Below are 57,671 nucleotides of genomic sequence, written 5' to 3' on the forward strand. Positions count from 1 at the left end.
AGACGATCTGCAGCAGCTCCAGCAGCTGCGGCCGGTCGGCCAGCGAGAAGACGTCCGGTCCTTCGCCGCGCAGCAGGTCCGCCCGCTGGTTGGGCCGTACGCGCCCGTCCCAGTAGGTACGGGCGTAGTCGTAGATGAGGATCTCCGGGTCCCCGGTGGCGTCGAGGCGGTCGGCTATCGCCTTGAGCGCACCGTCGGACAGGGTGTCGTCACTGTCCAGGAACAGTACGTAGTCGCCCGTTGCCTTCTCGAGGCCGGCGTTGCGTGCGCGGCCCAGACCCACGTTCTCCGTGAGGTGCATCACGTGAACGCGTGCGTCGCGCTCCGCGTACTCGTCGAAGATCGCCCCCGAAGCGTCCGGCGAGCAGTCGTCGACCGCGATCACCTCGAAGTCGGTGAAGTCCTGCCCCAGCACCGAGTCCAGGCACTCGGCGAGGTAGCCCTGCACCTTGTAGGCCGGTATGACGAGAGAGAGTCGAGGCATCCTTAACAAACCTGTTCCAAGAGCTGATCGCGGGGGCGTGAGCTGGGAGCAGACCTGCGTCGTCCGCCAATGGACCCCAAGCACGCCGCCGCCTTAGCGTAAGGGATTCACTTGAAGTTTCCGCGAGACAGGTAGAGAGACGGTTACAGGACCGCGCCTCAACTCGGGTGTCCTCTACCCTGATGCGCAGCAGGGTCCGAAATGTCCGACTCGATTTTCCTCGGCTCATGGATGAGTCTGCTCTTCCGGAGTCTTCCGGAGTCTTCCGGAAGACGATGACCTTGGAGGCATGAGGATGAGCTGGCTGGTCACGGGCGGAGCCGGGTACATCGGGGCGCACGTGGTGCGCGCCATGACCGAGGGCGGCGAGCACGTGGTCGTGTACGACGACCTCTCCACGGGCAACGCCGAGAAGGTGCCCGCCGGTGTGCCCCTGGTCGTCGGCAGCGTGCTGGACGGGCCTCTGCTGGAGCAGACGCTTCGTGACCATGATGTGACCGGTGTGGTGCACATCGCAGCCAAGAAGCAGGTGGGGGAGTCGGTCGAGCAGCCGCTCCACTACTACCGGGAGAACGTCACCGGCCTGCAGACCCTCCTGGAGGCGATGGCGGCCACCGGCGTCACCGACCTCGTCTTCTCGTCCTCCGCCGCCGTCTACGGCATGCCCGATGTGGCTCTTGTCACGGAGGACACCCCCTGCGCGCCCATGAGCCCCTACGGCGAGACCAAGCTCATCGGGGAGTGGCTGATCAGCGCGGCTGCCCGCGCCCACGGCCTGCGTGCCGCGTCGCTGCGCTACTTCAACGTGGCCGGAGCCGCCGCCCCCGAGCTGGCCGACACGGGTGTCTTCAATCTCATCCCCATGGTGTTCGAGCGGCTGGAGGCGGGGGAGGCCCCGCGGGTCTTCGGTGACGACTACGCCACCCCGGACGGCACCTGCATCCGTGACTACATTCACGTCCAGGACATCGCCTCCGCGCACGTGGCCGCCGCGCAGCGCCTCCAGCAGGCCGGGGCGGGCACCTCGCTGACCCTCAACATCGGGCGCGGCCAGGGCAGTTCGGTCCAGGAGATGGTGGAGCGGATCCTCAAGGTCACGGGCAACGAGCACGTGACGCCCGAGGTGACCGCCCGGCGCCCCGGCGACCCGGCCCGCGTGGTCGCGTCGGCGGGCCGCATCCGCGAGGAACTGGGGTGGACGGCCCGTCACGACCTGGACGAGATGATCGAGTCCGCCTGGCAGGGCTGGCGCCACCAGCGCGCCTGAGGAGCCCGAGCTTCCGGGCCGGCCGCCCGTCGGCCCGGAACCTGCTGATCAGGCCTTCAGTTCCGCTCTGTCGCCCATCACCACGACCGGGTGCTGCGCCGGATCGAGCGTCCGCAGCAGGTACCGCATCGCCGCCTTGGACTGGCTCACGCACGCCGACGTGCCGCTGCCGTGGTCCATGTGCAGCCAGATGCTGCCGCCCTTGGACTGCCCCTGCGGCCGGGTCGGGTCACTGGGTGAGGTGCCCTTGACCCGGTTGTAGTCGATGGCGATGACGTAGTCGAAGTCGTGCCGGTACGGCTTCGTCCAGTAGCTCGGGGTCTGGAAGGCCGAGGACCGGGTGTACGGCAGCTTGGTGCCCGGGGCTTCGAGCACACCGCCCGCGTCGCTCAGCGTGAAGACCCCCACCGGGCTGCGCCGGTCCCCTTCGTGATGGTCCGTCGTCCAGCCCTTGCGCCCGTTGTGCGCCGTCCAGGACTGCTCCCGCTTCCAGAGGGAGCCCTGCTTGGTGAAGAGAACCACCCTGGAGTCGGGGGAGTTCCGGCCCGCGCCGTACACGGCGACCACCTGGCGGGAGTTCGCCGGTATGCGCTGCCACAGCCGGTCCCCGACGCCGGGTATGCGCTTCAGGGCCGCGTTCCGTGGCCGCGCGTCGTCCGCCCGGTCGTGTGCGGCGTGCCTCTTGTGGCCCGAACCACCGCACGCCGCAAGGGACATCACCAACAACGCGCCGCAGGCCGCAGCCAGGGCCGCCCGTGTCGAACCGCCTTTTCGCATGGGCTCCATGGTCGCAGACGGTGCCGCACGAGCGGCTGGTGCCCCGGCACCCTCAGAGCAGTACGTCCTTGTAGTAGATGCTGGCCAGCTTGCTCTTGTCCGTGCTGGAGACGTAGGAGGCCCAGCCGCTGCACAGGCGCACCGCCTGGGGGTTGGCCGGGTCGGGGATCTGGATCGCCATGCCCTCGGGTTCGCGGTAGAGCAGGCTCTGTCCGGCCTTGGTGAGCTTCTGCTCCACGAGGGCGCCGGTGTTCCAGTCCACGGTGGTGATGAAGGTGTTGCCGTCCGGCGACGTCGAGCCGTTCGAGCCGTACGCGGAGCCGGCCAGGAGGTAGAGGTAGCTGCCGTAGCTCGCGAAGCCCTGGAAGACGTCGGTGTAGCCGGGCTGGAGGTCGGCGGGCTGGGCCACGTCGGCGAGCGGGGTGCGGCCCCCCGACTTGAAGGCGGCGAGGTCGTACAGCCGGTACCGGAACGCGCCGCTGACTCGGCAGCGGACCGCGAGCCGGTTGTTGACCGGGTCGATGGTGCAGGTGGTGCGGTCGACACCGCTTTCGAGGGTGTACTGGGTGAGCGCCGGCGAGTCCGCGGTGAGGACGGTGCCGTTGGCGAACTTGAACCGGGCGAGCCGGTCTCCCCATCCGGTGTAGGTGATGCCGTCCGAGTTGAGGGTGCGGATGTTGTGCGTCTCGGTCCACAGATAGCTGCCGGAACTGGTGGTTTCGACGCCGATCTGCACACCGTGCCCGAATCCGCGCAGATACATGGTGCCGAGAGTGCGCCCCGAGGTGTCCAGACGGGTCAGGCACAGGTCGCCGTTGGCCTCGCGGTCGTCGCCGGAGTACGTCTGGGTCTCCCCGGGCAACTGCAGCCCGCCGTCGACGAGTTGCACGGTGAACAGGTGCCCGCGCGTGTTGTCGAACGCGAAGGACTGCAGCACGCGCGTGCCGGCCAGCTCGAACTCGCGCAGGAGTTCCTTGGAGCCGGCGGTCAGGTCGAACCGCTTGCTCGCCGCTATCGAGCCGGGAGTGGTGTCGTTCTGTGCGGCGCCACGGGAGCGGGCGATCGCTGCACTTGCGCCGACAGCGACCGCCGGAACCGCCGCCGCGCCGATGACTGCTCCCGCCATACGCAGCATGCGTCTGCGATCGAGCATGGTGATCGAAGCCCCCTTGAGACAAAGAAAAAAGCGCCAACGTCTGTGCCTTTGGCGCGCACATCGCACATGGGGACATGCGGGTGCCAAGGGGAGCTGGCTGAGCCGATGGCCGGTTATTAAAGCACCTGTCAAACGATCACGGTAGGGACGCCGGAACAAGGCATTCCGTTGGCCATGTACACGCAAAATATTCGCCAAGGCGTCAGTCGAATTTGAGCCATCGCAGCCCGATTTTCCGCAAATGGCGTGATCAAGAATGTGGTTAGTTTCCGCCCTGCGTGTTCGCCGCGTGTTGGCTTTGTGTTGCCTCGCGCGCCGCGAGCCCGCTCTTTTTGACCGTTTGTGGTCGATATTCGGCCAGAAGGGTGGGGGGTTCGTGATGCGTGCGTCGTTGAGACGCGGCTTCGTCGTGGCTGTCTCCAGCGCGTTGTTGTCCGGTCTGGTGTCCGCACCGGCGTTCGCCGCGGCTGTCGCCGTGGCCAAGCCGAAGGACACGACTGTCAACGTTCCGGCACGCAAGGGCGACAAGGTGCCCAGGCAACAGGCGGAGCCGACGATGACCAGAGCGCCACGGGTGACCTGGCCGAAGGGGGTGCGGGCCAGGGTCGACCTCTCGACCGCCGGGCCCGGACACGCCCTGGCCGTGTCCCCGTCGGGCACGGTCGTCGACGCCGGCGCCGGCAGCGCCGCGGCCAAGTCCGCCGTGGTGTCGGTCCGTACGCCGACAGCCGCGCAGATCCGGGCCGCGGGACTGCCCCCGCAGTCCGCGTTCGCGCTCGGCCAGAAGACCGCCAAGGATGCCATCACCGGAGGCAAGGACCTCGGTCTGGCCCCGTCCGCCGGTACTCCCGACGACGTCGACGTCCAGGTTCTCGACCGCTCGAAGATCAAGTCGATCGGCGGCGTCGGCATGGCGCTGCGCCTGACCCGCAAGGACGACAAGCCCGTCCCGGGACCGGTCGGCGTCACCATCGACTACAACGCCTTCAAGTACGCCTACGGCGGCGACTTCGCCTCCCGGCTGCGCCTCGTGCAGATGCCCGCTTGCGCGCTCACCACGCCGCACAAGCGCGGCTGCTCGCCGGACAGCCGCCGCTACCTGCCGGTCCACAACGACGTGAAGACGGGCAAGCTGACGGCCACGGTCTACGCCGACGCGGACCCCGCCACGGCGGCCCCGAAGCCGGGCGCCGCCATGATGTCCGCGGCCACCACCTCCACGGTGACGGCGGTGACCACCAGCTCCTCCTCGGCGGCCGGTGACTACCGCGCGTCGACGCTCAGCCCGACCGGCAAGTGGGACGTGTCGACCGGCTCCGGCGCGTTCACCTACAACCTGCCGATCACCCTGCCCAAGGCCCCCTTCGGCGCGACGCCGGACCTGTCGCTGTCCTACAACTCCCAGTCGGTCGACGGCCGTACCTCTGCCACGAACAACCAGGCCTCCTGGGCCGGCATGGGCTGGGACCTGAACGTCGGCTACATCGAGCGGAAGTACAAGAACTGCTCGACGGACGTCAACAACACGGTGGGCGACCTGTGCTGGCAGTCGCCGAACTACACCAACGAGAAGGACGGCGCCGAGTACACCATCAGCCTCAACGGCGTCGACTCGGCCCTCGTCCAGGACGGCAACGGCACCGGTTCGTACCACGTCCAGGACGACCCGGGCTGGCGCGTGCAGCACCTGTGGAACGGTCACGGCGCCGACGACGAGTACTGGGTGATCTCCACCCAGGACGGCATGCGCTACTACTTCGGCTGGGGCCGCAGCGAGCGCGACGGCTCGATCACCCACTCCGTCGAGACCGTCCCGGTGGCCGGTGACGACGTCGGCGAGCCGTGCCACGACCAGTTCCCGGAGCCCTGCACCCAGGCCTGGCGCTGGAACCTGGACCGTGTCGTGGACCCCAACGAGGTGGAGAACGCGTACTTCTACGAGAAGGACACGAACTACTACCGCTCGGTCATCAACGCCGACAAGGCGCGCCCGTACGACCGGGCCGCCTACCTGACGAAGATCGAGTACGGCTGGGCCGCCCAGATCCCCGGTGCGCTGCTGCCCGCCAAGGTCGAACTGCGGCATGTCGGCCGCTGCGTGGAGCGGATGAGTTACGCCGATCCGCTGCGCCAGGACAAGGACATCCCGGACTGCCCGGGCATCTCCTCCAACCCCAGTTCCTACCCCGACGTCCCGACCGACCTGCTGTGCGACGGCACCTCGGCGGACAGCTACTGCGCAGGCAAGACGTACTACCCCACGTTCTTCAGCACCGACATGCTGTGGGACATCAAGACCTACGTCAGCAACGACGGCGGTACGACGTGGGACAAGGGCATGCAGTACCAGATGAAGTACGGCCTGCCGGACCCCAGCGGCGGCGTCGGCAAGACGCTCTGGCTCGACTACGTGCAGCGCCAGGGCTACGGCGACGGCCCCGACCTGCGCCTGCCGGTCATCAACTTCAACGGTGACTGGCTGGACAACCAGGTCGGCTCGGCCCTCCTCAACTTCCGCCGGGTCACGAAGATCTACGGCGACCTCGGCGCGGTGACCAGCGTCAGCTACGGCCAGCCGGACGCCTGCGACATCAACAACCCGCCGACCGAGTCCAACAACACCAAGGACTGCTTCTGGCAGAAGTGGAAGCCCGAGGGCGACACCGCCGAGCACTCCGGCTGGTTCAAGAAGTACCTCGTCACCCAGGTCGACGAGGACCCGGGTGTGGGCAAGGGCGCCAACAGCGACGGCGACCCGGTCATGACGACGCGGTACGAGTACCACGGCGGCGCGGGCTGGCGGTTCACCAACGACCCGCTGGTCCCGGACTCCGACGAGACCTGGTCCGACTGGCGCGGCTACCAGCAGGTCGAGGTCTTCACCGGCACCAAGAGCAACGCGGCCTCCACCTACTACTGGCTCTACCGGGGTCTGGACGGCGACCGCACCTCCAAGACGGACTCCTCCCTCACCCGCACTGTCTCGGCCACCGACGGCTCCGGCGTCCCCTCGCCCGACTCTCCGTGGCTGGCCGGCCAGAACCTGGAGTACTCCAAGCGCGACGGCGACGGCAACTCGCACGAGCGCGTCTTCCAGGACTACTGGGTCTACGACACCGCCCACTACGACGGTCTGCCCGACGCCCGCTTCGTGCGCGAGAGCAAGACCACGACCGACGACCTGATCTCCGCGGGCGCCTGGCGCGAGCACGTGGTCGAGGACGAGTACGACAACGGCCAGGCCGCCAGCACCACCTACGGCCTGCCCATGCGCACCAACGACTGGGGCCAGGTCAAGACCGGCGACAACCGCTGCACCACGTACGGCCGCGCGTACAACACGTCGAACTTCCCGAACTCCGACGTCAAGCGCTGGATGGTCTTCCAGGACGAGGAGCGCCACTACGGCGCCGACTGCGCCACCAAGACCACTGCCGACCAGGACGCGTACACGCTGACCCTGTACGACGGGGCCACGACGCTCGCGGAGAACGACACCAAGCTGGTGGACGGCAACGCGACGGAGACGGACCAGTACACCGACGCCGACCCGGCGAACGCCCGCAAGACGTGGACCGACTACGACGGAGCGGGCCGCGTCGTCGCGACCTACGACGGCAAGCGGCAGAAGACCACCACCAACTACGACCCGGTCACGACCTGGCCTACGAACGGCGTCACGGTGACCACCCCCGACCCGGACGGCCCGGACAAGCCGGGTGCCGCGACGTCCACGACGACCTGGTCCTCGCGTCTGTGGGGCACGCCGTACCGGATCCTCGATGCCAACGGCCACACCACGCGGCTCGTGCACGACTCGGTGGGGCGCTACGTCCAGGTCTTCAAGCCGACGGAGATCCTCAACTACCCCAGTGGCCTTCCGTCGATCAGCTTCGGCTACGACGTGCCGGTCACGATCAACACCGACGGTGTGCCCGATGTGGTCAACGGCCCGGCGAAGACAACCACGTCCGTTCTGCAGTCGGGCAGCACGTACGTGAGCTCCTACCTGTACCTCGACGGCCTCGGCCGTACCCGGGAGACGCAGTCGACGGCACCGGACAGCACCGGACGTACCGTGGTCTCCACCCGTTACGACACGTCGGGCAACGTCACGGGCACCTCCGCGGCCTTCTACAACTCCGGCAAGGCCGGCGTCGACGGCATGGTGCTGCCGACGGTCGCGGATCTTCCCTCCTACACCGACCTGCTGATCGACTGGGCGGGCCGCACCGAGGGATCGCAAGTCCTCGCGAAGGGGACGCTGCAGCCGTACGGCAACACCCGCACCTACTACTACGGCGACTACACCACCACGGTCCCCGCCTCCGGTGAGCGCACCGACACCTACGCGGACGTCTTCGGGCAGACCACGAAGGTCGTCCAGTACGGCCCGAACGGACCGATCACCACGTCGTACGGGTACACGCGCAGCGGCAACCTGAAGACGATCACGGACACCAAGGGGAACCTCACCACCTACGGTTACAACTGGGTCGGTGACCGGACCTCCACGGTCGACCCCGACGCCGGATCGTCCACGACCAAGTACGACGAGAACGGCAAGGTGAGCGCCACCACGGACAACGGCACGACGCTGACGTACACGTACGACAACCTCCAGCGGCAGAAGACGGTCTCGCAGACGACCACGCAGGGCAGCACCCTCCTGTCGCAGTGGGACTACGACTCCGCCTCCGGCGGTGCGGGCCGGCTGGCCGCGTCGACGACGTACGTGAACGGCAAGGCGTACAAGGATGCGATCGACACCTACGACGACCGCGGTCGCGTGACGGGCAAGACGTACTCGATCCCGGACGACGGCTCCGGCCTCGCCGGCACCTACACGTACGGCTACGGCTACGACCTCGCCGATCACATGACGTCGATCAGCTACCCCAAGGTCGGTGATCTCGGGATCGGTCAGCTGCCCGCGGAGACGGTCTCCACCAGCTACACCGACCAGGGCCTGCCGTCCAAGGTCTCCTCGTCGCTGGCCACCTACCAGTCGAACATCGGCTTCGACCGCCTGGGCCGCCTCAACGCCCGCGCGTTCGGTACGAGCGGTGGTACGGACGCCACGGCGAACCGCGCCTACACCTACGACGACGGCAGTGGCGCGCTGTCCAACATCAAGACGACGGTGACCACGGGCACCACCACCAAGCCCGCGCAGGACGACACCTACACGCGCGATCTCGGCGGCCAGGTCACCGGCATCACGGACGCCGTGGCCAAGCAGAGCGAGTGCTTCACGTACGACGAGCTGAACCGGCTCACCCATGCGTGGACCACCGAGGCCACCGACGGCTGTTCGGGCGCGGCCACGCCGGACCTGATCAGCAGCCTCGACCCGTACGACCAGTCGTACACGTACGACGACCTCGGCAACCTGATGTCCGTCAAGGACACGACGGCCGGCGGGGCGACGACGAAGAAGTACACCTACCCCGGTTACAGCGCCGACGGCTCCACGTACACGGCGGGCCAGGCCCGCCCGCACGCGGCGACCCAGGCCGGATCCGACAGCTACACCTACAACGCGGCCGGTCAGATGGACACCCGCACGGTGAAGGGCGTCAAGTCGTCGATCGAGTGGAACCCCCAGAACCGGGTCAGCAAGATCACCCAGCAGAAGACCGGCGGCGACGCGGTGTCGAGCTACGTGTACGACACCGACGGCAACATCCTGCTGCGCACCTCGCCGACGGAGAGCGTGCTGTACCTCGACGGTCAGGAACTGCACAAGGGCATCGGCACCGGTGCGGGGGTCACGGCGACGCGTCTGTACAGCGCCGCCGGCACCACCGTCGCCATGCGCGAGGGTGACGACTCGACCAACGGCAAGCTGACCTGGCTCATGAACGACACGCAGGCGTCCACGGCACTGCTGGTCGGCATGGGCGGGGTGTTCACCCGCCGCCGCTACACCCCGTTCGGCAAGCAGCGCAACGTGGGTGGCGACCTGCTGCCGGCCGGCCTCGACCGGGGCTTCCTCGGCAAGCCGGAGGACGACAGCACGTCGCTGTCCATCGTCGGCGCCCGGATGTACGACCCGACGCTGGGCCGGTTCATCAGTACCGACGAAATGACGGATCCGACCGATCCGCAGAACCTGTCGGCCTACAGCTACGCCGACAACAACCCGGTCACCTACATGGACCCGTCGGGCCTGTACCTCGCCTGCGGCGGTTTGGACCCGGCCTGCCCGACACACAAGCCCGGCGGCAAGAAGAGCAAGAGCCATGGCTCGAAGGGCAGCCACAAAATCAAAAACCTCGGAACTGTCACCGCCAAGCAGTACAAGTGGATGACCTCAGATGACGGGTTGGGCTACAAGCGCTCGTACGGCAACTGGGACCACTTCCTGGCGCAGAAGATCGACCCGGACAAGCTCCAGCTGGCCCGGACGTTCCAGGGCTGCCTGCACAAGGGCGACTCGTCGGCCTCGTGCATACCCAAGGGCGACGACCACAACGCGGTCCTCAAGTACATCCATGACAACCGTGACTGGATCGAGACCGCCGGTGACGTCGGTCAAGCGGTGAACTACACCTCGACGCTGGCCGCGGCAGCCTGTGTGGCGGTCACCGAGGGAGCGTGTGCCGCAGGACCGGCGGAGGTACTGGAAGTGGTCGGCAAGGTCGGCGCGGGAGTGAGCGCGGCATCGTCGACGCTGCAGGCCGTCGACTCGTGCTCCTACGAGGGGCTCTCGTCGCATGCCTGCTTCCACGACTCATTCGGTGCCATCACTTCGGCCGCGGAGATCGTTCTGCCCTTCGTCCCGTCGAGGGGCCAATCGATGATCACCAAGATCCAGGACCGCTACCTAGGGGATGGCACGGACTTGCTCGCTCGTGCGACGAGGTGGATGTTCTAGCAGGCGGATGATCTAGCAGGTGTCTCCCCCCGCCCCGATTTCCGGGGCGGGGGGAGACTTTTCCGGGGGCGAGACTGTCCTGTTGGACAGAGCGAAAGGAATCGGCTCAGTGGTGCGGATCAGGAGAACCCCCAGGGTGGTGCTGGCCGTCATGGCGCAGGCAGCGGTGGTGGCATTGCAGGTGGTGCTCCAGGAGGACGCGGCCGGTACCGGCTCGTGGGTGACGCGACTGGTCGCCCTGGCTCCCGTGCCGTTCGTCCTGTACATGATCTGGCGGGTGTACCTCAACCCGTACGTAGCGTTCGGGCAGGACCGCCTCCGCGTGAACAACATGTACTCGCAGTACCTCGTCCCCTACCACCTGATCACGGGGCTGGAGGGGCGGACCGCCCTCACCCTTGTCGTTTCGGGGTACGGCCGCATGCCGGTGTCCGCATTCGGCGCCGCTCTGACGGGCAGGGCCCAGCGGGACGCGGTCGCGGAGGAACTGCTGCGCCGCCGGGACGGCGCTGTCCCGAGGGCCGGACACGGCTTCGAGAAGCGCAGCACGTTCGGACTCCCGGAGTGGCTGGGGCCCGGCCTTTCCCTCGTGCTGCTCCTCGTAGGCGGCCTCGCGTCGGCCTTCGGATAACGCGGTCCGCGTTCTGGACGAATGGACGGTATCCGCTCTTCTTCGCTTAGATTGCCGTCGAGAGAGCCGACTGGCGCAATGCGCGCGCTGCGCGCGTGAAGGAGACGGACCACACGTGGCAAGGGCAAGGCAGGCCGTGGGCGAGGCCCGCAGGATCGTCGTCAAGGTGGGCTCCTCGTCGCTGACCACCGCCGCGGGCGGCCTGGACGCCGACCGCGTCGACGCGCTGGTCGACGTCCTCGCCAAGAGCCGCAGCGGGGGAGAGAGGGAGATCGTCCTCGTCTCCTCCGGTGCCATCGCCGCCGGCCTCGCCCCGTTGGGCCTGCGCCGCCGCCCCAAGGACCTCGCCCGACAGCAGGCCGCCGCCAGCGTCGGCCAGGGCCTGCTCGTCGCCCGCTACACGGCCTCCTTCGCCCGCTACGGCGTCCGCGTCGGCCAGGTGCTGCTCACCAGCGACGACATGAGCCGCCGCGCCCACCACCGCAACGCCTCCACCACCCTCGACAAGCTGCTCGCCATGGGCGCCTTCCCGATCGTCAACGAGAACGACACCGTTGCCACCGACGAGATCCGCTTCGGCGACAACGACCGCCTTGCCGCCCTCGTCGCCCACCTCGTCCGCGCCGACCTGCTGGTGCTTCTCTCCGACATCGACGGTGTCTACGACGGCGACCCCGGCAAGCCGGGCACCTCGCGGATAGCGGAGGTGCGGGGCCCGGAGGATCTCGCGGACGTCGAGATCGGCAGCGCGGGCAAGGCCGGCGTCGGCACCGGCGGCATGGTCACCAAGGTCGAGGCGGCCCGCATCGCCGCCGCCGCGGGCATCCCGGTGGTGCTGACCAGCGCCGTCCACGCGGCCGAAGCGCTCGGTGGCGGCGACACCGGCACCTACTTCCACCCCACCGGCAAGCGCTCCGCCGACCGCCTGCTCTGGCTCCAGCACGCGTCCACCCCGCAGGGGGCGCTGATCCTGGACCAGGGGGCGGTCGACGCCGTGGTGAAGCGCCGCACCTCGCTGCTGCCCGCCGGAATCGCCGCCGTCGAGGGCGAGTTCAGCGCCGGCGACCCGGTCGAGCTGCGCGACCCCTCGGGGCGCGCGGTGGCCCGCGGGCTCGTCAACTTCGACGCCAAGGAGATTCCCAGGCTGATCGGGCGTTCGACCCGTGAACTGGCCCGCGAGCTGGGACCGGCGTACGAACGCGAGGTCGTACACAGGGACGACCTGGTGCTCCTGCACGCGTAAAACGGGGTGCCGTAAACGCCTCCGGTGGGGGACGTTCCGTAAAACCGCCCCGCAGAGCGATACGGCCTGCTCAACTTTGTGTCGGAGGCATGTTTCCGAGCGCTGGGTGAAGGAGGCCGTCGTGAGACGAGCGCGCCCTGGGGTGGCATCCCGCGGTGCTCTGACGAGCGTCGCGGCCGGGGGCACCTACGAGGAGCCCAAGGACCTGCCCCGGCTGTGGCATGTCACCCTCAGCGTCCGCGGGGAGAAGGTGCCCGTGCAGGACCTGCGGCGGGCCCTGGAACAGCTCGCCCACGACCACCCCTTCCTGCTGACCAGCAGATACGCCGGCGACCACGCGGAGATCCGGTACTGGGAGGAGGCCCGCGACCTGCACGACGCGGCGGCCGTCGCGCTGCGCCTGTGGGGCGAGCACCGGCAGAGCGCCGGGCTGCCACCCTGGGAGATCGTCGGCCTGGAGGTCATCGACCGCGAGACCTACCACCAGCGCATCGCCGAGGGGTACGGCCCGGCACCCGCCACGCCCGTCGGCGTACACCCGTTCTAGTGCGGGCGGGCTTCACCCCTTTTGGGCCGTCTCGGGGTGTGGAACGGCCGCTGAAGAGGCCCCTGCCGCGCACTACCCTTCCCTCATGACCACGCTCTCCCCGTACGACTCGATGTCCCCGGTCACCCAGGCCGCCTACCGGGCCAAGGCCGCCGCCGCCGACCTCGCGCCGCTCCCGCGCTCCGTGAAGGACGACGCGCTGCTCGCCATCGCCGACGCCCTGGAGGTCCGCACCGCCGAGATCGTCGAGGCCAACGCCAAGGACGTGGCCAAGGCCCGGGAGAACGGCACCAGCGAGGCCATCGTCGACCGGCTCACCCTCACCCCCGAGCGGATCCGCGCCATCGCCTCCGACGTCCGCGACGTGGCGAAGCTGCCCGACCCGGTCGGCGAGGTCGTCCGCGGCTCCACCCTCCCCAACGGCATCGACCTGCGCCAGGTCCGCGTCCCGCTCGGCGTCGTCGGCATCATCTACGAGGCCCGCCCGAACGTGACCGTGGACGCCGCCGCGCTCTGCCTGAAGTCCGGCAACGCCGTCCTGCTGCGCGGCTCCGCCTCCGCCTACGCCTCCAACAGCGCCCTCGTCCGGGTGATTCGGGACGCCGTCGGCGGCGCCGGGCTGCCCGCCGACGCCGTCCAGCTCGTGCCCGGCGAGAGCCGCGAGAGCGTGCGCGAGCTGATGCGCGCCCGTGGACTGGTCGACGTCCTCATCCCGCGTGGCGGCGCCTCCCTGATCCGGACCGTGGTCAACGAGTCCATCGTCCCCGTCATCGAGACCGGCACCGGCAACTGCCACGTCTACGTCGACGCCCAGGCCGACATCGACATGGCGATCGACATCCTGATCAACTCCAAGGCCCAGCGGGTCAGCGTCTGCAACGCCGCCGAGACCCTCCTCGTCCACCAGGACATCGCCCCCGAGTTCCTGCCGCGCGCCCTCGACGCCCTCGCCGAGGCCGGGGTCACCGTCCACGCCGACGAGCGGGTGCTGGCCTATGCCAAGGACTCCGAGGCCACCGTCGTCGAGGCGACGCCCGAGGACTGGGAGACCGAGTACCTCTCCTACGACATCGCCGCCGCCGTGGTCGACTCGCTGGACAAGGCCGTCGAGCACATCCGGCTGTGGACCTCCGGCCACACCGAGGCGATCGTCACCACCTCGCAGCAGGCCGCCCGCCGGTTCACCCAGCTGGTCGACTCCACCACCGTCGCCGTGAACGCCTCCACCCGTTTCACCGACGGCGGCCAGTTCGGCTTCGGCGCCGAGATCGGCATCTCCACCCAGAAGCTGCACGCCCGCGGCCCGATGGGCCTGCCGGAGCTGACCAGCACGAAGTACATCGTCACCGGCGACGGGCACGTCCGACGCTGAGGATCCCCCGTTCGGCGGCGGCCTGACGGGCGGCCGGACGGGCGGCCTGACGGAGGCCTGGCGACGGCCGAAAGCCGCCGCAGAGCCGTCTCAGCAGGCAGACGAATTTCCATACCGTCTGCCCAAATTGACCCCCCAGGTCTACTCTGGAGCCGTGCCGGAGGACGTGGGGGGCACGCCGTTCCCTGACGGCGGGGAGCCCGACGACGACCGCGACCATGGGGTGTCGGACGAAGAGTTCGCCTCCGTGGTCTTCGACGAGGCCTTCGTCAAGGCGGCCACGGTCCACGAGCCGACCGCTGTCGAACGCCTCCTGGCCGCCGCAGAGGCCAGAGCCGAGGCCTCCGAGGCAGAGGCCCGCCGCGCCCGCGCCAGAAGCGAGCGCTACGACGAGAAGTACAGCCCCGAGGGGACCGATCTCGGTCATGATCGGGACGAGGACGAGCTGGACGACACCTACGTCCTCTCCGATCACCACGGCCCCTTCGGCCCCTACGGCAACAAGGTCCGCTGGCACCGCCCCGTCGCCTGGCTGCTCGCCCTCGTCATGGGCATCGGCATGGTCGCGCTGGCCTTCGCCGCGGTCTACCGGAGCGCCTCCTCCGGCACCCGCGACCGGGTGCCGCCCCCCGCCTCCACCGGCCTGGAACAGGGCGCCACATCGGTTCCCCCCTCCGCCGACGACCACTCCCGGCCGGCCGTCTCGGCCATTCCGCGCTCGCCCTGAGCGCCCCGCGTGCGCCGGGGGTGAGCCTCTGTCACGCGCGGGGTGAGAATCTGTCAGGCACCTGGTGAGAACCTGTCAGAAGTTGTCGTGCAGACGGGCGTTTACCCGAGGCCCGCGAGACCTACTCTGAAAGTATGGGCGGGCCTGTAGACCCACCGGAGGGGACACCCGAGGGCGGCCCCGGTGGTGCGGAGGACGAGTACCGATCCGTCGTCTTCGACGAATCGTTCGTCCGTGCTGCCCGCCTCCAGGAGTACTCCGCCGAGGAGCGCATCGCCGACCACGCGCCCGCCGTGCGCCGGCGCCCGACCCTGCACCGCGGACTGGCCCGGCAGGCCGTGATCCTCCTCCTGCTGATCGCCGTCGCCTTAAGCACCGCGGTCTACATGGGCATCCGCCACCCCTACGACGACCCCCAGACCCGGCGGCCCGTCGAGCCCCTGCGGATGACCGTCATCCCGCTCGCCCCACAGGGCAAGGTGCCCGGCGCCGCCGACGCCGAGACGCTGTACGCGCACAGCCCCGCCGCCCAGTTCGAGGTCGGCGCCGAGGGGATACCGCTGCCCGCCTCGCGGGCCACCGGGCACTTCTCCGAGAGCCAGGTCGTGGCCGCCCTGACCACCACCAAGGACTACATCGTCCGTTCCTCGCTCGACCCCGAGGTGCTGACCGGCCGGAAGATCCGCCCGGCGCGCGCCCTCCTCGACCCCGAGCAACTCGCCCAGTTCGACCAGAGCTTCGACCACCCGACGGCGGACGGCCGTCACGCGCCCACCGGCTGGGTGGTCCGCCTCGACCCCTCCCGCGCGCAGCTGGCCGACGACAAGATCCGCGTCCAGGGCAGCCTCCAGGCCGCCGAGGCCGACTCGGACACGCTGGAGATCACCGCCGACCACACCTTCGTCTACGCGCTGCGCCCGACCGGGGCCGCCCAGGCACCGGTCTCCCTGTTCACCGTCCGCCGCGAGCTGACCTTCCGCTTCGACCGCGAGGACCTGCGCACCCACCAGGTCCAACTGGTCACGTCCTACGTCCAGGCCGGCCCCCTGGCCTGCGCCGAGGACTCCCTCTCCTACCTCCGCCCCCTCCTGGCCGGCCAGACGGCCAGAACAGGCGGCCCTGCGGGAACCAACCCCTACGAGACGGACAGCGCAACGGCCCTGTGCGGGACGTTGGCCACTGGGGCTGAGCCGAAGGTGTGAGGTGGGGCGGGGTCTGGCCGGGACTGGTCAGGCTGGGCTGGTTGCTCGGCCGGACCGGGAGCCGGGTCAGGCAGGGCGCGCTGCTCAGCCGGAGCCCGTTTCAAGGGTGCCCGGCGGTCGGTGGTGCCGGGCACGCCTCGGTGTCCCGCTACTGGTCGTCGCCCTCGTCGTCCCGGGGCGGGGTGTCCGTCGGGCCCTCCTTCGACGGGGGCGGGCTCGCGAAGCCGTCGAAGCCGCGCCGCACCCGGCCGCCCAGGTCGCCCGCGCCGCCCGCCAGGTCCGTGACCAGCTTCATCAGCGGGTCCTTGGAGGACTTCACATCGCTGGCGTAGCTGGCCGCGGACTCCCGGAACGAGCCGCTGACCGAGGTGTCCTTGTCCTCGGTGCGCCGCGGGTAGTGCCCGTCCATGATCCGCTGGTAGTCCCGGGACTCCGCCCACTTCTTCAGCTCGGACGCCCGGATGGTGGCGAAGGGGTGCGAGCGGGGCATCACGTTGAGGATCTTCAGCACGGAGTCGCGCAGATCGCCCCCGGCGTCGTACTCCTCGGCCTGCTCCAGGAACGCGTCCACGTTCATCTCGTGCAGATGGTTGCCGCCCGCGATCTTCATCAGACCCCGCATCGAGGCCCGCACGTCCTGCCCGACCAGCAGGCCCGCCCGGTCCGCGGACAGCTCCGACTTGCGGAACCACTCCCTCAGCGCCGTCACGATCGCCATGATCGCGAGGTTGCCCAGCGGGATCCAGGCCACCTTCAGCGCCAGGCTCGTCAGGAACAGCAGGATCGTGCGGTACACCGAGTGCCCCGACAGCGCATGGCCCACCTCGTGGCCGACGACCGCCCGCATCTCCTCCTCGTCGAGCAGCTCGACGAGCCCGGTGGTCAGGACGATGATCGGCTCGTCCAGCCCGATGCACATGGCGTTCGGCTGCGGATCCTGCGTGACGTACATCGGCGGGACCTTCTCCAGGTCCAGGATGTAACAGGCGTCCAGCAGCATGTCGTTCAGGTGCGAGAACTGCCGCTCCGAGACCCGCACCGAGTCGGACAGGAACAGCAGCCGCAGGCTCCGCTCCGGCAGCAGTCCGCTCAGCGCCTTGAACACGGTGTCGAAGCCGCTCAGCTTGCGCAGCGCCACCAGAGCCGAACGGTCGGCCGGATGCTCGTAGGCACGCGAGGAGATCCCGGGGAAGCGCTTGCGCTGCCTGCTCGGCACCCGCTCGTGCCCGGTCCCGTGCCGGACGTCGTCGGACATGTCATCCCCCATGTACGTGTAGGTGTCCACTGTGCCCCCGAGACAGGGCCCAGCCTAGGCGGAGATACCGTGGACGGGCAGTACAGCCGAAGGAGTCCACGTGATGGAGCATCACCCCGCAGCCGCCTGGCTGACCGAGGCCGCCACCAGCGCCGTCCAGCAGCACGGGACGGGGAGCCTGCTCCGGATCGTCCTGATCGTGATGGTGCTGGGCTGCGTGCTGACCGCCTGGCTCCTGCTGCGCGGCTACAAACGGAAGGACGACTGACCGGCCGCGGAAGTTCCCCGAAGCGACCCTTTCCCGGCCCCCTCCCGCCGCCGTCCGCCCCCAACGGCGGAGTCGGCGTGAGCGGCGCGGGGCCGCCCGCTTACGATGAGCCGACATCTTTATCCCGCCCACACGCGATAGGTTCTGCCGAAGATGAGCTTCCACAGCGCCGCAGCCCAGTTGGTCACCCTCGCCGCCGAGGGCGAGGAGCACGGCGGCCACCACAACAGCCTGAACCCGGCCGTCACCGGCGGCGGTGCCCTGGTCATCCTCCTGCTTCTGCTGTGGATCACCACGCGCTTCAACCGCGACCGCTGAGCGGGGTACCCCGCCCCGGCAGGGGGTCCGAGACCGGGCCGGTAGGGTCTGCACGCATGGGAGAGCAGGACATGCCTACCGGTCCGGCGTACGAGTCCGCCGGCGCCAGGGCGAAGCACCCGCAGGACGGCCCGGGCCACGGCCCCGCCCACTCGGGCAAGCGACGCCTGGGCGTCATGGGCGGAACGTTCGACCCGATCCACCACGGACACCTCGTGGCGGCCAGTGAGGTCGCCGCGCAGTTCCAGCTGGACGAGGTGGTGTTCGTGCCCACCGGCGAGCCCTGGCAGAAGTCCCACCGCAAGGTCTCCCCGGCCGAGGACCGCTACCTGATGACGGTCATCGCGACCGCCGAGAACCCGCAGTTCTCCGTCAGCCGCATCGACATCGACCGCGGCGGTCCCACCTACACCGTGGACACCCTGCGCGACCTGCGCGTCCTCAATCCCGACACGGACCTGTTCTTCATCACCGGCGCCGACGCCCTGGCCCAGCTGCTGACCTGGCGCGACAGCGAGGAGCTGTTCTCCCTCGCGCACTTCATCGGCGTCACCCGCCCCGGCCACCATCTGACCGACCCGGGCCTGCCGGAAGGCGGCGTCACCCTCGTCGAGGTTCCGGCGCTCGCCATCTCTTCCACAGACTGCCGTGCGAGAGTCGCCAAGGGCGAACCCATCTGGTACATGGTGCCCGACGGAGTCGTGCGCTACATCGACAAGCGCGAGCTGTACCGCGGCGAGTGAGCCGAGAGGGGCACCGGTGAACGACCGATACGACGCGGGGTACGGGAACGACCAGTACGAACTCGTCGGCTACGACGAGTACGGACAGCCCGTGTACCGGCAGGTCCCGGTACAACAGGCTCCGCAACGGACCTACGACCCGTACGCCCAGCAGGCGGGCTACGGCTACGACCCCTACGCCACCGGGCAGCAGCAGCCCGTACCCCCCTACGACACCGGCGGGCAGCAACCGCAGCCCCCGTCGTACGACGGCTACGGCTCCTACGACCCCTACGGCACGGCGGCTCCGGGCCAGGCCCCGGCGTACGACCCCTACGGGCAGGCGGCGAGCAGCGGGCAGCAGCCCCGGGTGGCCCCCGAGCAGCCCCCCCACATCCCGCAGCAGCCCCCCTTCATCCCGCAGCAGGCCGGCCCGGCCGAGGAGGCCCACGCCCCGGAAGAGGCCGAGGGGCCGAAGCCCACGCGTGAACCGGACTACCGCACCGAGCAGTTCGCGTTCGTGGAGGAGCCGGACGGCGACTCCGGGGACGTCATCGACTGGCTGAAGTTCACCGAGAACCGCACCGAGCGTCGCGAGGAGGCCCGCCGCCGCGCCCGCAGCCGGGTCATCGCCCTCGCCGTCGTCCTGGCCCTGGTCGCCGTCGGCGGTGTCGGCTACCTCTGGTTCGCCGGAGAACTCCCCGGCCTGTCCTCCTCCGGCGGCAAGACCGGCCAGGCCACCGCCGTGGGCGCCCAGAACCGCGACGTGATCGTCGTCCACCTGCACAACACCGGCAAGGGCGGCACCTCCACGGTGCTGCTGGTCGACAACACCACCACCAAGCGGGGCTCCACCGTCCTGCTGCCGAACTCCCTCGCGCTGACCGGCGACGACGGCTCCACCACGACCCTCGGCAAGTCGGTCGACGACGACGGCACCTCCGGCACCCGCGACCAGCTCGACTCCGTCCTCGGCACCAATATCCAGGGCACCTGGCGGCTGGACACCCCATACCTGCAGAACCTCGTCGAGCTGGTCGGAAACATCGAGGTCGACACCAACGCCGACGTGCCCGACCCGGACGCCAAGAAGAAGGGCACCGGGCCGCTCGTCCACAAGGGCACGGACCAGACCCTCAGCGGCAAGATGGCCGTCGCCTACGCCACCTACCGCGCCACCGGCGAGTCCGACAATGCCCAGCTGGAGCGGTTCGGGCAGGTCATGCAGGGCGTGCTGCGCAAGCTGTCCTCCGACCCGGCGGGGGCCACGGTCACCGTGCAGACCCTCGCGCAGATCCTCGACCCGCCGCTCACCGACAAGGACCTCGGCGCCTTCCTGGCCAAGCTCGCCGACCTCGCCAAGGGCGGCGACTACAAGACGGCCCTGCTGCCCGTGCAGGCCGACGGCACGCTGACCGCGAAGACCAGCGACAGCGTGGTCAAGGACATCCTCGGCGGCACCGCCAAGAGCCCTGACGCGGGCTCTGCGGTCCGGGTCTCCGTCCGGAACGCCACCGGCGTGAAGGGCGACATCGAGAAGGCCCGCGTGGTGCTCCTCAACGGCGGCTTCACCTTCCTGGAGGGCGGCGGTGCGTCCGGCACCCAGGCCACGTCGAAGGTGACCTACTCGGACGCCGGCGACAAGGAGAACGCCGCCGAGGTCGCCAAGACCCTCGGCCTGCCCGCCGGCTCCGTGAGCAAGGGCAGCGTCTCCTCCGGAGCCGACGTCTCGGTGGTCCTGGGCACGGACTACCAGCCCAGCTCCTCCTGACCCCGGCCGGGGCACCCCACGTGCCGCCGTAATCACGTGGGGTGTGCCAGGCGGTCCGTGAGACCCTTGAGGTCTGGTGACCGCCGACGGGCCGTGCCCTGCGGTCCGCCCTGCACCCCAGCGCCGATCTCTGTCCCCGACCGAAAGCTTCGTAGTGACCGCCACCGACCGTTCTCTTGACCTCATCAACACTGCCGCCCAGGCGGCGGCCGACAAGCTCGCCCACGACGTCATCGCCTACGACGTCAGCGACGTGCTGTCGATCACGGACGCATTCCTGCTGGCTTCCGCGCCCAGCGACCGCCAGGTCAAGGCGATCGTGGACGAGATCGAGGAGCGTCTGCAGAAGGAACTCGGCGCCAAGCCGGTGCGCCGTGAGGGCGACCGCGAGGCCCGCTGGGTCCTGCTCGACTATGTCGACATCGTCGTCCACGTCCAGCACAGCGAGGAGCGCGTCTTCTACGCCCTGGAGCGGCTGTGGAAGGACTGCCCCGAGCTGGAGCTGCCCGCCGACGCCAAGGCCACCCGCGGCAAGGCCGAGGAGCACGCCAAGCTGCAGGCCGCCGAGGAGCCAGGCGGGGAGTGGTGATGAGCGCCACCGGTGAGGTGACCGACCGCAGGACCCCGGGTCGCCGCATCATCCTGTGGCGGCACGGCCAGACCGCGTGGAACGTGGAGCGCCGCTTCCAGGGCACCACCGACGTCGAGCTGACCGAGACCGGCGTCGGCCAGGCCCGCCGGGCCGCACGGCTGCTCGCCTCCCTGGGACCCGACGCGATCGTCTCCTCGGACCTCCAGCGGGCCGCGAACACGGCCGCCGAGCTGGCCACCCTCACCGGTCTCGACGTCACCCGCGAGGAGGGCCTGCGCGAGACCTACGCGGGCGTCTGGCAGGGGCTGACGCACCAGGAGATCATCGCCCGCTACGGCGAGGAGTACGCCGCCTGGAAGCGCGGCGAGAGCGTCCGCCGCGGCGGCGGCGAACTGGAGACCGAGGTCGCCGACCGTGCTGCCCCCGTCGTGCTGCGGTACGCCGAGAAGCTGCCCGAGGACGGCACCCTCGTCGTGGTCAGCCACGGCGGCACCATCCGCACCACCATCGGCAGGCTGCTGGGCCTGGAGGCCCAGCACTGGGAGAGCCTCGGCGGCCTCTCCAACTGCTGCTGGTCCGTGCTCGGCGAAGGCGCCCGCGGCTGGCGTCTGCTGGAGCACAACGCGGGCACCCTCCCGGAGCCCGTCCTCGGCGACGACACCTGATCCGGATTTCACTTTCTGGCAGGTCACAGGCTAAAGTTCTTCTTGTTCGCCCCGCCGAGCGGGAAGAACGCAAGGGGCTATAGCTCAGTTGGTAGAGCGCCTGCATGGCATGCAGGAGGTCAGGAGTTCAATTCTCCTTAGCTCCACTGGTCGACACTCTGTTGAGTTGTCAAGGATCGGTGATGAGGATCCCGTCCCCTCAGGGGGCGGGATTTTCTGCATTCCACCTGCGGATGATCTCCTCGGCCTCCTCGGCCTCCCCGCAGGCCTCCGTGCCGTCCTGTGCCGGCGGCCACAGGTGTTCCCGGCGCTCCCGCAGGAGCGCCACCTTCTCGCGGGTCTCCTCGTCCTCCGGCGTGTAGACCACGATCCGGCACTCGGGCACCCCGTCGATCGACAGCGACTGCGAGGTCATCCGCATCTCGCCCACCGCCTCGTGCCGGAACACCTTCACCCGCGGCCCCGGAGGCGTCACCACCCCGCTCGCCCACAGCTGTGCGAAGGAGGGACTCGCCGCCGACAGCGCGCGTATGTAGTCCTCCCAGGCCGGCTCGCCCACATGTCTGCCGTAGGCGGACCGCAGCGTCGCCACCATCAACGGCAGCTCCTGCTCCAGGTGCACCACCGGGCAGGCCTCCTCCGACACCGTGCACAGCGTCCACAGCACGTTCGGCACGCCGATCCGCAGCGTCTCCGGCACCGCGAACAGGGCGCGGTACACCGGGTTCGTGGCGAGGACGTCGTACCGCGAGTTGTAGACCACCGCGACCAGCGGGTCGAGAGCGTCGATGACCCCCTGCACCTCCGGACCTATCCGCCGGGTCATGCACTGCGGAGCCGGGTCGAAGGGCACCTCCGCGAGCCGGTACAGATGCTCCCGCTCCGGCGGGTCCAGCCGCAGCGTGCGCGCGACCGCGTCCAGCACCTGCCCGGAGGCGTTGATCGGGCGGCCCTGCTCCAGCCACGTGTACCAGGTCACGCCCACGCCGGACAGCTGGGCGACCTCCTCCCGGCGCAGCCCGGGTGTGCGCCGCCGCAGCCCCGGCGGCATGCCCACGTCGGCCGGTGTGACCCGCGCCCGCCTGCTGCGCAGGAAGGCGGCCAGCTCCGGCCTGCGGCGTTGTGTCCTCGTCGCCATCGTCGTTCCCCCGTTCCCCCGTCGTCCGTCCCCATCGTCGGCACCCGGGCCGTCCCCTGCCAGGTGCTGGCAGTACCAGCATCGGCGGGCACTCGGCACCCTTACCGGTGAGTCGCGAGGCTCGATGCCATGACGACGACACCTCGAACCGTGCCGGGTTCCGCGCCCGGCGCGAGCCCTGCGATCAGTGAAGCACCGACCACTGACAGTCAAACACCTGGCACTGACAAACGGTCCCGGCTCCTGCTCGCGGCCCTGCTCACCGCCATGTTCATGGCCGTCCTCGACGTCTTCATCGTGAACGTCGCGGCCCCCACCATCGGTTCCGACCTCGACGCCTCGGGCGCCGACCTCCAGCTGGTCATCGCCGGCTACACCATCAGCTACTCCGTGCTGCTGATCACCGGCGCCCGGCTCGGCGACCGGCTCGGCCACGGCCGGGTCCACGTCGCCGGACTCGCCCTGTTCACGGCCGCCTCGCTGGCCTGCGGCCTGGCGCAGGGATCGACCGAGCTGATCGCGTTCCGGCTGGTGCAGGGCGTCGGCGCGGCCCTGATGGTCCCGCAGGTGCTCAGCCTGATCCAGCGGACCTTCACCGGCGAGGCCCGGGCCAGGGCGCTCAGCGTCTACTCCGCGGTCCTCGCCGTGGGCGCGGCGGCCGGCCAGGTCGTCGGCGGCGTGCTGGTCAGCGCCGACCTGTTCGGCACCGGCTGGCGGCCGGTGTTCCTGGTCAACGTGCCCGTCGGCGTCGTCCTGCTGGTGCTGGGCCGGCGCGTCCTGCCCGTCGGAGCCGTGGACGAGCGGGAGCGGGCCCGCGCCCTCGACCTGCCGGGCCTGGTGCTGCTCGCCGCCGCCGTGTCGCTGCTGACGGTGCCGCTGGTGCTCGGGCAGGAGGAGGACTGGCCGCTGTGGTCGTGGCTGTCGCTGGGCGGCGCCGTGCTGCTGTTCGCGCTGTTCTGCGGCTACGAGTCCCGGCTGGCCCGGCGCGGCGGCGCCCCGCTGATCGCGCCCCGGGTGCTGCGCCACCCCGGCATGGGCCTGGCCGTCTTCCGCGTCCTCGCCGTCATGGCGGTCAACGCCGGTTTCCTCTTCGCGCTGACGCTCCACGTCCAGGGCGGCCTCGGCTACAGCGCCCTGCGGGCCGGGCTGAGCTTCGCCCCGACCGCGGCCGTCTTCGGCGCGGTCAGCCTGACCTGGCGGAGGTGGCCCGCAGCCTGGCAGCGGGCGCTCACCCCGGCCGGGTTCGCGCTCGCCGCGGTGTCCGTGGCGGGGATCGGGCTGGCGTTCCACGGCGGCGGCGACGGGGGAGTGGCGCTCTACGCCGCGTACGCCGGCATGGGCGTGGGACTCGCGCTCGCCTTCAGCCCGACGCTCACCCGGGCGCTGGCCACGGTGCGGCCCGAGGACGCGGCGGACGCCAGCGGTCTGCTGGCGACGGTCAATCAGCTCGGTCAGCTGCTCGGCGTCTCGGCTTTCGGCACACTGTTCCTGAACCGGCTTGAGTCGCTTGGGGCTCCGCGGGCGTATACCTCTGCGCAGGCGCTGTCGGACTGCGCGTGGGTGCTGGCCGCACTGGCCGCGGTGGGTGCTGTGTCCGGACTGGTACTGAGGCGTCGCTGACCGTATTGGCCCGGCCGTGGCAGAATCAAACGGCCGGAAGGGGGCGCGGCCCGACGGGAGGGAGTAGCGATGCCTGCGAGCATCCTCGAGGAGGGCGGCCACCTCCTCAATGAGGCGTTGATACGGGATACAACCACCCGGCTCAGCTGCCCTTCCTGCGGTTCCGCGCATGTGGCCCAAGTACTCGGCGACAACGGCGGAATCTCCTACGTGTGCACGGCCTGCGGCCACAGCTGGAGCTGATCGATGGGTGCACACAGGCGAAAGTGCGACTGGTGCGGCAGCGGAACGCCGATTGTCCGTGACATGGAACCGATCAATCCCGATTACCAGTACTGGTGCGAGGAATGCGCGCGGGCGCTGATCATAAAAGGCGACCCGATCGAGACCTACCGCGAACTCGAGGGCGAGCCGATCTACGGCCGACTCCTGGAAGAACACTGCACGCTCAAGCGGTTCTATTCCTTCGTCACGGCTTGACGGGGCCGGAGCGCGATCCTGGCTCCGGCAACGATGTCCAGGCCAGCGTGAGGAACAGCACACCGGCCCCTCCGTAGAGGGCGGACAGCGTCAACTGGGCAACTCCCTGGTGCAGTTCGGGACTCCCGATGCCGTGCGGCACCCACCAGGGGGCGTACGAGCAGAAGACGAGCAGCGCGGCCAGGGCGGCGGCCCGCTGTCCGCGCGTCCACAGCAGCAGCACCAGGGGCACGCACCACACCCAGTGGTGCGTCCACGACACCGGACTGATCAGCAGCGCGGTGACCGCGCAGGCGCACACCGCCCAGGGACGCCGGCCGCGCAACTCCGCCGCCACGGCCACCGCGAGGCCCAGGCACGCCGTCACGGCCGCGGCGGCCACCCAGAGGGCTCCCGGGTCCGGAGTGTGCAGCAGGCGGGCCAGCACGCCCCGCAGGGCCTGGTTCGCGGTGTCCTCGGCGTGCCCCACCCGGCCCGCGTGGAACACCGCGCCGGTCCAGAACCGCCACGAGTCGTACGGCAGGACGGCCGCCGCGCCCAGCGTCGCCCCGGCGAACGCGACGGCCGCCCCGCGCGCGTGCCGCAGCCACGGCCCCCCGTCCCCGCCCCGCGCGCGGGCCATGACACCCGTAACGAGCAGGAACAGCGCGAACAGCGCCGGCGTCAGCTTGACCGCCGCCGCGAGCCCGAGGCCCGTCCCGGCCCAGCGGTCCCGCCTGCCCGCCGGACGGCGGGACAGGTCTCCCAGTACGACGACGGCCAGCAGCAGGTTGACCTGGCCGTAGCGCAGGGTTGTCCACACCGGCTCGCACCACACCGCCAGTGCCGCGACCCACCAGACGCTCTCCGCGCGCGCGTGGCCGACGAGTTTGAGCGACAGCCGTACGAACACCACCAGGAGCGCGAGGTTGCCTGCGGTCGCCAGCGTGCGCAGGGGCGCGGTGTCCAGCAGGGTGAGCGGCGTGAACAGCAGGGCCGCGAACGGCGGATAGGTGGTCGGCAGGTGCGCGGCGGTCGCCCGCAGCGCGTACAGGTCGCCGCCCGCGCGGACGGTGGCCCCCTCGGTCCGGTAGACCATCAGGTCGATCATCGACACGTGCGCGGCCCGCTGTGCGGCCCAGAACGCCGCGAACGACACCAGGCACGCGCCCAGGGCGACCGGCACCCGGCGGTGGGCTGCGGAGGACGCGATCACGGTCACGAAAGCCGACATTAGCGCCCGTATCGGTGCTGACCGGAAACCGATTTGGTGCTACGCCGCCGGACCTGTAATGTTTACGACGTCGCCGGGGGAACCGGGCGAAACAATAAAACAAGGGGCTATAGCTCAGTTGGTAGAGCGCCTGCATGGCATGCAGGAGGTCAGGAGTTCAATTCTCCTTAGCTCCACAGAAATCGAAGGCGGATCATCCGAAGGGTGGTCCGCCTTCGGCGTGTTGCGGAACACGGCGGCTGAGCGCCGAGCGCGAAGGGTGGGTCCCCCGAACCGGGTGACCCGCCCTTCCTGTGTGCTCAGCGGCCCAGAGCCCGTCGGCCCCGTCCCTGGGAGAGGACCGGCAGGTTGCGCGTCGGCGGCTGCGCGCGCGTGTCCTCCTCGAGGCGCAGGGCGAGCGCCGGGCAGCGGCGCACCGCCCGCAGCGCCTTCGCCTCCGCGTAGCGCGGCACCTGCGCCTGCGCGACGGTCGGGAAGCCGTCGGCGCCCAGCTCGAACACCTCCGGGAGGATGTCCGCGCACAGCCCGTGCCCCCGGCACAGCGTCCAGTCGACGTAGATCTTCTGGCGGCTCGCGCCGGTCTCTGCGGGCTCTCCGCCGCCCGGGATGCCCGCAGGGGCCCTGCCGCCCTCGAAGAGCGGCAGAACGCCCTCCACGGGCCGTCCGCAGCCGTTTCCGAGGACATGCGCGGCCAGGTCGTCGGTGAACGCCTTGATGGTCGACTCCAGGAACATCGCGGAGCCGTCCGGATGCGAACACGCCCCGCGCCGCTTCACGTTCCGCGTGACCTGCTTCAGCGCCTCCAGGGCGGCCGGGCCGCCGCCGCCCAGGATCTCCTCCATCCCGCGCGCGGCGGCGGGCAGTCCGAGGTAACAGGGGCCGCACTGGCCCGCGCTCTCCTCGGCCAGCCACTGCGCCACCCGCAGCGACTCGCCCAGCGGGCAGGTCTCCTGGCCGATCGGAAGGATCGCGCCCGCGCCCAGCGAACCGCCCACCGCGTCCAGGGAGTTGCGGGAGACGATCGCCTCGTCGACGGTCGCCGCGTCGATCCACCTGCCGTGGTAGCCGCCGGTCAGCACGCCCTGCGGCACTGGCGGAGCGCCTGCCAGTTGCAGCACGTAGCGCAGCGGCACACCCGTGGGGACCTCGATCACCATCGGGCGGGCGACAGCGCCGGAGACCGTGAGCATGACGGTGCCCGGCTCGTCGTACAGGCCGGTGTTGCCGTAGCGGTCCGGGCCGATGCGCGCGGCGACGGCCAGCTGTGCGAACGTCTCGGCGTTCGACAGCAGCGTGGGCGCCCCGCCGACGCCGCTCTGCGAGGCGCTGATCTTGCGGCCGGGCGGGATCGCCGGACCGCCGTCGATCGACCGGATCAGCGACGCGGCGGCGCCGGTGACCATGCGCACCGGGTTGCGCTGCACCCACGCGCGGAGGGCCGATCTGCGGCTGTTGCTCAGGCCGCGTTCGGCGAGCGCGGCCTCCATGGAGCGCTGGGTGGACTCCCGGGTGACCCCCACCACGAGCGTGCGGGCACCCAGGGCCTCGGCGCACAGCAGCGCGCCGTCCAGGATGAGGTGCGGGGCTCGGTTGATGAGCACCGTGTCCTTGCGACAGGCCGGCTCGTCCTCGCTGCCGTTGACGACGACGACCGGCCGTACACCGCGCCTGATCGCGGACTCGGCGACCGAGCGCAGCTTCTTGTGGAAGGGAAAGCCCGCGCCGCCGCGGCCCTTGAGGTTGATCCGTTCGGCGAGCTGCGCGAGCTTTTCGCCGCCCAGGGGGTCGAGCGGCCCGTGCACCTTCAGGTGCATGGGCAGGTCGAGTCGTTCCACAAGGTCGAAGCCCGACGTGAGCTGGGGAAGCCCGACCACGCGGACTTCGGGAACGTCGGGCAGGGCCTCGTTCACTTAAAGCCTCCGGAAGGCGTGTTCCACGGTTCGCCCGATCCCGGGGCGTCGAAGGACGCTCCGGGGAGTGTTTCGGTGGCGGGACCGCTGTTGAACGTGTCACCCGGGTTGTACGCGGCATAGCGGCCGTTTGTCTCACCGGTGTCGTACAGGTCACTTCCGCCGTATCCGGCGGCGCCCGGATTGTCGTAGACGGGCATGGTGTAGCCGGTGTCGCTCAGCGGGTCGTACGCGGACGGCGGGGCCTCGCCGACCGGAGGCGGGGACGGGACCGGCCAGCTGCCCGAGGTACCGGAGGGGCCGTCCACGCGCGTGGTCCGTCCGGTCGCGAACGGCTGCCGAGGGCGGCCCGCGGTGGACACCGCGCGGTAGGCGGCGGCGAAGCCGGAGGCGGGCTCCGGGGCGGGGGACGGGTACGGCGAGGCGGAGAGGGGAGCCGTCGAGCCGACGGGCGACGCCTCCTGCCCGGGCCGGCGCTCGTAGCCCGGCAGCGCAGACTCGGCCACCCGCGCGCGGCCGGCGTCCAGATCGTCGAGCGCCGGCCGCTCCGGGCTGCCGAACAGCGCCATGAGCCGGTCGGCGACCCTGCGCTTGACCGGGCGCGGGGCGGAGCGCAGCGCGAGGGCGCCCATCACGCCCAGCAGGGACAGGATGTAGAGGATCACGAAGATCGGCTTGGCCTGGCGGCCCGCGTACAGGCCGTGCACCAGTGCCGCGCACCACGCGGGGTAGGCCAGCATGTGCATGGCCCGCCAGCGGGCGGCGATGGGCGCCGGCGTGGCGAAGTTGCTGCGCAGGGCGCCGGTGACGCCCACGAAGATCATCAGCAGGCCGGCGAGCGAACCCAGCCCGACCAGACCGCCGATTCCGGTGACGCCGAGCGAGAAGGGGATGATCGCGGCGATCAGTTGTGTGTGGCCGAGCGCGAGCTTGACGGTGATGTGCAGCAACAGGAACGCGATCGAGGCGATTCCGGTCGTCCGGTGCACCGCCTGGCCGACGATGCGCTGCCGGGTGTTCAGAAAGATGCGGTCCTGCGCGAACAGGCCCCAGATCACCGAGCAGCTGAGCGAGACGAGGGACAGCACGCCCGCGCCGAAGTTCAGGAAATCGCGGAACGGGCTGCCTCCGACCAGAACGGCCAAGGGGATGAGCAGCAAGGCGACGGCGGTCGCCACTCCATAGGCCGACCGGCCGGGTTTGGGGAGCGAGCGGGTACTACGACGAAGGTTCATGGGGGCAACTCCGAGCAGTTTCGGGAAAGCGGTCCCGCTGCCGAACTCTAAGTGGAGCCATACCGATCAGTACGGGGTTTGAGTTATTGCGTTGTTATTGACGGACAATATGACTGGACGATGTCCCTTAGTGGGTGTTACGCGAAGTAATCCTTGACCTTGGTTCAGTTCCGTCCGGGTTCTGGCATGTCCACAAGGCATACGGAAGCGCGTCGCGGCTTGCTCAAGGGGTGCGGTACCCTGTCGCCATGCGTGCCGTACGCCTTCTGCTTAGCGGGCCGCGCTGATCAGCACCGACCGGCGGTTGCAACCGCGGTCGGCATCGGCGCGGCGTCCCCTCCTGTGCGAGGGGCTTTTTCATTTCCGCAGGCAGAGACGATCGATGGAGCTTTGAGGATCATGAGCGAGACGAACCCCGCTGCCACCGCCGAGGTGGCCGCGCCGCACCGCTACACGGCCGCCCTGGCGGCCGAGATCGAGGCACGCTGGCAGGACTTCTGGGACGCGGACGGCACCTACGCGGCCCCGAACCCGAAGGGCGACCTGGCCGGCGACCCCGAGCTGGTCGCGAAGCCCAAGAAGTTCATCATGGACATGTTCCCGTACCCCTCGGGTGCGGGCCTGCACGTCGGCCACCCGCTGGGCTACATCGCCACCGACGTCTACGCCCGGTTCCAGCGCATGACCGGCCACAACGTCCTGCACACCCTGGGCTTCGACGCCTTCGGCCTGCCCGCCGAGCAGTACGCCGTGCAGACCGGCACGCACCCGCGCGTGTCCACCGAAGCCAACATCGAGAACATGAAGGCCCAGCTGCGCCGGCTGGGCCTGGGCCACGACAAGCGCCGGTCCTTCGCCACGATCGACCCGGACTACTACAAGTGGACCCAGTGGATCTTCCTGCAGATCTTCAACTCCTGGTACGACGACGAAGCCAGGAAGGCCCGCCCGATCTCCGAGCTGGTCGCCCAGTTCGAGTCCGGTGAGCGCGCCGTACCCGGTGACCACGGGCGCGCGTGGAACGAACTGACGGCCGTCGAGCGCGCCGAGGTCCTGAGCGAGTACCGCCTGGCCTACGCCTCCGACGCGCCCGTCAACTGGTCCCCCGGTCTGGGCACCGTGCTGGCCAACGAGGAGGTCACGGCGGACGGCCGCTCCGAGCGCGGCAACTTCCCCGTCTTCAAGGCGAAGCTGCGCCAGTGGAACATGCGCATCACCGCCTACGCCGACCGGCTGCTGGAGGATCTGGAGGCGCTGGACTGGCCCGAGGCCATCAAGCTGCAGCAGCGCAACTGGATCGGCCGCTCCGAGGGCGCCCGCGTCGACTTCCCGATCGACGGCGAGCGCATCACGGTCTTCACCACACGCCCCGACACCCTGTTCGGCGCGACCTACATGGTGCTGGCCCCCGAGCACCCGCTGGTCGAGAAGTTCACCCCGGCCGCCTGGCCGGAGGGCACGCACGAGGTGTGGACCGGCGGCCACGCCACCCCCGCCGAGGCCGTCGCCGCCTACCGCGCCCAGGCCGCCTCGAAGTCCGACGTGGAGCGCCAGGCCGAGGCCAAGGACAAGACCGGTGTCTTCACCGGCGCGTTCGCGACCAACCCGGTCAACGGCGAGAAGGTCCCCGTCTTCATCGCCGACTACGTCCTGATGGGCTACGGCACCGGCGCGATCATGGCCGTCCCGGCGCACGACACGCGCGACTTCGCCTTCGCGCGCGCCTTCGAACTGCCGATCCGCTGCGTGGTCGAGCCGACCGACGGCCGCGGCACCGACACGTCGACGTGGGACGACGCCTTCGCCTCCTACGACGCGAAGATCGTCAACTCGTCCGCCGACGACGTGAAGCTGGACGGCCTGGGCGTCGTCGAGGCCAAGGCGCGCATCACCGAGTGGCTGGAGCGCAAGGGCATCGGCAAGGGCACCGTCAACTTCCGCCTGCGTGACTGGCTGTTCAGCCGCCAGCGCTACTGGGGCGAGCCCTTCCCGATCGTCTACGACGAGGACGGCGTCGCGCACGCCCTGCCCGAGTCGATGCTGCCGCTGGAGCTGCCGGAGGTCGAGGACTACAGCCCGCGCACCTTCGACCCGGACGACGCCGACACCCAGCCCGAGACGCCGCTGTCGCGCAACGAGGAATGGGTCAACGTCACCCTGGACCTGGGCGACGGGCCGAAGAAGTACCGCCGCGAGACCAACACCATGCCCAACTGGGCCGGTTCCTGCTGGTACGAGTTCCGCTACCTGGACCCGCACAACGACCAGAAGCTGGTCGACCCGGAGATCGAGCAGTACTGGATGGGCCCGCGTGAGGGCCAGCCGCACGGCGGTGTCGACCTGTACGTCGGCGGCGCCGAGCACGCCGTACTGCACCTGCTGTACGCCCGCTTCTGGTCCAAGGTCCTGTACGACCTGGGGCACGTCTCCTCCCCGGAGCCGTTCCACAAGCTGTTCAACCAGGGCATGATCCAGGCCTACGTCTACCGCGACAGCCGGGGCATCGCGGTGCCGGCCGCCGAGGCGGAGGAGCGCGACGGCGCCTACTACTACCAGGGCGAGAAGGTCTCCCGTCTGCTGGGCAAGATGGGCAAGTCCCTGAAGAACGCGGTGACTCCGGACGAGATCGCCGTCGAGTACGGTGCCGACACGCTGCGCCTGTACGAGATGGCGATGGGCCCGCTGGACGTCTCCCGCCCGTGGGACACGCGCGCGGTGGTCGGCCAGTTCCGGCTGCTGCAGCGGCTGTGGCGCAACATCGTCGACGAGAACACCGGCGAGGTCACCGTCACCGGCGCCGAGCCCGACGAGGAGACGCTGCGCGCCCTGCACAAGGCGATCGACGGCGTGCGCCAGGACCTGGAGGGCCTGCGGTTCAACACCGCCATCGCCAAGGTCACCGAGCTGAACAACCACCTGACCAAGGCCGGTGGCGCGATTCCGCGCGCGGTCGCCGAGCCGCTGGTGCTGATGGTCGCGCCGCTGGCCCCGCACATCGCCGAGGAGCTGTGGCGCCGGCTGGGCCACACCGACTCGGTCGTCCACCAGGACTTCCCGGTCGCCGACCCGCAGTACGTGGTGGACGAGACCGTGACCTGCGTCGTGCAGATCAAGGGCAAGGTCAAGGCTCGCCTGGAGGTGCCGCCGACGATCTCCGACGAGGAGCTGGAGAAGGTGGCGCTGTCCGACGAGAAGGTCGTGGCCGCGCTGGACGGCGCCGGCATCCGCAAGGTGATCGTGCGCGCGCCGAAGCTGGTGAACATCGTTCCGGCGTAAGCACCGGCAGCGGCCAAGCGACTGGACCGGCTCGGGGTAGTCCCCTACGGGCAGGTTCGGGGTTTTTTCGGAACCCCGGGCCTGCCCGTCGCGTTTACCGTGGAGAGCGCAGCGGCTTGCGCCGTACCGGTCGGAGGAGGAGCGTCGTGGAAGCAGTGATCACCGTGTGCGCCCTGCTCTTCCTGCTGTTCGTCGGGTTCGGTGTGTACGCCGTGGTCAAGGCGGTCGGCGCCGCCAAGCGTGGCGTGGACCGTACGATCGACCAGGCCCGCCGCGCGGTCGAGGACCACACGCTGCGTGCCAAGTCCTTCGTCCAGACCGGCCCGGCCGCCGAGGTCGCCCAGCTGCGGCTCACGCTGCGCACCTCGATGCGCGCCACCCAGGACGCCCTGCGCGCGGGCGTGGCCGAGGACGAGTCACTCAAGGAATCTCTCGGCCTCTTCGAGCGGCTCAGCGCGCACGGACACGAACTGGACGCCGAACTCAGGCGCCTGGAGTCCGAACCGGACCGGGCGACACTCACTGCCCGGCTGCCGGAACTGCGCCACCGCACCGAGCGCATCACCAAGTCCGCGGACTCGCTGCGCTGGGCGGCCCGCGACCGGGCCCGCCGCTTCGCCGACGACGACCTGGACGCGCTCAGCGCCCAGATAGACGTCGAGGCGGGCGCCCTGCGCCACTGGACGCGCACCGACACCACACCGGCTCCTCCGCCCTGGCCGGAGGCACCCGGCTCCGGCCGCGCCGAGGAGCCGGCGGCCCCCGCGATCACCCCGCCGTCCCGGCGCCCCGCCTACCCTTGGGAGAAGAAGCCCCGTCCCGAGAGCAGCACCTGACAGGGCCGCTTCCGGAGCGCACGACAGGGGCCGGGCTGCCGCGCGAGCGCTACGGCAGGTAACCTCCAGCTCATGTCCCGCCATGTCGCTATCGTCACCGATTCAACGGCCTACCTGCCGCCGCGGACGATGGAGCGCCACGGCATCACCGCGGTACCCCTGACCGTGGTCCTCGGTGACCAGGCGCTCGAAGAGGGCACCGAGATCTCGACCCGTTCCCTCGCGCAGGCTCTGCAGAAGCGGCGGCCGGTCACCACCTCCCGCCCCAGCCCCGAGCTGTTCGCGGAGACCTACCGCAGGGTCGCCGAGTCCGGCGCGAGCGGCATCGTCTCGCTCCACCTCTCCGCCGAACTGTCGGGTACGTACGACGCGGCGGTGCTCGCGGCGCGCGAGGCGCCGGTGCCCGTGCGGGTGGTGGACACCGGGATGGTCGCGATGGCCCTGGGCTTCTGCGCGCTCGCCGCGGCCGAGGCCGCGGAGGCCGGCGGCACCGTCGACGAGGCCGTGACGGCTGCCGAGAAGCGGGCCGCGGGCACATCCGCCTACTTCTACGTGGACACCCTCGACTATCTGCGTCGCGGTGGCCGCATCGGCGCCGCGCAGGCCCTGCTCGGTTCCGCGCTCGCCGTCAAACCGCTGCTTCAACTCGACGGCGGCCGTATCGAACTTCTCGAAAAGGTCCGCACGGCGTCCAAGGCGATCGCGCGTCTGGAGGAGATCGTCGCCGAGCGGGCGGGCAGCGCCGATGTCGACATCGCCGTCCACCACCTCGCCGCCCCCGACCGCGCCGCCGCGCTCGCCGACCGGCTGCGGGAGCGGGTGCCCGGCCTGGCCGACCTGCACGTCAGCGAGGTCGGAGCGGTGATCGGGGCGCACACCGGTCCTGGGCTGCTGGGAGCGGTGGTCTCGCCGCGCTGACCGGGCTGCCTCACCCTTGTGGGTGGCGGAGTTTTCCACAACCGGGCGGTAATCCCCGAGAATTGACCAAGATCATCGCGAAGTGGTGAAATGCCCGACCCTCGTCGCATGGCACTTCGATCACGTTCACGCACCGCCACAGCGACCAGCGGCCCCGGCCGCGGACCCGCCTCCGACGGCCGGGTCCGCCACCGCCGCCACGCCGACCACCGCCGACGCCCACCCGCCCCGACGGAGGAACTGCGCCGCCGAGCGGAACTCCTCTTCGGCGAACGAGCCGTGGAATGGCGGGAGTCGGGCAACGCCCCGCCGGGCGGCCAGGCGTTCACGAGTGCGTCGTCGGTCACGAGCATGTCGACGGTCACGGCATCCGAGGCCGAACCGCCCGGGACCGAATCACCGGAGACCGAACCACCAGAGGCGGCAAGTCTCTTGGAGGTGACGGAGCCCGTCGTGCCCGGCTGGCGGGAGCGAGCCGGGCTGGCCCTGCGGGAGCGGGCACCGGTGTGGTTGCAGACGCGGTACGGGGTGGAGCGTCGGGGAGTGATCGCGCTCTCTTTGGTGCTGCTGGTTGCCTCCGTCCTCGCCGTACAGCACTTCTGGGCCGGCCGGACCCAGTCCGTGAGTGCTCCGCAGATGGTGCGCGCGGAAGCCCCGTTCGGCAGGCGCACGGGTGAGGGGAAGGGCGAAGGAGGGGCGGCCGGTGACCGTCCGGCCGGTGTGTCCGTGGGGGCACCGGGCGGAGAGATCGTCGTGGATGTCGGCGGCAAGGTCAGGCATCCGGGTGTCCGGCGCCTGCCGGCCGGTTCGCGGGTGACCGACGCGTTGCGCGCGGCCGGCGGGGTCCGCCCGGGCGTGAGCACCGAGGGGCTCAACCGGGCCCGCTTCCTGGTGGACGGCGAACAGGTGGTCGTCGGGGCGCCGCCGGGGGCACCGGCGCCGCCCGGCCCGGTCGGCGGGGGCGGACAAGGACCGGCCGACGCAGGCTCCACAGCGCCTGTCTCCCTCAACACGGCGACCGCCGACCAGCTCGACACCCTGCCCGGAGTCGGTCCCGTGCTGGCCCAGCACATCATCGACTACCGCACCCGGCACGGCGGTTTCCGCTCGGTGGACGAACTGCGCCAGGTCAACGGCATCGGCGACCGCCGCTTCACCGACCTGCGAAGTCTGGTACGGCCATGAGCCCCACACGTGACGATGATCGGAGGCACAGGGCATCCGGGGCTGTCACCGGTCGCGCTCCGGAGCAACGGCTCTCAGGGCCGGAGGTGGGCGAGGCCGCTGAGTCTCGGCCTGCGGATGCGGCGGATCTGCGGCTCGTTCCGCCCGCGCTCGCGGTCTGGGCCACGGCGGCGCTGGCGCTGGACCTCCCGACGGGCTGGAGTGTGGGGGTCGCGGTGGTCTGTCTGGTCGTCGGGGGTGCCCTGCTGGTGGTGGGGCGGCCCGAGGGCGCCGGCCGGCGCCGTCCTGTAGCTCCCGGACGGCGGTTGCGGGCGGGACCCGTCGAGGGGGAGCGCGGACGGTTCGCCTGGGCTCGGGTGCCGGTGGCCGCGGTGCTGCTCTGCGTAGCCGCGGCCTCCGCCTCGGCCGGGCTGCACGGGGCGGATGTACGGCGCGGGCCGGTGCCCGAGCTGGCCCGGCGGTTCGCGACCGTGACCGCCGAGGTCGAGTTGACCGGAGACCCCTGGCTGAGCAGGCCGCGGGTGCGGGGCGATCATGCGACGCCGGGGGTGGTGCTGGCCCGGGCGGAGGTGCGGCGCGTCGGGATGAGCGACGGGACGCGGGTGCGGACGCGCAGCCCGGTGCTGCTGATGGTCGACGCGGACGGCTCGGCAGCGGAGAGCGGTGCCGAGAAGGGCGCTGCGGGCGGGAGTTCCGCGCCGTCTGCGGGCACCGGTGCTCGGGGCGTGCAGGGCGGGCGCTCGGCCTGGGCAGGGCTGTTGCCGTCCACGCGGCTGCGGGTGAGCGGGCGGCTGGCGCCGGCCAGGTCGGGCGGTGACCGGACCTCGGCCGTGCTGCGGGTGCGGGGCGGGCGGGGGCCGGACGTCGTGGCGGGGCCGAGCGGGCCGCAGCGGCTGGCGGGGCGGCTCAGGGCCGGGTTGCGGGAGGCGACCGACGGGCTGCCGGCGGATGCGCGGGCGCTGCTTCCCGGCCTGGTCGTCGGCGACACCTCGCGGATCACACCCGAGCTGGACGAAGCCTTCCGAGAGACGGACCTGGCGCACACGCTCGCCGTCTCCGGCAGCAACCTCACGGTCCTGCTCGCCCTGCTCATCGGACCGCCCGGCCTGGCCCAGCGGACCGAGCGCCGCGGACTGGCCCCGCGCCTGGGGCTCTCGCTGCGGGCGACCGCCCTGCTCGCCGGGGTGCTCACGGTGGGGTTCGTGGTCGTGTGCCGGCCCGATCCCAGCGTGCTGCGGGCCGCGGCCTGCGGTGCGGTCGCCCTGCTGGCCCTGGCCACCGGGCGCCGCAGGTCCCTGATCCCGGCGCTGGCCACGGCCGTCCTGCTGCTGGTGCTGTACGACCCGTGGCTGGCCCGCAGTTACGGCTTCCTGCTCTCCGTGCTGGCCACCGGCGCCCTGCTCGTGCTGGCGCCCGCCTGGAGCGAGGGGCTGCGGCGGTGCCGGGTGCCCGCGCGGCTTGCCGAGGCGCTGGCCGCCGCTGCCGCCGCGCAGGCCGTGTGCGCGCCGGTCGTGGCGCTGCTGTCGGCCCGGGTGAGCCTGGTGGCGGTGCCCTGCAACCTGTTGGCGGAGGTGGCGGTGGCACCGGCCACGGTGCTGGGGTTCGCGGCGCTCGTGGCGGCGCCGGTGGCGATGTCGGTGGCCAAGGTGCTGGCCTGGTGTGCGAGTTGGCCGACGCGCTGGATCGCCGGGGTCGCCCGCACCGGGGCCGCCCTGCCCGGCGCGGGAGTGGACTGGCCCGCAAGCCTGCCGGGAGCGCTGCTGCTGGCGGCGGTCACCGTGGCCGTCGTCCTCGCCGGGCGGCGACTGCTGCGGCACCCGTGGTGGTGCGGGGCGCTCGGCCTGCTGCTCCTGCTAACGGTGGTGCGGCCGGCGCCGCTGACCAGGGTGATCACGGGCTGGCCGCCGCCGGGCTGGCGGTTCGCGATGTGCGATGTCGGACAAGGCGACGCGACCGTGTTGGCGGTGGGTGAGGGAGCCGGCGTGGTCGTGGACGCGGGGCCCGATCCCGAGCTGGTCGACCACTGCCTGCGGGAGCTGGGCGTCACGCGCATCCCCCTCCTCGTCCTCACCCACTTCCACGCCGACCACGTGGCGGGACTGCCTGGAGTGCTGCGCGGTCGCGCGGTGGCCGAGATCGAGACCACGGGCTTCGAAGAACCCGCGGACCAGGCCGAGTTCGTGCGAAGGGAGGCGGCCGAACGGCACATCCCGCTCAGCCGGGCCGTGGCGGGGGAGCAGCGGCGCACCGGACCGCTGGCCTGGCGCGTGGTGTGGCCCCCGCCGGGCCCGGCACCGGAGCCGGACGGCCCGAACGACGCGAGTGTCGCGCTGCTCGTCCGGACGGGCCGGCTGCGGATGTTGCTGCTCGGGGACCTCGAACCCCCGGCCCAACAGGCACTGTTGCACTCGCCGGACGCGGCCGGACTGGCGGCGGTGGACGTACTGAAGGTGGCCCATCACGGCTCGGTCTACCAGGACCCGGACCTCATACGGCTGGTGGCCCCACGGGTGGCGTTGATCTCCGTGGGCGCCGACAACCCCTATGGGCACCCGGCACCGGCGACCGTGGCCGCGCTGCGGACCGGCGGGGCGGTGGTGCTGCGCACGGACCGGGACGGGCCGCTCGCGGTCGGCGGGGGCGGGGGAGCGGACGGCGAAAGGCTGACGGTTGGGCGAAAGCCGCACTGGGTGCCGCTGGCTGGGTGACGAGTCCCGTACTTGCTCCGGCGGCCGGGAGAGAACTTCAAAGCGACCGGTTCGTACACAAGGGCGGCAGCCGGGCCACCACCGAGCTGCCCCCAGGGCTGACCTGCCCGTTCGGCGCTCGTGCGGTGCCGGAGAATGGGCCCGTGAGCGATGTGAGACACGTGCTGGTGCTGCCCGACCGCGAGGCCGCCGAGGAGGCTGCCGAGGCGCTCCGGGAGCGGTTCGGCGTCCACGAGGAGCCCCGGATCGTCCGGGACGCCCTGGCCGGCGAGGACGACGCCGAGGACGCCCAGTGGCTCGTCGTCCTGCGGGACGAGAACGAATTGCTGGACCCGGCGGAGCTGGACGCGTTCGCGGGGGAGTGGGACGGCTGGCGCGAGGAGCCGTGACCCCGAGACGGACTCCGGGGACGCTCGGGGACCGGTCAGGGTCCGCGGCCGGTTCGTTGTCAGTGCCGCGTGGGATGCTTTGAGCGATGGCCAGAAAGACTGCGAATGACGACCCTCTCGCCCCCGTGACGCTCGCCGTGGGCCAGGAGGACCTCCTGCTCGACCGTGCCGTGCAGGAGGTGGTGGCCGCCGCCAAGGCCGCCGACGCCGACACGGACGTACGGGACCTGACCCCGGACCAGGTGCAGCCCGGCACGCTCGCCGAGCTGACCAGCCCGTCGCTCTTCGCCGAGCGCAAGGTCGTGGTCGTACGCAACGCGCAGGATCTCTCGGCCGACACGGTCAAGGACGTGAAGGCGTACCTCGGGTCGCCCGCCGAGGAGATCACCCTGGTGCTGCTGCACGCGGGTGGCGCCAAGGGCAAGGCGCTGCTGGACGCCGCGCGCAAGGCGGGAGCGCGGGAGGTGGCCTGTCCGAAGATGACCAAGCCGGCGGACCGGCTGGCGTTCGTGAGAGGGGAGTTCCGGGGGTTCGGGCGGTCGGCCACGCCCGAGGCGTGCCAGGCACTGGTCGACGCGATCGGCAGCGATCTGCGGGAGCTGGCCTCCGCGGCGTCGCAGCTCGTCGCCGACGTGGAGGGGACGATCGACGAGGCCGTCGTCGGCCGGTACTACACGGGGCGGGCCGAGGCGTCGAGCTTCACGGTCGCCGACCGGGCGGTCGAGGGGCGTACGGCGGAGGCGCTGGAGGCGCTGCGCTGGTCGCTGGCGACCGGGGTCGCGCCGGTGATGATCACCAGCGCGCTGGCGCAGGGCGTCCGGGCGATCGGCAAGCTGTCCTCGGCGCGCGGCGGCCGTCCCGCCGATCTCGCGCGGGAGCTGGGCATGCCGCCGTGGAAGATCGACCGGGTGCGGCAGCAGATGCGCGGCTGGACCCCTGACGGGGTCGCGATGGCCCTGCGGGCGGTCGCCGAGGCCGACGCGGGCGTGAAGGGCGGCGGCGACGACCCCGAGTACGCCCTGGAGAAGGCGGTCGTGGCGATCGCCCGGGCCGCGCGGTCCAGGGGCCGGGGCTGATCCGGCCGCTGCGGAACCGCGGGCGCGGGGAATCGTAGGCACCGGCCGAACACGGGTACCGGCGGCACATCGGGACCGGCCGAACACCGGTACCGGCCGCAATTCGGTACAGCCGTACAGCCGTACAGCGGTACCGGCCGTACCTCGGGCACACGGTGACCGTGCACCACCTCACGGCGGAGCCCCCGGGCGGGCGTCGGCGTCGGCCTCCGTGTATGCCGAAGGCCCCGCCGCCCGCCCTGGGGAAGGGTGGGAGGCAGGGCCTTCGGATCAAGCTGGCGAGCCCGTTCCCGCGTGGCGAACGCAGGCCGCGAACAGGCTCTGGGGTGCCGGACGGGAGCGGATGAGAGAGGGCCCGCTCTGGGTCCTTCCGGCGGTCAGATCAGAAGGAGGTTCAGCCCTTGAGGGAAACGACCTTGGAAGCCAGCGCCGACTTCTTGTTGGCGGCCTGGTTCTTGTGGATGACGCCCTTCGAGACGGCCTTGTCGAGCGCACGCGCGGCAGCGCGCTGCAGCTCGGTGGCCTTCTCGACGTCACCCGCGGCAGCAGCCTCACGGGCCTTGCGGATCGCGGTCTTCAGGGAGGACTTGACGGCCTTGTTGCGCAGCCGAGCCTTCTCGTTGGTCTTGATCCGCTTGATCTGGGACTTGATGTTCGCCACGAATGAGCCTTTTCAGGTTCTGGTGCGGGGCCGCTCGGGTCCCGTACCGCTGATTCAAAAATTTCCAGTTGTGCCTCTTGCTGAGAGGGCATGAGACACAGCGCTCTACATTACCAGTGGCCCCGGGGGCAGCCCAAAACGGTCCCCGCTCGCTCTCCGTGGGACCATGGAGACAACGTATAGATCCGACCCGAGGCATAAGGCGCCTCAAGAGACAGGACCCTGCGTGCCCGCGACCCCTAACCATGTGCCCGAGCCGAGCCGTACCGACCCGGCTCTGATCCGCAATTTCTGCATCATCGCGCACATCGACCACGGCAAGTCCACGCTCGCCGACCGGATGCTCCAGCTGACCGGTGTGGTCGAGCAGCGGCAGATGCGTGCTCAGTACCTCGACCGGATGGACATCGAGCGCGAGCGCGGTATCACGATCAAGTCCCAGGCGGTGCGTCTGCCCTGGGCCCCGACGGAGGGGCCCGACCAGGGCGCGACGCACATCCTGAACATGATCGACACCCCGGGGCACGTCGACTTCACCTATGAGGTCTCGCGGTCGCTGGCCGCGTGCGAGGGCACCGTCCTCCTCGTCGACGCCGCCCAGGGAATCGAGGCGCAGACCCTCGCCAACCTCTACCTGGCGATGGAGAACGACCTCACGATCATCCCCGTGCTGAACAAGATCGACCTGCCCGCGGCCCAGCCGGAGAAGTTCGCCGAGGAGCTGGCGAACCTGGTCGGCTGCGACCCCTCCGACGTGCTGAAGGTCTCCGCCAAGACCGGCCTCGGTGTCGACGCGCTGCTGAACAAGGTCGTCAAGGAGATCCCGGCCCCGGTCGGTGTCGCCGACGCGCCCGCCCGCGCGATGATCTTCGACTCGGTCTACGACTCCTACCGCGGTGTCGTGACGTACGTCCGTGTCATCGACGGCCAGCTCAACAAGCGCGAGCGCATCAGGATGATGTCGACCGGCGCGACCCACGAGCTGCTGGAGATCGGCGTCAGCTCGCCCGAGATGCTCCCGGCCGACGGCCTCGGCGTCGGCGAGGTGGGCTACCTGATCACGGGTGTGAAGGACGTCCGCCAGTCGAAGGTGGGTGACACCGTCACCAGCCAGGCGAAGGGGGCGACCGAAGCGCTCGGCGGGTACAAGGACCCGAAGCCGATGGTCTTCTCCGGTCTGTATCCGCTCGACGGCTCCGACTACCCGGAGCTGCGCGAGGCCCTGGACAAGCTCCAGCTCAACGACGCCGCGCTCGTCTACGAGCCGGAGACCTCCGCCGCCCTCGGCTTCGGTTTCCGCGTCGGCTTCCTCGGCCTGCTGCACCTGGACGTGATCCGGGAGCGGCTGGAGCGCGAGTTCGGGCTCGACCTGATCGCCACCGCGCCCAACGTGGTCTACCGCGTGGTCATGGAGGACCGCACCGAGCACGTCGTCACCAACCCGAGCGAATTCCCCGAGGGGAAGATCAGCGAGGTGTACGAGCCGGTCGTGCGCGCCACCATCCTGGCGCCCACCGAGTTCATCGGTTCGATCATGGAGCTGTGCCAGACCCGGCGCGGCACCCTGCTCGGCATGGACTACCTCTCCGAGGACCGCGTCGAGATCCGCTACACGCTGCCCCTCGCGGAGATCGTCTTCGACTTCTTCGACCAGCTGAAGTCCAAGACCCGCGGCTACGCCTCCCTCGACTACGAGCCCACCGGCGAGCAGACCTCCAGCCTGGTCAAGGTCGACATCCTGCTGCACGGCGACAAGGTGGACGCCTTCTCGGCGATCACCCACAAGGACGCCGCGTACGCGTACGGGGTGCGGCTCGTCGCCAAGCTGCGCGAGCTCATCCCGCGGCAGGCCTTCGAGGTGCCGATCCAGGCCGCCATCGGCTCCCGGGTCATCGCCCGCGAGACCATCCGCGCCATCCGCAAGGACGTCCTCGCCAAGTGCTACGGCGGTGACATCTCCCGTAAGCGGAAGCTGCTGGAGAAGCAGAAGGAAGGCAAGAAGCGGATGAAGATGGTGGGTTCGGTGGAAGTTCCGCAGGAAGCCTTCATCGCCGTCCTCTCCAGCGATGACAGCGCGAGTTCGGCCAAGAGCAAGAAGTAACCAGAGGTAACAACTGGTGACGCCCGCAAACCGGGCAGACGGGGGCCCGTCGTGCGAAAGCGCGGCGGGCTTCTGCGCATACGTATACGCATACGTAGCTTCGCGTTCCGTCGAAAGTGACAGGCCGATGCCCCTTACGCAGCGGCCGGTCGACGCTTACCCTGATCCCTGCTCGATAGTTACTCGCGAGTTAAACAAGCTGTCCCACCCCCACACCCGTGAGTCAACCCAGCCGCACTTGAGCCAGCCGCACCGTCGCGGGCCCCCGGAGGATGTCGTGAGCGACACACAGACCCTGATCGAGAACCGTCCGCCGTCCGTGGCGGCCCTCTTCCTGGAGCGCGTGGCGGCCACACCGGACGCCGAGGCATACCGCTACCCCGTCCCGCCGGCCTCCGGCCAGGGCCCCGACGAGTGGAAGTCGCTGAGCTGGGGCCAGGCGGCCGAGCGGGTGTACGCGATCGCGGCCGGGCTCATCGAACTGGGCGTGCAGCCGGAGCAGCGGGTGGCGCTCGCCTCCTCGACCCGCGTCGAGTGGATCCTCGCCGACCTCGGCATCATGTGCGCGGGCGGCGCCACCACGACCGTCTACCCGCAGACCAACGCCGACGAGTCGGCGTTCATCCTCTCCGACTCCGAGAGCCGCGTGCTGATCGCCGAGGACGCGGCCCAGCTCGCCAAGGCCCTGCAGACGCGCGCCGAGCTGCCGGACCTCACCAAGGTCGTCGTCGTCGACCCGGCCGGCGTCGAGACGAACGACTGGGTGACGACCCTCGCCGAGCTGGAGCAGCGCGGCGCCGCCTACCTGGAGAAGCACCCGGAGCTGATCAAGGAGCGGGTCGGCGGGATCACCCGGGAGCAGCTCGCCACCCTCATCTACACCTCCGGCACCACCGGCCGCCCCAAGGGCGTGCGTCTGCCGCACGACAACTGGGCGTACATGGCGAAGGCGATCGCCGCGACCGGGCTGATCAGCGGCGAGGACGTGCAGTACCTGTGGCTGCCGCTCGCGCACGTCTTCGGCAAGGTGCTCACCTCCGGGCAGCTCGAGGTCGGGCACGTCACCGCCGTGGACGGCCGCGTCGACAAGATCATCGAGAACCTTCCGGTGGTGCAGCCGACATACATGGCGGCCGTGCCGCGCATCTTCGAGAAGGTCTACAACGGCGTCGCCGCCAAGGCCCGCGAGGGCGGCGGGGCCAAGCACAAGATCTTCCAGTGGGCCGCCGAGGTCGCCCGCGAGTACGCCAAGGTGAGCCAGGACAACTTCCGGCGCACCGGCACCTCCTCCGTGCCGTTCGGCCTCGGCGCCAAGCACAAGGTCGCCGACGCCCTCGTCTACTCCAAGCTCCGCGAGGCCTTCGGCGGCCGGCTGCGCGCCTGCGTCTCCGGCGCCTCAGCGCTCTCCCCGGAGATCGGCTACTTCTTCGCCGGCGCCGGCATCCACATCCTGGAGGGCTACGGCCTCACCGAGACCTCCGCGGCCTCCTTCGTCAACCCCGGCGAGGCCTACCGCACCGGCACGGTCGGCAAGCCGCTGCCCGGCACCGAGGTCCGCATCGCCGAGGACGGCGAGATCCTGCTGCGCGGCCCCGGCATCATGGAGGGCTACCACCAGCAGCCCGAGAAGACCTCCGAGGTGCTGGAGTCCGACGGCTGGTTCCACACCGGCGACATCGGCGAACTCTCGCCCGACGGCTACCTGCGCATCACCGACCGCAAGAAGGACCTCATCAAGACCTCCGGCGGCAAGTACGTCGCCCCCGCCGAGGTCGAGGGCCAGTTCAAGGCCGTGTGCCCGTACGTCTCCAACATCCTGGTGCACGGCGCCGACCGGAACTACTGCACCGCGCTCATCGCCCTCGACGAGATCGCCATCCTCCAGTGGGCCAAGGAGAACGGCCTGGACGGCAAGTCGTACGCCGAGGTCGTGGCCGCTCAGCAGACGGTCGACATGGTCGAGGGATACGTCAAGCAGCTCAACGAGGGGCTGCAGCGCTGGCAGACGATCAAGAAGTTCCGGCTGCTGCCGCGGGACCTCGACGTCGAGCACGGCGAGATCACGCCGAGCCTGAAGCTGAAGCGGCCGGTGGTGGAGCGGGAGTACAAGGATCTGATCGACGAGATGTACGCGGGGACCAGGGAGTCCTAGGCCCTGTCGCGGTCTCACAGGGGGCGCGGGGGCCGTCGGCGGCTGCGGGCTGTCGGCGGCTGCTCGCGCCCACGTGGCGGAGCCGCATATCAGGCACAGTCCCGCGCCCCTTTGGTCGGCTTCGGTCCAGCCTCGCTCGAAAGTGTCCGTCTGGGATCACTCCCGTAGCACAGTTCTCGTCCTTCGCTGGCCGGTTTGGTAACTCCTCGCTTATATGCGCCCCCTGTCTGTCACGCTGGCCGCATGGACATGGCGGCCATACCGACGCAGCGGGAGACCGAGGACCGCGCCAGTGGGGGGAGCGGGCGCGCCGGCCTGCCCGGAAGCCCCCTCGCGCCGGGTGCCGCCCGTGCGCTGGTGCGTGCCGCGTTCGCCGAGTGGGCCGACCGCGGGCTCCTCGGCGCCGAGGGCGGGGCCCGGCTCGCCGACGACGCCATGGCCGTCGTCAGCGAACTCGTCACCAACGCCGTCGTCCACGCCGGCACCGACGTGGAGGTCGCCTGGCGCCTGGAGGACACCGGCGCGTTCGTCGTCGAGGTCGGCGACCTGCACCCCTCCCGCGCCCCGCGCGATTCGGCCGGCGGCGAGGTGCCCTGCGACACCCCCGAGTACGGGCGCGGCCTGCGCCTGGTCGCCACCCTCGCCGAGTCCTGGGGCGTCACCTACCGCACCGGCGCGAAGACGGTGTGGGCCCGGCTGCCCCCGGGCGGCGTCGCCGGCCCGGACGGCCCCGCCCCGGAGCAGAGCCTGGCGGTCGCCGAGGACCTCGCCCCGCAGCCGCAGCGCCCCGGCAGCGACCGGGACTGGCTCGGCCGCGGCGCGCTGTCCTTCCTCGCCGAGGCCTCCGACCTGCTCGCCGGCCAGCTGGACGAGAACCTGGTCGCGGCCCTCACCGGCCAGCTGCTCGTGCCCCGGTTCGCCGACTGGTGCGCGGTGTGGCTGGAGGACGAGGCGTCCGTGCGCGGCGGCGACGGCTGCGGACCCGCCCGGGTCTGGCACGCCAGCGAGTCCCGCATCGAGGAGCTGTGCCGCGCCCTGGAGAAGGAGCCGCCGTGCCCGCGCGACGGACTGCGCTCGGGCCCGGAGCCGTACCCCTGGCCCGGTGACGCGCTCGGCTCGCAGGGTGCCGAAGGCACGGCGCTCGCCTACCGGCTCATCGCCGGCGGCCGGCCGCTGGGCACGCTGGTCATCGGCCGGTGCGGGCTGCTGCGCTTCCCCGACGAGATCACCGGGCTGGTGGAGGACCTCAGCCGCCGGGTCGCGCTTGCCATCGGCGCGGCCCGCCAGTACGCCCGCCAGGCCACCATCAGCGCCGTCCTCCAGCGCGGCCTGCTGCCCGGTGCGGTCGCCGAGATCCCCGGGGTGCGCAGCGCGCTCGTCTACGAGCCCTGCGACAAGGGCGGCCCCAGCGGCGACTTCTACGACCTGTTCCCGGCGGGCGACGGCCGCTGGTGCTTCGCCGTCGGCGACGTACAGGGCAAGGGCCCCGAGGCCGCCGTCGTCATCGGGCTCGCCCGGCCCTGGCTGCGACTGCTGGCCCGCGAGGGCTACGGGGTCGCCGACGTCCTCGACCGGCTGAACCAGCTCCTCCTGGACGACGCCACCGAGGCCGCCGACGCCGCCGCGCGCGCCCTCGTCGCCGCCGGCGGCCGGGCGGTGCCCCCCGGGGACGGCCCGCAGACCCGCTTCCTGTCCCTCCTCTACGGCGAGCTGTCCCCCCTGGACGACGGCGGCGTCCGCTGCACCCTCGCCTCCGCCGGCCATCCGCTGCCGCTGGTGCTGAGCCCCGACGGGACGGTGCGCACCGCCGCCCGGCCGCAGACGCTGCTCGGCGTGGTCGAGGACGAGACCTACACCAGCGAGACCCTCGAACTGCGGCCCGGCGACAGTCTGCTGTGCGTCACGGACGGGGTCACCGAGCGCCGCTCCGGGCCCCGCCAGTTCGACGACGGCGACGGGCTCGCACGCGCCCTGTCCGGCTGCGCGGGCCTGAGCGCCGACCTGATCGCGGAACGCATCAGGACCCTGGTGCACGACTTCGGCGGGGGCCTGCCGGAGGACGACCTGGCGCTGCTGGTGCTCCAGGCGGAGTAGCGGAGCAGGAGTAGCCGGGCAACGGTCGCGGTGCGGGACAATGGAGGACATGCCTTCCGCACTCCCCGACGGCGAGCCCGTCCCCGACGACGGCGCGCTGCCCGCCTCCGCGCTCGCCGGGGCGCCCGATCGACCCCTCGGGTTCTACCTCCATGTCCCGTACTGCGCGACCCGCTGCGGCTACTGCGACTTCAACACCTACACCGCCACCGAGCTGCGCGGCACGGGCGGAGTGCTGGCCTCCCGCGACAACTACGCGGACACCCTGACCGACGAGATCCGTCTGGCCCGCAAGGTGCTCGGCGACGACCCCCGCCAGGTCCGCACGGTGTTCGTCGGCGGCGGCACACCGACGCTGCTGGCGGCGGACGATCTCGTACGCATGCTGGGTGCGATCCGCGAGGAGTTCGGCCTGGCGGAGGACGCCGAGATCACCACGGAGGCGAACCCGGAGTCGGTCGACCCCGCATACCTCTCCGCCCTGCGGGAGGGCGGCTTCAACCGCGTCTCCTTCGGCATGCAGAGCGCGAAGCAGCACGTGCTGAAGATCCTTGACCGGACCCACACGCCGGGCCGCCCCGAGGCGTGCGTGGCGGAGGCGCGGGCGGCGGGCTTCGAGCACGTCAACCTGGACCTGATCTACGGCACGCCGGGGGAGTCGGACGACGACTGGCGGGCTTCGCTGGAGGCGGCCCTCGGCGCGGGCCCCGACCACATCTCGGCCTACGCGCTGATCGTCGAGGAGGGCACGCAGCTCGCGCGCCGCATCCGCCGGGGCGAGGTCCCGATGACCGACGACGACGTCCACGCCGACCGCTACCTGATCGCGGAGGAGGCGCTCACGGCGGCGGGCTTCGACTGGTACGAGGTCTCCAACTGGGCCACCTCCGAATCCGCCCGCTGCCTGCACAACGAGCTGTACTGGCGGGGGGCCGACTGGTGGGGGGCCGGTCCCGGGGCGCACTCGCACGTGGGCGGGGTGCGCTGGTGGAACGTCAAGCATCCGGGGGCGTATGCGGCGGCGCTGGCGTCGGGGAAGTCGCCGGGGGCAGGGCGTGAGGTGCTGTCCGGCGAGGACCGGCGGGTAGAGCGGATCTTGCTGGAGCTGCGGCTGCGGGAGGGGGTCCCGCTGTCGCTTCTGAAGGAGGAGGGGCTGGCGGCGTCCCGGCGGGCGCTGGCGGAGGGGCTCCTCCAGGAAGGGCCGTACGGGGAGGGATACGCGGTACTGACGCTGCGGGGGCGGTTGCTGGCGGACGCGGTGGTGCGGGACTTGGTGGACTGATCACTCGGCGGAGTGAATCACTGCGGAATGCCGGTTCGCTCCCTAACCTGATTCGTAGGCTGCCGCCAAAAGTACGCGGCGGATGTGGAGGGCCACGGAGATGACCGCTGTGGACGAGCGTGGGATGGCCAAGTTCTTCGAGGAGTTCGAGCCTCCGGAGGGCGCCAAGGTTGAGCTTCTCCGGGGGGTGATCGTGATGATGTCCAGCCCTGACATCGTGCACAACAGGATCGTTGCCGATGTACAGGACCAGATCCCGCGGCGCTGGGCGCGTCTGCAAACCCAGGACGTCGACATCGTCGACGAATCCAGTGAGCCGGTACCGGATCTGGTGGTTCTGGCGCACGATCTCCTGCCCAGCTCAGGGCGCCTGCTGCCGTGCCAGCTGATCACGATGCTCGTCGAGGTCGTCTCCAAGTACAGCGTCCACCAGGACTACGTGGTCAAACGCTCGATCTACGCTGCGGGAAAGGTCCCCGCCTACCTCATCCTCGACCCGATCATGGCGCACTGCGTCCTGCTGACGAAGCCCGCAGGCGAGGGCGAGGACGCCGACTACCTGAGCCAGGAGATCACCAAATTCGGAGATCCAGTCCCGGTGGAGGTTCTGGGACTCGAACTGGACACCAAAGCATTCGGGACACTTCCCGGCGTCAGGCCCCACCGCTACCCGTGACGAAATCGATCAACTCCTCCACCCGCCCCAGCAGCTCCGGCTCCAGGTCCTTGTAAGACCCCACCCGCGCCAGAATCGCCTGCCACACCGCCCCGGTGTTCTCCGACGGCCAGCCCAGCGCCCGGCACACCCCTGTCTTCCAGTCCTGCCCGTGCGGGACCCGGGGCCACTCGGCGATCCCCAGTGAGGCCGGCTTCACCGCCTCCCAGATGTCGATGTACGGGTGGCCCACCACCAGCGCGTGTTCGCTCGTCACCGACTGGGCGATGCGCCACTCCTTCGTGCCCGGCACCAGGTGGTCCACCAGGACGCCCAGGCGGGCGTCCGGGCCCGGTGCGAACTCGGCGACGATCGACGGCAGGTCGTCCACGCCCTCCAGGTACTCCACGACCACGCCCTCGATGCGCAGGTCGTCGCCCCACACCTTCTCGACCAGCTCGGCGTCGTGCCGGCCCTCGACGTAGATGCGGCCGGCACGGGCCACGCGAGCCCTGGCGCCGGGTACGGCTACCGAGCCGGAGGCCGTGCGGGTGGGCCTCACCGGACTCGAAGTCGGCCGTACGAGCGTCACCACCCGCCCCTCCAGCAGGAAGCCCCGCGGTTCCAGCGGGAACACCCGGTGCTTGCCGAAACGGTCCTCCAGGGTCACCGTGCCCGCCTCGCAGCGGATCACCGCCCCGCAGAAACCGGTGCCGGGCTCCTCCACCACCAGGCCGGGCTCCGCCGGGACCTCCGGTACGGGCTGCTGCTTCTTCCACGGCGGGGTGAGATCGGGGGAGTACTGGCGCATTCGGATGACGATAGGAGAAGCGGTGGACCCCCGTTCACGACACGCCGAAACGCGCCGCCAGCTCGTCGCGTTGCCGGCGTACGAAGGCCGCGTCCACCACCGCTCCGTGACCGGGCACGTACAGCGCGTCCTCGCCGCCCAGCGCCAGCAGGCGGTCCAGTGCGTCCGGCCAGCGGGACGGGACCGCGTCCGGGCCCGCCTGGGGCTCGCCGGACTCCTCGACCAGGTCGCCGCAGAAGACCACCTCCGGGTCACCCGGTACGAGGACCGCCAGGTCGTACGCGGTGTGGCCCGGGCCCACGTTGGCCAGCAGTACCTGCCTGCCGCCGCCCAGGTCCAGCGTCCACTCGCCCGAGACCAGGTGGTGGGGAGGGGCCAGGGCTTCCACGGCCTCGTCCGCGTCGGCCGGCGGCAGGCCGTGACGGATCGCGTCCTGGCGCAGCTCCTCGCGCTCGTACGTGAACACCGCGTCCAGGCCCACCGCCCCGTACACCTCCGCCCCGGCGGACGTCCCGGCAAACGTCCCGGCGAACGCGGCGGCGCCGAAGACGTGGTCGAAGTGCGGATGCGTGAGAGCGAGATGGGTCACACGGTGACCCGCGAGCGCCTGCGCCCGCGCCCGCACCCGCGCGCCCTCGGCCAGGCTCGACCCGGCGTCCACCACGAGCCCCGTACCCTCCCCGAGAACCAGCCCCACGGTGCAGTCCCAGCCGGGCAGCCGGCACCGCCCGACCCCCGTGGCGAGCCGCTCCCACTCCACCTCTTCCCAAGTCACCGTCATACCGCGACGCTAGCGACAACGGTCATCCTGAACACGAACCGGGCACGGTGACGCGGGGGCCGGCCTTGCCCGGGGCGTACCCCACAGCCGTACACTGGGCCGGGGAAGGCTGGCACTCGCGTGCGAAGAGTGCCAGGCGGACGATCCGAAGGGCCCAGGGGACGACGTGCTGGAGGTGCGCGCGAATGCTGAGTGAACGCAGGCTTCAGGTGCTGCGCGCCATCGTCCAGGACTACGTGGGCACCGAGGAGCCGGTGGGCTCGAAGGCGCTCACCGAGCGGCACAACCTCGGCGTCTCCCCGGCAACCGTGCGCAACGACATGGCGGCCCTGGAGGACGAGGGGTTCATCGCGCAGCCGCACACCAGTGCGGGGCGGATCCCCACCGACAAGGGCTACCGGCTGTTCGTCGACAAGCTCGCCGGCGTCAAGCCGATGACCGCGCCCGAGCGGCGGGCGATCCAGAACTTCCTGGACGGCGCCGTCGATCTCGACGACGTCGTGGCGCGGACCGTGCGGCTGCTCGCGCAGCTCACACGGCAGGTCGCCGTCGTGCAGTACCCGTCGCTGACCCGGTCCACCGTGCGGCACGTGGAACTGCTCTCGCTCGCTCCCGCGCGCGTGATGCTCGTGCTGATCACGGACACCGGCCGGGTCGAGCAGCGGATGGTCGACTGCCCGGCGCCGTTCGGCGAGTCCTCGCTGGCGGATCTGCGGGCGCGGCTGAACAGCCGGGTCGCGGGGCGCCGGTTCACGGACGTGCCGCGGCTGGTCGAGGACCTGCCCGAGGCCTTCGAGGCCGAGGACCGCGGCACGGTCTCGACGGTGCTCTCCACACTGCTGGAGACGCTCGTCGAGGAGAACGAGGAGCGGCTGATGATCGGCGGAACCGCCAATCTGACCCGCTTCGGGCATGACTTTTCCCTCACGATCCGGCCGGTGCTCGAGGCGCTGGAGGAGCAGGTCGTGCTTCTCAAGCTCCTCGGCGAGGCGAAGGATCCGGGCGTGACCGTGCGCATCGGGCACGAGAACGCCCATGAGGGACTCAACTCCACCTCCGTCGTGTCGGTCGGCTACGGTTCGGGCGGCGAGGCAGTCGCCAAGCTCGGCGTGGTCGGACCGACCCGCATGGACTACCCGGGAACGATGGGAGCGGTACGCGCAGTGGCACGGTACGTCGGACAGATCCTGGCGGAGTCGTAAGTGGCCACGGACTACTACGCCGTTCTCGGCGTGCGCCGCGACGCGTCGCAGGATGAGATCAAGAAGGCGTTCCGCAGGCTCGCGCGCGAGCTGCATCCGGACGTCAACCCCGATCCGAAGACCCAGGAGCGGTTCAAGGAGATCAACGCCGCTTACGAGGTGCTGTCGGACCCGCAGAAGAAGCAGGTCTACGACCTCGGCGGCGACCCGCTCTCGCAGTCGGGCGGGGCCGGTGCGGGCGGCTTCGGGGCAGGTGGCTTCGGCAACTTCTCCGACATCATGGACGCGTTCTTCGGTACGGCGTCGCAGCGCGGCCCGCGCTCGCGCACCCGGCGCGGCCAGGACGCGATGATCCGCATCGACGTCGAGCTGGACGAGGCGGCCTTCGGGACGACCAAGGAGATCCAGGTCGACACGGCGGTCGTCTGCAACACCTGCAACGGTGAGGGCGCGGCGCCGGGCACCTCCGCCCAGACGTGTGACATGTGCCGGGGCCGCGGTGAGGTCTCGCAGGTCACCCGGTCCTTCCTGGGCCAGGTCATGACCTCGCGGCCCTGCCCCCAGTGCCAGGGCTTCGGCACGATCGTGCCGAACCCGTGCCCGGAGTGCGCCGGCGACGGGCGTGTCCGCTCCCGCCGCACTCTTACGGTGAAGATCCCGGCCGGTGTCGACAACGGCACACGGATCCAGCTCGCCGGTGAGGGCGAGGTCGGGCCGGGCGGCGGTCCCGCCGGTGACCTCTACGTCGAGATCCACGAGCTGCCGCACCCGATGTTCCAGCGGCGCGGCGACGACCTGCACTGCACGGTCACCATCCCGATGACGGCGGCGGCCCTCGGCACGAAGGTGCCGCTGGAGACGCTGGACGGGATGGAGGAGGTCGACATCCGGCCCGGTACGCAGTCCGGGCAGTCGATCCCGCTGCACAACCGCGGTGTCACGCATCTGCGGGGCGGCGGGCGGGGTGACCTGATCGTGCACGTCGAGGTGCAGACGCCGAGCAAGCTGGATCCGGAGCAGGAGCGGCTGCTGCGCGAGCTGGCGAAGCTGCGCGGCGAGGAGCGTCCGCAGGGGCAGTTCCAGCCCGGGCAGCAGGGGCTGTTCTCGCGGCTGAAGGACGCGTTCAACGGTCGCTGACCGTTGCCGAGGCCGAGGGTTCAAGGGGCTTCGTCCCTTGAACCCTCGGCCCTGCTCGGTCGGCCGAGAAGTGGCATGTGCCAGGGGGAAGGTTGGATTCGGACTTGTTCGAAGGACGTGACAACATGCGGTCATGTCCTCCGCACTGACCGATCTCTTCCCCCACCCGATCGTGCAGGCCCCCATGGCGGGCGGTGTCTCCGTCCCGCAGCTCGCCGCCGCCGTCTCCGAGGCCGGTGGTCTCGGGTTCCTTGCCGCCGGGTACAAGACCGCCGACGGCATGTACCAGGAGATCAAGCAGCTGCGGGCGCTCACGAGCCGCCCCTTCGGCGTCAACGTGTTCATGCCGCAGCCCGAGTATCCCGGTGCAAGCACCGGCTCCACCGGAGCGGCTGACGCCGCGCCCTCTTCTGGCGCCGTCGAGGTCTACGCCCACCAGCTGGCCGGTGAGGCCGCCTGGTACGAGACCGAGCTGGGCGACCCGGACAGCGGACGGGACGACGGCTACGACGCCAAGCTCGCCGTCCTCCTCGACAACCCGGTGCCGGTCGTCTCCTTCCACTTCGGCATCCCGAGCCGGGACGCCCTCGACTCCCTCCGCCGCGCCGGGACCCTCACCCTGGTCACCGCCACCACCGCCGAGGAGGCCCTCGCGGTGGAGCGGGCCGGTGCGGACGGGGTGATCGCGCAGGGCGTGGAGGCCGGCGGCCACCAGGGCACCCACCGGGACATCCAGGAGAACGACGGCTCCGGCCTCGGACTGCTGTCCCTGATCGCCCAGGTCCGTGACGCCGTGAGCATCCCGGTCGTCGCCGCCGGCGGCATCATGCGCGGCAGCCAGATCGCCGCTGCCCTCGCGGCGGGTGCGAGCGCGGCCCAGCTGGGCACCGCCTTCCTCGCCACCACCGAGTCCGGTGCCAGCCCCCTGCACAAGCAGGCGCTCACCAACCCCCTGTACGCGCGCACCGAGTTGACCCGTGCGTTCTCCGGCCGCCCGGCGCGCGGACTGGTCAACCGGTTCATGCGCGAGCACGGCCGCTACGCCCCCGCCGCCTACCCCGAGATCCACCACCTGACCTCGCCGCTGCGCAAGGCCGCCGCCAAGGCCGGTGACCCGCAGGGCATGGCGCTGTGGGCGGGCCAGGGGCACCGCATGGCCCGCGAACTGCCCGCCGGGCAGCTGGTGGAGCTGCTGGCGGCCGAACTCGTCGACGCCCGGGCGGCGTTGTCCGACGGAGGCGCGCGATGACGGCCCCCGTCTTCGTCGTCGAGCACTTCCGCGCCGAAGGCAGCGGCCACTACGTCCTGGACGGCCCCGAGGGGCGGCACGCGGTCTCCGTGAAGCGGCTCCAGGCCGGCGAGGAGGTCGTCCTCACCGACGGCAACGGGCGCTTCGCGGTGTGCGACGTGATCGGCACCGAGGGCAAGGACCGGCTGATCGTCCGCATGAGCACCGTGGAGGAGGAGCCCGAGCCCTCGCCCCGGATCACGGTCGTCCAGGCCCTGCCCAAGGGCGACCGGGGTGAAGTCGCCGTGGAGACCATGACCGAGGTCGGCGTCGACGCGATCGTGCCCTGGCAGGCCGCCCGCTGCATCACCCAGTGGAAGGGCGACCGCGGTCTGAAGGCCCTCGGCAAGTGGCGGGCCACCGCCCGCGAGGCCGGCAAGCAGTCCCGCCGGGTCCGCTTCCCGGAGGTCGCGGACGCGGCAACGACCAAGCAGGTTGCCGCACTTCTCGCCAAAGCCGATTTCGCCGCCGTGCTCCACTCCGACTTCGAGCACGACAGTGCGCCGCTCGCCGCCGCCGAACTCCCCGACCAGGGCGAGATCGTGCTGGTCGTCGGGCCCGAAGGAGGCGTGTCCCGCGACGAGTTGGCGCTTTTCGAGGGGGCGGGTGCGCAGGCCTGCGTGCTCGGTCCTACCGTGTTGCGTACGTCCACTGCCGGCACCGCCGCGGCGGCCCTCCTCCTGGGACGCACCGGCCGCTGGTCCTGACCGACAACGGGGGAACTCCATGGAACTCGCCCAAGTCCGGCTCCTCGTCACCGACTTCGCCGCCTCCTACCGCTTCTACGCCGACACCCTCGGCCTCAAGCCGCAGTCGGGGGCGACCGAGGGGCCGTACGAGAAGTTCAGCCCGCACGCCGGCTCCGCCGGAATAGCCCTGCAGGACCGCTCGATGATGGCCGAGGTCCTGAACGAACTCGGCGACACCGCCACCGGCCACCGCTCCCTGGTGGTGCTGCGCGTGGACAACCTCGACACCTACTGCGACGAGATCACCACCCGGGGCGCCACCCTGATCCACGGCCCGGCCCCCATGACCGACCGCATGCGCGTCGCCCACCTCAAGGACCCTGAGGGCAACCTGGTGGAACTCCAGGAGTGGCTCCTCCTGCGCAGCTGACGGCGACACCGGGCAGCAGGGCCCATCCGTCCACCTCACCGGCCTCCAGGCCGAGCCGCCGCACGGCGTCGGCGAAGGCCCGCACGACTCCCGGCTCGTGCAGATTGACCGTGTGCCCGCGGTCGTCGAACACGAGCCCGGAGTGCGTGTACGCCCCGGCGGCGACCCCGTGGAACACGATCCGGGTGGCGGCCCCGTCCCGGTGCAGCGACAGGATCTCCTGGCAGGTCCCCGCGTCGTCGTGGCGGTGCCGAACGGTCCACCGGTACTCGGTCCCGTCCTCGACGACCAGCCGCCTGAGCCTGCGTTCGCTGCGCATCGGGCCAGCGTAGACGGGACCGGACGGCCGTCACCCGAAGGTGATGTTCCCGAACGTGTGAGTGGCCGCAAGTGGCCTACCGCCCCGGCCGGGCCGGTGGCACGCTGCACTTCATGGGGGCATTGAGACGGAACGGGCAGCGGACGGGGAGCGCGCGGGTCGTGGCCATTGCGGGGCTCGCGGTGGTCGCCGGGGGTGCGCTGGTGGCGTGTGATCCGGGCGGGCTGAGTTCCGCGTCGGCCGCGTACACCACCAGTACGACCGCGAGGGCCGAGCTGAAACGGCAGCACGTGGACGTCAGTTGGCTCAACTGCACCGGCCGGGGCGGTGACCCGCCCGGCAGGTCGCACTCGCCGACACGGCGCACCGTCGTCTCCGTCGACTGCCAGGGCCGTACCGGCGACGGGCGGAAGATCACCGTCACCGGGAAGGTGACCAAGGCCGTCGACGGCGCCTGTGTGCGCGGCGATCTGACGGCCAGGGTCGGCGGCAGGCAGGTGTTCCACGTCAGCGGGCTCGGCGACTGCAGTTCCAAGCCCGGCCCGTCGTACCGGCCCTCGTACAGGCCTTCGTACAAGCCGTCCTACCGGCTGCCCGGCGGGTCCCGGCCCACGGTGACGGTCACCGTCACCCGCACCCTCTGGTGCAAGGGCGACCCGACCTGCTGGCCGGCGCAGGGCAAGTGATCGGAAACCGGGGCGGGAACCGCCGGGCGCTGCGTAGGCTGACCAGGTGACTCAGGGCGCTACGACGGACTCCTCGGCATCCCCGACATCCTCGGCCTATCTCCGGTTCCCCCACCTGCGCGGCGACTTGGTGACCTTCGTCGCCGAGGACGACGTCTGGCTGGCGCCCCTCGACGGCGGCCGGGCCTGGCGGGTCAGCGCCGACAACAGGCCGGTGACCCACCCCCGGATATCCCCCGACGGAACCTCGATCGCCTGGACCTCCACCCGGGACGGCGCGCCCGAGGTGCACGTCGCCCCGGTCGCCGGCGGTTCCGCCACCCGCCTCACCCACTGGGGCAGCCGGCGCACCGCCGTACGCGGCTGGACCCCGGACGGGCGGGTGCTCGCGCTCGGCGCGCAGGGCCGGCCCAGCAGCCGCCCCTGGGCGCACGCCGTGCCGCTGGACGGCGGACCGGCCGAGACCCTGCCCCACGGGCCCGTCGGCGACGTGGCGTTCGGCCCGGCCACCGTGCTCCAGTCCGCGACCATGGGCCGCGAGGCCGCCCACTGGAAGCGGTACCGGGGCGGTACGGCGGGCAAGCTGTGGATCGACCCCGACGGCACCGGCGCGTTCGTACGGCTGCACGCCGAACTGGACGGCAACCTCGAGTGCCCGGTGTGGGTGGGCGAGCGCCTCGCGTTCCTCTCCGACCACGAGGGCACCGGCGCCCTGTACTCCTCCCTCGCCGACGGCTCCGACCTGCGCCGGCACACCCCGCATGGGGGAGGCTTCTACGCCCGGCACGCGGCCGGCGACGGCAGCCGGGTCGTGTACGCCTCCGGCGGCGAACTATGGCTGCTGGACGACCTGGAGGGCGCCGAGCCGCGCCGGCTCGACGTCCGGCTCGGCGGGCCCCGGCTGGACCTGCGGCCGTACCCGGTGAACGCCGCCCGCTGGTTCGGGGCCGCCTCCCCCGACCACACCGCGCGCGGCAGTGCCGTGTGCGTGCGCGGCGGCGTCCACTGGGTCACCCACCGCTCCGGGCCCGCCCGCGCCCTCGCCGCCACCCCCGGCGTCCGCGCCCGGCTGCCGCGCACCTTCCGCGCCGACGGCGAGGAGTGGGTGGTGTGGGTGACCGACGCCGAGGGCGACGACGCCCTGGAGTTCGCCCCCGCGACCGGGACCGTACCCGGCGCCACCCCGCGCCGGCTGGCCGCCGGACAGCTCGGCAGGGTCCTGGAGCTGGCCATGGCGCCCGACGGCAGCCGGGCCGCCGTCGCCGCGCACGACGGGCGGCTGCTGCTCGTCGAGCGGGAGACCGGCGAGGTCCGCGAGGTCGACCGCTGCGACGACGGCGAGGTCTCCGGTCTGGCCTTCTCGCCCGACTCCGCCTGGCTGGCCTGGGCCCACCCCGGCCCGCGCCCGCTGTCCCAGCTGCGCATCGCCCACACCACCGACCTGTCGGTCACCGAGGCGACCCCGCTGCGCTTCCAGGACTACGCGCCCGCCTTCACCCTCGACGGCAAGCACCTCGCCTTC

At 70.9% G+C, this 57,671-nt stretch carries 48 protein-coding genes and 2 tRNA genes (2 of these 50 cut by a window edge); 38 read left to right on the forward strand and 12 right to left on the reverse strand.

Annotation, left to right across the window (positions count from 1 at the left end):
- Nucleotides 1–484, reverse strand: the 5' portion of a protein-coding gene (locus ACWD35_RS30070; RefSeq protein WP_451354465.1) for a bifunctional glycosyltransferase/CDP-glycerol:glycerophosphate glycerophosphotransferase. Its footprint begins 1,748 nt before the window's first position; only the first 484 of its 2,232 coding nucleotides appear in the window; the start codon lies at nt 482–484; its stop codon lies beyond the left edge, outside the window.
- A 295-nt stretch (nt 485–779) separates the two neighbouring features.
- On the opposite strand from ACWD35_RS30070, the gene galE reads away from it, so the two are divergent.
- Nucleotides 780–1,751 carry a UDP-glucose 4-epimerase GalE gene (galE, locus tag ACWD35_RS30075; protein WP_451354466.1) on the forward strand — a complete coding sequence of 324 codons (972 nt, stop codon included), beginning with the start codon at nt 780–782 and terminating at the stop codon, nt 1,749–1,751.
- A gap of 48 nt (nt 1,752–1,799) precedes the next feature.
- Here galE and ACWD35_RS30080 read toward each other — a convergent pair whose 3' ends face one another.
- Nucleotides 1,800–2,528, reverse strand: a complete 729-nt coding sequence (locus ACWD35_RS30080; protein WP_451354467.1) for a hypothetical protein — start codon at nt 2,526–2,528, stop codon at nt 1,800–1,802.
- Nucleotides 2,529–2,580: 52 nt separating this feature from the next.
- Nucleotides 2,581–3,681 (reverse strand): phage baseplate protein, encoded by a 1,101-nt coding sequence (locus tag ACWD35_RS30085; RefSeq protein WP_451354468.1) that lies wholly within the window; start codon nt 3,679–3,681, stop codon nt 2,581–2,583.
- Between the two features lie 382 nt (nt 3,682–4,063).
- Here ACWD35_RS30085 and ACWD35_RS30090 point away from each other — a divergent pair, with 382 nt between their 5' ends.
- The 7 genes from ACWD35_RS30090 to ACWD35_RS30120 all read left to right on the forward strand — a co-directional run bounded on the left by ACWD35_RS30090 (nt 4,064) and on the right by ACWD35_RS30120 (nt 16,286).
- Nucleotides 4,064–10,564, forward strand: coding sequence for an RHS repeat-associated core domain-containing protein (locus ACWD35_RS30090; RefSeq protein WP_451354469.1), 6,501 nt, complete (start codon nt 4,064–4,066; stop codon nt 10,562–10,564).
- Between the two features lie 112 nt (nt 10,565–10,676).
- Complete coding sequence (locus ACWD35_RS30095; RefSeq protein WP_451354470.1) at nt 10,677–11,195, forward strand: hypothetical protein; 519 nt, start codon at nt 10,677–10,679, stop codon at nt 11,193–11,195.
- Nucleotides 11,196–11,331: 136 nt separating this feature from the next.
- Entirely contained in the window at nt 11,332–12,438 is a 1,107-nt protein-coding gene (gene proB, locus ACWD35_RS30100) for a glutamate 5-kinase (protein ID WP_451354551.1), read from the forward strand.
- Between the two features lie 121 nt (nt 12,439–12,559).
- Nucleotides 12,560–12,985: a hypothetical protein gene (locus tag ACWD35_RS30105; RefSeq protein WP_451354471.1), complete on the forward strand. Its 426-nt coding sequence runs from the start codon at nt 12,560–12,562 to the stop codon at nt 12,983–12,985.
- Nucleotides 12,986–13,070: 85 nt separating this feature from the next.
- Nucleotides 13,071–14,357 (forward strand): glutamate-5-semialdehyde dehydrogenase, encoded by a 1,287-nt coding sequence (locus ACWD35_RS30110; protein WP_451354472.1) that lies wholly within the window; start codon nt 13,071–13,073, stop codon nt 14,355–14,357.
- Nucleotides 14,358–14,511: 154 nt separating this feature from the next.
- Nucleotides 14,512–15,084 carry an SCO2584 family spore wall biosynthesis protein gene (locus tag ACWD35_RS30115; protein ID WP_451354473.1) on the forward strand — a complete coding sequence of 191 codons (573 nt, stop codon included), beginning with the start codon at nt 14,512–14,514 and terminating at the stop codon, nt 15,082–15,084.
- A 134-nt stretch (nt 15,085–15,218) separates the two neighbouring features.
- Nucleotides 15,219–16,286, forward strand: a complete 1,068-nt coding sequence (locus ACWD35_RS30120) for an SCO2583 family membrane protein (RefSeq protein ID WP_451354474.1) — start codon at nt 15,219–15,221, stop codon at nt 16,284–16,286.
- 148 nt (nt 16,287–16,434) lie between these two features.
- Here the strand turns inward: ACWD35_RS30120 and ACWD35_RS30125 are convergent, their stop codons facing one another.
- A complete protein-coding gene (locus ACWD35_RS30125) occupies nt 16,435–17,541 on the reverse strand; it encodes a M48 family metallopeptidase (protein ID WP_451354475.1) in 1,107 nt (368 codons plus the stop codon).
- 103 nt (nt 17,542–17,644) lie between these two features.
- On the opposite strand from ACWD35_RS30125, the gene ACWD35_RS30130 reads away from it, so the two are divergent.
- The 7 genes from ACWD35_RS30130 to ACWD35_RS30160 all read left to right on the forward strand — a co-directional run bounded on the left by ACWD35_RS30130 (nt 17,645) and on the right by ACWD35_RS30160 (nt 22,023).
- Nucleotides 17,645–17,809, forward strand: a complete 165-nt coding sequence (locus ACWD35_RS30130; RefSeq protein WP_451354476.1) for a hypothetical protein — start codon at nt 17,645–17,647, stop codon at nt 17,807–17,809.
- 153 nt (nt 17,810–17,962) lie between these two features.
- The gene (locus ACWD35_RS30135) at nt 17,963–18,127 is read left to right on the forward strand and encodes a hypothetical protein (RefSeq protein ID WP_451354477.1); all 165 of its coding nucleotides are present in this window, start codon (nt 17,963–17,965) and stop codon (nt 18,125–18,127) included.
- Between the two features lie 56 nt (nt 18,128–18,183).
- Nucleotides 18,184–18,870 carry a nicotinate-nucleotide adenylyltransferase gene (nadD, locus tag ACWD35_RS30140; RefSeq protein WP_451354478.1) on the forward strand — a complete coding sequence of 229 codons (687 nt, stop codon included), beginning with the start codon at nt 18,184–18,186 and terminating at the stop codon, nt 18,868–18,870.
- A 16-nt stretch (nt 18,871–18,886) separates the two neighbouring features.
- Nucleotides 18,887–20,620 (forward strand): LytR C-terminal domain-containing protein, encoded by a 1,734-nt coding sequence (locus ACWD35_RS30145; RefSeq protein WP_451354479.1) that lies wholly within the window; start codon nt 18,887–18,889, stop codon nt 20,618–20,620.
- 154 nt (nt 20,621–20,774) lie between these two features.
- Nucleotides 20,775–21,209 (forward strand): ribosome silencing factor, encoded by a 435-nt coding sequence (gene rsfS / locus ACWD35_RS30150; RefSeq protein WP_451354480.1) that lies wholly within the window; start codon nt 20,775–20,777, stop codon nt 21,207–21,209.
- Nucleotides 21,209–21,877 (forward strand): histidine phosphatase family protein, encoded by a 669-nt coding sequence (locus ACWD35_RS30155; RefSeq protein ID WP_451354481.1) that lies wholly within the window; start codon nt 21,209–21,211, stop codon nt 21,875–21,877. Before rsfS ends, ACWD35_RS30155 begins: the two co-directional genes overlap by 1 nt.
- A 73-nt stretch (nt 21,878–21,950) precedes the next feature.
- A tRNA-Ala gene (locus tag ACWD35_RS30160) sits at nt 21,951–22,023 on the forward strand.
- Nucleotides 22,024–22,076: 53 nt separating this feature from the next.
- Here ACWD35_RS30160 and ACWD35_RS30165 read toward each other — a convergent pair.
- On the reverse strand, nt 22,077–23,015 hold the full coding sequence (locus ACWD35_RS30165) for a helix-turn-helix transcriptional regulator (protein ID WP_451354482.1): 939 nt from the start codon (nt 23,013–23,015) through the stop codon (nt 22,077–22,079).
- A 129-nt stretch (nt 23,016–23,144) separates the two neighbouring features.
- Between ACWD35_RS30165 and ACWD35_RS30170 the strand changes: the two genes are divergently transcribed.
- The 3 genes from ACWD35_RS30170 to ACWD35_RS30180 all read left to right on the forward strand — a co-directional run bounded on the left by ACWD35_RS30170 (nt 23,145) and on the right by ACWD35_RS30180 (nt 25,115).
- A complete protein-coding gene (locus ACWD35_RS30170; protein WP_451354483.1) occupies nt 23,145–24,635 on the forward strand; it encodes an MFS transporter in 1,491 nt (496 codons plus the stop codon).
- 69 nt (nt 24,636–24,704) lie between these two features.
- Nucleotides 24,705–24,878 carry a hypothetical protein gene (locus ACWD35_RS30175; protein ID WP_451354484.1) on the forward strand — a complete coding sequence of 58 codons (174 nt, stop codon included), beginning with the start codon at nt 24,705–24,707 and terminating at the stop codon, nt 24,876–24,878.
- A 3-nt stretch (nt 24,879–24,881) separates the two neighbouring features.
- Nucleotides 24,882–25,115, forward strand: a complete 234-nt coding sequence (locus tag ACWD35_RS30180; RefSeq protein ID WP_006136074.1) for a hypothetical protein — start codon at nt 24,882–24,884, stop codon at nt 25,113–25,115.
- On the opposite strand, the gene ACWD35_RS30185 is transcribed toward ACWD35_RS30180, so the two are convergent.
- A complete protein-coding gene (locus tag ACWD35_RS30185) occupies nt 25,105–26,316 on the reverse strand; it encodes a glycosyltransferase 87 family protein (protein ID WP_451354485.1) in 1,212 nt (403 codons plus the stop codon). The genes ACWD35_RS30180 and ACWD35_RS30185 overlap by 11 nt on opposite strands.
- Before the next feature lie 115 nt (nt 26,317–26,431).
- Here ACWD35_RS30185 and ACWD35_RS30190 point away from each other — a divergent pair.
- A tRNA-Ala gene (locus ACWD35_RS30190) sits at nt 26,432–26,504 on the forward strand.
- Nucleotides 26,505–26,627: 123 nt separating this feature from the next.
- Here the strand turns inward: ACWD35_RS30190 and ACWD35_RS30195 are convergent.
- Together ACWD35_RS30195 and ACWD35_RS30200 are read right to left on the reverse strand one after the other, a co-directional pair.
- Nucleotides 26,628–28,238 (reverse strand): NADH-ubiquinone oxidoreductase-F iron-sulfur binding region domain-containing protein, encoded by a 1,611-nt coding sequence (locus ACWD35_RS30195; protein WP_451354486.1) that lies wholly within the window; start codon nt 28,236–28,238, stop codon nt 26,628–26,630.
- Nucleotides 28,235–29,473: a cytochrome b/b6 domain-containing protein gene (locus tag ACWD35_RS30200; RefSeq protein ID WP_451354487.1), complete on the reverse strand. Its 1,239-nt coding sequence runs from the start codon at nt 29,471–29,473 to the stop codon at nt 28,235–28,237. Before ACWD35_RS30200 ends, ACWD35_RS30195 begins: the two co-directional genes overlap by 4 nt.
- Nucleotides 29,474–29,872: 399 nt before the next feature.
- Between ACWD35_RS30200 and leuS the strand changes: the two genes are divergently transcribed.
- From leuS to holA, 7 genes are all read left to right on the forward strand, one after another.
- Entirely contained in the window at nt 29,873–32,749 is a 2,877-nt protein-coding gene (gene leuS / locus ACWD35_RS30205) for a leucine--tRNA ligase (protein ID WP_451354488.1), read from the forward strand.
- Nucleotides 32,750–32,895: 146 nt separating this feature from the next.
- A complete protein-coding gene (locus ACWD35_RS30210) occupies nt 32,896–33,585 on the forward strand; it encodes a hypothetical protein (RefSeq protein ID WP_451354489.1) in 690 nt (229 codons plus the stop codon).
- Between the two features lie 72 nt (nt 33,586–33,657).
- Nucleotides 33,658–34,503 (forward strand): DegV family protein, encoded by an 846-nt coding sequence (locus ACWD35_RS30215; RefSeq protein WP_451354490.1) that lies wholly within the window; start codon nt 33,658–33,660, stop codon nt 34,501–34,503.
- Nucleotides 34,504–34,611: 108 nt separating this feature from the next.
- Nucleotides 34,612–35,688: a helix-hairpin-helix domain-containing protein gene (locus ACWD35_RS30220; protein WP_451354491.1), complete on the forward strand. Its 1,077-nt coding sequence runs from the start codon at nt 34,612–34,614 to the stop codon at nt 35,686–35,688.
- A complete protein-coding gene (locus ACWD35_RS30225; protein WP_451354492.1) occupies nt 35,685–38,396 on the forward strand; it encodes a ComEC/Rec2 family competence protein in 2,712 nt (903 codons plus the stop codon). Before ACWD35_RS30220 ends, ACWD35_RS30225 begins: the two co-directional genes overlap by 4 nt.
- Nucleotides 38,397–38,539: 143 nt before the next feature.
- On the forward strand, nt 38,540–38,785 hold the full coding sequence (locus ACWD35_RS30230) for a hypothetical protein (protein WP_451354493.1): 246 nt from the start codon (nt 38,540–38,542) through the stop codon (nt 38,783–38,785).
- A gap of 86 nt (nt 38,786–38,871) precedes the next feature.
- A complete protein-coding gene (gene holA / locus ACWD35_RS30235) occupies nt 38,872–39,861 on the forward strand; it encodes a DNA polymerase III subunit delta (RefSeq protein WP_451354494.1) in 990 nt (329 codons plus the stop codon).
- Between the two features lie 394 nt (nt 39,862–40,255).
- On the opposite strand, the gene rpsT is transcribed toward holA, so the two are convergent.
- Complete coding sequence (gene rpsT / locus ACWD35_RS30240) at nt 40,256–40,522, reverse strand: 30S ribosomal protein S20 (protein ID WP_360144457.1); 267 nt, start codon at nt 40,520–40,522, stop codon at nt 40,256–40,258.
- A 226-nt stretch (nt 40,523–40,748) separates the two neighbouring features.
- Between rpsT and lepA the strand changes: the two genes are divergently transcribed.
- The 5 genes from lepA (at nt 40,749) to ACWD35_RS30265 (ending at nt 48,827) form a co-directional block, all read left to right on the forward strand.
- Complete coding sequence (lepA, locus tag ACWD35_RS30245) at nt 40,749–42,623, forward strand: translation elongation factor 4 (protein ID WP_451354495.1); 1,875 nt, start codon at nt 40,749–40,751, stop codon at nt 42,621–42,623.
- Between the two features lie 277 nt (nt 42,624–42,900).
- A complete protein-coding gene (locus ACWD35_RS30250; RefSeq protein ID WP_451354496.1) occupies nt 42,901–44,775 on the forward strand; it encodes an AMP-dependent synthetase/ligase in 1,875 nt (624 codons plus the stop codon).
- A 249-nt stretch (nt 44,776–45,024) separates the two neighbouring features.
- A complete protein-coding gene (locus ACWD35_RS30255) occupies nt 45,025–46,869 on the forward strand; it encodes a SpoIIE family protein phosphatase (protein WP_451354552.1) in 1,845 nt (614 codons plus the stop codon).
- Nucleotides 46,870–46,918: 49 nt separating this feature from the next.
- Nucleotides 46,919–48,151, forward strand: a complete 1,233-nt coding sequence (gene hemW / locus ACWD35_RS30260) for a radical SAM family heme chaperone HemW (protein WP_451354497.1) — start codon at nt 46,919–46,921, stop codon at nt 48,149–48,151.
- 82 nt (nt 48,152–48,233) lie between these two features.
- A complete protein-coding gene (locus ACWD35_RS30265; protein ID WP_451354498.1) occupies nt 48,234–48,827 on the forward strand; it encodes a Uma2 family endonuclease in 594 nt (197 codons plus the stop codon).
- Here the strand turns inward: ACWD35_RS30265 and ACWD35_RS30270 are convergent.
- Nucleotides 48,805–49,617 carry a DUF3097 domain-containing protein gene (locus tag ACWD35_RS30270; protein WP_451354499.1) on the reverse strand — a complete coding sequence of 271 codons (813 nt, stop codon included), beginning with the start codon at nt 49,615–49,617 and terminating at the stop codon, nt 48,805–48,807. The two genes, ACWD35_RS30265 and ACWD35_RS30270, sit on opposite strands and share 23 nt — an antisense overlap.
- Before the next feature lie 34 nt (nt 49,618–49,651).
- Nucleotides 49,652–50,398 (reverse strand): MBL fold metallo-hydrolase, encoded by a 747-nt coding sequence (locus ACWD35_RS30275; protein WP_451354500.1) that lies wholly within the window; start codon nt 50,396–50,398, stop codon nt 49,652–49,654.
- A 185-nt stretch (nt 50,399–50,583) separates the two neighbouring features.
- Here ACWD35_RS30275 and hrcA point away from each other — a divergent pair, with 185 nt between their 5' ends.
- From hrcA to ACWD35_RS30300, 5 genes are all read left to right on the forward strand, one after another.
- Nucleotides 50,584–51,600, forward strand: a complete 1,017-nt coding sequence (gene hrcA, locus ACWD35_RS30280; protein WP_451354501.1) for a heat-inducible transcriptional repressor HrcA — start codon at nt 50,584–50,586, stop codon at nt 51,598–51,600.
- The gene (dnaJ, locus tag ACWD35_RS30285; RefSeq protein ID WP_451354502.1) at nt 51,601–52,737 is read left to right on the forward strand and encodes a molecular chaperone DnaJ; all 1,137 of its coding nucleotides are present in this window, start codon (nt 51,601–51,603) and stop codon (nt 52,735–52,737) included.
- Between the two features lie 133 nt (nt 52,738–52,870).
- Nucleotides 52,871–53,986 carry a nitronate monooxygenase gene (locus tag ACWD35_RS30290; protein ID WP_451354503.1) on the forward strand — a complete coding sequence of 372 codons (1,116 nt, stop codon included), beginning with the start codon at nt 52,871–52,873 and terminating at the stop codon, nt 53,984–53,986.
- Nucleotides 53,983–54,732 (forward strand): 16S rRNA (uracil(1498)-N(3))-methyltransferase, encoded by a 750-nt coding sequence (locus ACWD35_RS30295; protein WP_451354504.1) that lies wholly within the window; start codon nt 53,983–53,985, stop codon nt 54,730–54,732. The genes ACWD35_RS30290 and ACWD35_RS30295 overlap by 4 nt, the downstream gene beginning before the upstream one ends.
- A 19-nt stretch (nt 54,733–54,751) precedes the next feature.
- On the forward strand, nt 54,752–55,144 hold the full coding sequence (locus ACWD35_RS30300) for a VOC family protein (protein WP_451354505.1): 393 nt from the start codon (nt 54,752–54,754) through the stop codon (nt 55,142–55,144).
- Here ACWD35_RS30300 and ACWD35_RS30305 read toward each other — a convergent pair.
- Nucleotides 55,086–55,463, reverse strand: coding sequence for a hypothetical protein (locus tag ACWD35_RS30305; RefSeq protein WP_451354506.1), 378 nt, complete (start codon nt 55,461–55,463; stop codon nt 55,086–55,088). The two genes, ACWD35_RS30300 and ACWD35_RS30305, sit on opposite strands and share 59 nt — an antisense overlap.
- Before the next feature lie 113 nt (nt 55,464–55,576).
- On the opposite strand from ACWD35_RS30305, the gene ACWD35_RS30310 reads away from it, so the two are divergent.
- Nucleotides 55,577–56,149 (forward strand): hypothetical protein, encoded by a 573-nt coding sequence (locus ACWD35_RS30310; RefSeq protein ID WP_451354507.1) that lies wholly within the window; start codon nt 55,577–55,579, stop codon nt 56,147–56,149.
- 127 nt (nt 56,150–56,276) lie between these two features.
- Nucleotides 56,277–57,671: the 5' portion of a S41 family peptidase gene (locus ACWD35_RS30315; protein WP_451354553.1), read on the forward strand. The gene runs 1,752 nt beyond the window's last position; the window shows 1,395 of its 3,147 coding nt (coding positions 1–1,395); its start codon is at nt 56,277–56,279; the stop codon falls past the right edge of the window.

The organism is Streptomyces sp. NPDC002671 (assembly GCF_053592475.1).

What these genes read in the sequence shown, in the direction of transcription:
- galE (WP_451354466.1), top strand. Translation starts at nt 780, where the DNA reads ATGAGCTGGCTGGTCACGGGCGGAGCCGGGTACATCGGGGCGCACGTG.
- ACWD35_RS30080 (WP_451354467.1), bottom strand. Translation starts at nt 2,528, where the DNA reads ATGCGAAAAGGCGGTTCGACACGGGCGGCCCTGGCTGCGGCCTGCGGC.
- ACWD35_RS30085 (WP_451354468.1), bottom strand. Translation starts at nt 3,681, where the DNA reads ATGCTCGATCGCAGACGCATGCTGCGTATGGCGGGAGCAGTCATCGGC.
- ACWD35_RS30090 (WP_451354469.1), top strand. Translation starts at nt 4,064, where the DNA reads ATGCGTGCGTCGTTGAGACGCGGCTTCGTCGTGGCTGTCTCCAGCGCG.
- ACWD35_RS30110 (WP_451354472.1), top strand. Translation starts at nt 13,071, where the DNA reads ATGACCACGCTCTCCCCGTACGACTCGATGTCCCCGGTCACCCAGGCC.
- ACWD35_RS30120 (WP_451354474.1), top strand. Translation starts at nt 15,219, where the DNA reads ATGGGCGGGCCTGTAGACCCACCGGAGGGGACACCCGAGGGCGGCCCC.
- ACWD35_RS30125 (WP_451354475.1), bottom strand. Translation starts at nt 17,541, where the DNA reads ATGTCCGACGACGTCCGGCACGGGACCGGGCACGAGCGGGTGCCGAGC.
- ACWD35_RS30130 (WP_451354476.1), top strand. Translation starts at nt 17,645, where the DNA reads ATGGAGCATCACCCCGCAGCCGCCTGGCTGACCGAGGCCGCCACCAGC.
- ACWD35_RS30135 (WP_451354477.1), top strand. Translation starts at nt 17,963, where the DNA reads ATGAGCTTCCACAGCGCCGCAGCCCAGTTGGTCACCCTCGCCGCCGAG.
- nadD (WP_451354478.1), top strand. Translation starts at nt 18,184, where the DNA reads ATGGGAGAGCAGGACATGCCTACCGGTCCGGCGTACGAGTCCGCCGGC.
- ACWD35_RS30155 (WP_451354481.1), top strand. Translation starts at nt 21,209, where the DNA reads ATGAGCGCCACCGGTGAGGTGACCGACCGCAGGACCCCGGGTCGCCGC.
- ACWD35_RS30165 (WP_451354482.1), bottom strand. Translation starts at nt 23,015, where the DNA reads ATGGCGACGAGGACACAACGCCGCAGGCCGGAGCTGGCCGCCTTCCTG.
- ACWD35_RS30170 (WP_451354483.1), top strand. Translation starts at nt 23,145, where the DNA reads ATGACGACGACACCTCGAACCGTGCCGGGTTCCGCGCCCGGCGCGAGC.
- ACWD35_RS30175 (WP_451354484.1), top strand. Translation starts at nt 24,705, where the DNA reads ATGCCTGCGAGCATCCTCGAGGAGGGCGGCCACCTCCTCAATGAGGCG.
- ACWD35_RS30180 (WP_006136074.1), top strand. Translation starts at nt 24,882, where the DNA reads ATGGGTGCACACAGGCGAAAGTGCGACTGGTGCGGCAGCGGAACGCCG.
- ACWD35_RS30200 (WP_451354487.1), bottom strand. Translation starts at nt 29,473, where the DNA reads ATGAACCTTCGTCGTAGTACCCGCTCGCTCCCCAAACCCGGCCGGTCG.
- leuS (WP_451354488.1), top strand. Translation starts at nt 29,873, where the DNA reads ATGAGCGAGACGAACCCCGCTGCCACCGCCGAGGTGGCCGCGCCGCAC.
- ACWD35_RS30215 (WP_451354490.1), top strand. Translation starts at nt 33,658, where the DNA reads ATGTCCCGCCATGTCGCTATCGTCACCGATTCAACGGCCTACCTGCCG.
- ACWD35_RS30220 (WP_451354491.1), top strand. Translation starts at nt 34,612, where the DNA reads ATGGCACTTCGATCACGTTCACGCACCGCCACAGCGACCAGCGGCCCC.
- ACWD35_RS30225 (WP_451354492.1), top strand. Translation starts at nt 35,685, where the DNA reads ATGAGCCCCACACGTGACGATGATCGGAGGCACAGGGCATCCGGGGCT.
- holA (WP_451354494.1), top strand. Translation starts at nt 38,872, where the DNA reads ATGGCCAGAAAGACTGCGAATGACGACCCTCTCGCCCCCGTGACGCTC.
- ACWD35_RS30255 (WP_451354552.1), top strand. Translation starts at nt 45,025, where the DNA reads ATGGCGGCCATACCGACGCAGCGGGAGACCGAGGACCGCGCCAGTGGG.
- hemW (WP_451354497.1), top strand. Translation starts at nt 46,919, where the DNA reads ATGCCTTCCGCACTCCCCGACGGCGAGCCCGTCCCCGACGACGGCGCG.
- ACWD35_RS30265 (WP_451354498.1), top strand. Translation starts at nt 48,234, where the DNA reads ATGTGGAGGGCCACGGAGATGACCGCTGTGGACGAGCGTGGGATGGCC.
- ACWD35_RS30270 (WP_451354499.1), bottom strand. Translation starts at nt 49,617, where the DNA reads ATGCGCCAGTACTCCCCCGATCTCACCCCGCCGTGGAAGAAGCAGCAG.
- ACWD35_RS30275 (WP_451354500.1), bottom strand. Translation starts at nt 50,398, where the DNA reads ATGACGGTGACTTGGGAAGAGGTGGAGTGGGAGCGGCTCGCCACGGGG.
- hrcA (WP_451354501.1), top strand. Translation starts at nt 50,584, where the DNA reads ATGCTGAGTGAACGCAGGCTTCAGGTGCTGCGCGCCATCGTCCAGGAC.
- ACWD35_RS30290 (WP_451354503.1), top strand. Translation starts at nt 52,871, where the DNA reads ATGTCCTCCGCACTGACCGATCTCTTCCCCCACCCGATCGTGCAGGCC.
- ACWD35_RS30295 (WP_451354504.1), top strand. Translation starts at nt 53,983, where the DNA reads ATGACGGCCCCCGTCTTCGTCGTCGAGCACTTCCGCGCCGAAGGCAGC.
- ACWD35_RS30300 (WP_451354505.1), top strand. Translation starts at nt 54,752, where the DNA reads ATGGAACTCGCCCAAGTCCGGCTCCTCGTCACCGACTTCGCCGCCTCC.
- ACWD35_RS30305 (WP_451354506.1), bottom strand. Translation starts at nt 55,463, where the DNA reads ATGCGCAGCGAACGCAGGCTCAGGCGGCTGGTCGTCGAGGACGGGACC.
- ACWD35_RS30310 (WP_451354507.1), top strand. Translation starts at nt 55,577, where the DNA reads ATGGGGGCATTGAGACGGAACGGGCAGCGGACGGGGAGCGCGCGGGTC.